This is a genomic window from Pseudomonas arsenicoxydans, from assembly GCF_900103875.1.
In the GTDB taxonomy this organism is placed as follows: Bacteria; Pseudomonadota; Gammaproteobacteria; order Pseudomonadales; family Pseudomonadaceae; genus Aquipseudomonas; species Aquipseudomonas arsenicoxydans.
This window is the reverse complement of the sequence record NZ_LT629705.1, coordinates 3924747-3978890: the sequence shown is the minus strand read 5'-3', so window position 1 is coordinate 3978890 and position 54144 is coordinate 3924747. Positions and strand designations below refer to the sequence as shown.

61 protein-coding genes and 1 pseudogene (2 of these 62 running past the window's edge) are annotated in these 54144 nt (G+C 59.5%); 32 read left to right on the top strand and 30 right to left on the bottom strand.

Features of this window, described 5'->3' with window-relative positions; translation table 11 throughout:
* Positions 1-732, top strand: partial view of a Mut7-C RNAse domain-containing protein gene (locus BLQ41_RS18725; RefSeq protein WP_090183155.1) — the 3' portion only. 9 nt of this gene lie to the left of the window's left edge; only the last 732 of its 741 coding nucleotides appear in the window; the start codon falls outside the window, past its left edge; it ends in the stop codon at positions 730-732.
* A gap of 24 nt (positions 733-756) precedes the next feature.
* On the opposite strand, the gene BLQ41_RS18720 is transcribed toward BLQ41_RS18725, so the two are convergent.
* Positions 757-1473, bottom strand: a complete 717-nt coding sequence (locus BLQ41_RS18720) for a class I SAM-dependent methyltransferase (protein WP_090183153.1) — start codon at positions 1471-1473, stop codon at positions 757-759.
* 158 nt (positions 1474-1631) lie between these two features.
* On the opposite strand from BLQ41_RS18720, the gene BLQ41_RS18715 reads away from it, so the two are divergent.
* The 5 genes from BLQ41_RS18715 (at position 1632) to BLQ41_RS18695 (ending at position 3550) form a co-directional block, all read left to right on the top strand.
* Positions 1632-2084, top strand: a complete 453-nt coding sequence (locus BLQ41_RS18715) for a thiol-disulfide oxidoreductase DCC family protein (protein WP_090183152.1) — start codon at positions 1632-1634, stop codon at positions 2082-2084.
* Positions 2081-2458, top strand: coding sequence for a DoxX-like family protein (locus tag BLQ41_RS18710; RefSeq protein WP_090183150.1), 378 nt, complete (start codon positions 2081-2083; stop codon positions 2456-2458). The genes BLQ41_RS18715 and BLQ41_RS18710 overlap by 4 nt, the downstream gene beginning before the upstream one ends.
* A gap of 182 nt (positions 2459-2640) precedes the next feature.
* Positions 2641-2829, top strand: coding sequence for a hypothetical protein (locus BLQ41_RS18705; RefSeq protein WP_090183149.1), 189 nt, complete (start codon positions 2641-2643; stop codon positions 2827-2829).
* 134 nt (positions 2830-2963) lie between these two features.
* The gene (locus tag BLQ41_RS18700; protein ID WP_090183147.1) at positions 2964-3215 is read left to right on the top strand and encodes a hypothetical protein; all 252 of its coding nucleotides are present in this window, start codon (positions 2964-2966) and stop codon (positions 3213-3215) included.
* Between the two features lie 104 nt (positions 3216-3319).
* Positions 3320-3550: a DUF6555 family protein gene (locus tag BLQ41_RS18695; protein WP_090183146.1), complete on the top strand. Its 231-nt coding sequence runs from the start codon at positions 3320-3322 to the stop codon at positions 3548-3550.
* Between the two features lie 17 nt (positions 3551-3567).
* On the opposite strand, the gene BLQ41_RS18690 is transcribed toward BLQ41_RS18695, so the two are convergent.
* The 3 genes from BLQ41_RS18690 to BLQ41_RS18680 form a co-directional block, all read right to left on the bottom strand.
* On the bottom strand, positions 3568-3789 hold the full coding sequence (locus tag BLQ41_RS18690; protein WP_090188659.1) for a hypothetical protein: 222 nt from the start codon (positions 3787-3789) through the stop codon (positions 3568-3570).
* Positions 3790-3894: 105 nt separating this feature from the next.
* On the bottom strand, positions 3895-4230 hold the full coding sequence (locus BLQ41_RS18685) for a hypothetical protein (RefSeq protein WP_090183144.1): 336 nt from the start codon (positions 4228-4230) through the stop codon (positions 3895-3897).
* Between the two features lie 67 nt (positions 4231-4297).
* Positions 4298-4516: a hypothetical protein gene (locus BLQ41_RS18680; protein WP_090183142.1), complete on the bottom strand. Its 219-nt coding sequence runs from the start codon at positions 4514-4516 to the stop codon at positions 4298-4300.
* 179 nt (positions 4517-4695) lie between these two features.
* Between BLQ41_RS18680 and BLQ41_RS18675 the strand changes: the two genes are divergently transcribed.
* Together BLQ41_RS18675 and osmE are read left to right on the top strand one after the other, a co-directional pair.
* A complete protein-coding gene (locus BLQ41_RS18675; RefSeq protein WP_090183141.1) occupies positions 4696-4935 on the top strand; it encodes a hypothetical protein in 240 nt (79 codons plus the stop codon).
* A 13-nt stretch (positions 4936-4948) separates the two neighbouring features.
* Positions 4949-5302 (top strand): osmotically-inducible lipoprotein OsmE, encoded by a 354-nt coding sequence (gene osmE, locus BLQ41_RS18670; protein ID WP_090183139.1) that lies wholly within the window; start codon positions 4949-4951, stop codon positions 5300-5302.
* A 20-nt stretch (positions 5303-5322) separates the two neighbouring features.
* Here the strand turns inward: osmE and BLQ41_RS18665 are convergent, their stop codons facing one another.
* Complete coding sequence (locus BLQ41_RS18665) at positions 5323-5670, bottom strand: hypothetical protein (RefSeq protein WP_157695030.1); 348 nt, start codon at positions 5668-5670, stop codon at positions 5323-5325.
* A gap of 449 nt (positions 5671-6119) precedes the next feature.
* Between BLQ41_RS18665 and BLQ41_RS18660 the strand changes: the two genes are divergently transcribed.
* Positions 6120-6284 carry a hypothetical protein gene (locus BLQ41_RS18660; RefSeq protein ID WP_157695029.1) on the top strand — a complete coding sequence of 55 codons (165 nt, stop codon included), beginning with the start codon at positions 6120-6122 and terminating at the stop codon, positions 6282-6284.
* 416 nt (positions 6285-6700) lie between these two features.
* Here BLQ41_RS18660 and BLQ41_RS18650 read toward each other — a convergent pair whose 3' ends face one another.
* A complete protein-coding gene (locus BLQ41_RS18650) occupies positions 6701-6892 on the bottom strand; it encodes a DUF2188 domain-containing protein (RefSeq protein WP_090183133.1) in 192 nt (63 codons plus the stop codon).
* 211 nt (positions 6893-7103) lie between these two features.
* Here BLQ41_RS18650 and BLQ41_RS18645 point away from each other — a divergent pair, with 211 nt between their 5' ends.
* The gene (locus BLQ41_RS18645) at positions 7104-7466 is read left to right on the top strand and encodes an NUDIX hydrolase (protein WP_090183132.1); all 363 of its coding nucleotides are present in this window, start codon (positions 7104-7106) and stop codon (positions 7464-7466) included.
* A gap of 15 nt (positions 7467-7481) precedes the next feature.
* Here BLQ41_RS18645 and BLQ41_RS18640 read toward each other — a convergent pair whose 3' ends face one another.
* The 8 genes from BLQ41_RS18640 to BLQ41_RS18600 form a co-directional block, all read right to left on the bottom strand.
* Positions 7482-8255 (bottom strand): 1,6-dihydroxycyclohexa-2,4-diene-1-carboxylate dehydrogenase, encoded by a 774-nt coding sequence (locus BLQ41_RS18640; RefSeq protein ID WP_090183130.1) that lies wholly within the window; start codon positions 8253-8255, stop codon positions 7482-7484.
* A 59-nt stretch (positions 8256-8314) separates the two neighbouring features.
* Positions 8315-9328 carry a benzoate 1,2-dioxygenase electron transfer component BenC gene (gene benC, locus BLQ41_RS18635; RefSeq protein ID WP_090183128.1) on the bottom strand — a complete coding sequence of 338 codons (1014 nt, stop codon included), beginning with the start codon at positions 9326-9328 and terminating at the stop codon, positions 8315-8317.
* A 10-nt stretch (positions 9329-9338) separates the two neighbouring features.
* Positions 9339-9827 carry a benzoate 1,2-dioxygenase small subunit gene (gene benB, locus BLQ41_RS18630; protein ID WP_090183127.1) on the bottom strand — a complete coding sequence of 163 codons (489 nt, stop codon included), beginning with the start codon at positions 9825-9827 and terminating at the stop codon, positions 9339-9341.
* Complete coding sequence (gene benA / locus BLQ41_RS18625; RefSeq protein ID WP_090183125.1) at positions 9824-11188, bottom strand: benzoate 1,2-dioxygenase large subunit; 1365 nt, start codon at positions 11186-11188, stop codon at positions 9824-9826. The genes benB and benA overlap by 4 nt, the downstream gene beginning before the upstream one ends.
* Positions 11189-11432: 244 nt before the next feature.
* Positions 11433-12392, bottom strand: coding sequence for an AraC family transcriptional regulator (locus BLQ41_RS18615; protein ID WP_090183121.1), 960 nt, complete (start codon positions 12390-12392; stop codon positions 11433-11435).
* Between the two features lie 121 nt (positions 12393-12513).
* Complete coding sequence (gene catA, locus BLQ41_RS18610) at positions 12514-13443, bottom strand: catechol 1,2-dioxygenase (protein WP_090183119.1); 930 nt, start codon at positions 13441-13443, stop codon at positions 12514-12516.
* Between the two features lie 51 nt (positions 13444-13494).
* Positions 13495-13785: a muconolactone Delta-isomerase gene (gene catC, locus BLQ41_RS18605; protein ID WP_090183117.1), complete on the bottom strand. Its 291-nt coding sequence runs from the start codon at positions 13783-13785 to the stop codon at positions 13495-13497.
* A 10-nt stretch (positions 13786-13795) separates the two neighbouring features.
* A complete protein-coding gene (locus BLQ41_RS18600) occupies positions 13796-14944 on the bottom strand; it encodes a muconate cycloisomerase family protein (RefSeq protein ID WP_167360544.1) in 1149 nt (382 codons plus the stop codon).
* Between the two features lie 127 nt (positions 14945-15071).
* Between BLQ41_RS18600 and BLQ41_RS18595 the strand changes: the two genes are divergently transcribed.
* A complete protein-coding gene (locus BLQ41_RS18595; protein ID WP_090183116.1) occupies positions 15072-15956 on the top strand; it encodes a LysR family transcriptional regulator in 885 nt (294 codons plus the stop codon).
* A gap of 160 nt (positions 15957-16116) precedes the next feature.
* On the opposite strand, the gene BLQ41_RS18590 is transcribed toward BLQ41_RS18595, so the two are convergent.
* The 3 genes from BLQ41_RS18590 to BLQ41_RS18580 all read right to left on the bottom strand — a co-directional run bounded on the left by BLQ41_RS18590 (position 16117) and on the right by BLQ41_RS18580 (position 18472).
* Complete coding sequence (locus tag BLQ41_RS18590; RefSeq protein ID WP_090183114.1) at positions 16117-16359, bottom strand: DUF1652 domain-containing protein; 243 nt, start codon at positions 16357-16359, stop codon at positions 16117-16119.
* A 119-nt stretch (positions 16360-16478) separates the two neighbouring features.
* Positions 16479-17378 (bottom strand): polysaccharide deacetylase family protein, encoded by a 900-nt coding sequence (locus BLQ41_RS18585; protein ID WP_090183112.1) that lies wholly within the window; start codon positions 17376-17378, stop codon positions 16479-16481.
* 146 nt (positions 17379-17524) lie between these two features.
* Positions 17525-18472 carry an ABC transporter substrate-binding protein gene (locus tag BLQ41_RS18580; protein ID WP_090183110.1) on the bottom strand — a complete coding sequence of 316 codons (948 nt, stop codon included), beginning with the start codon at positions 18470-18472 and terminating at the stop codon, positions 17525-17527.
* A gap of 296 nt (positions 18473-18768) precedes the next feature.
* Here BLQ41_RS18580 and BLQ41_RS18575 point away from each other — a divergent pair, with 296 nt between their 5' ends.
* The 5 genes from BLQ41_RS18575 (at position 18769) to BLQ41_RS18555 (ending at position 22392) form a co-directional block, all read left to right on the top strand.
* On the top strand, positions 18769-19767 hold the full coding sequence (locus BLQ41_RS18575; protein WP_090183109.1) for an aliphatic sulfonate ABC transporter substrate-binding protein: 999 nt from the start codon (positions 18769-18771) through the stop codon (positions 19765-19767).
* Positions 19768-19816: 49 nt separating this feature from the next.
* Positions 19817-20653, top strand: coding sequence for an ABC transporter permease (locus tag BLQ41_RS18570; protein ID WP_090183107.1), 837 nt, complete (start codon positions 19817-19819; stop codon positions 20651-20653).
* 3 nt (positions 20654-20656) lie between these two features.
* Positions 20657-21370: an ABC transporter ATP-binding protein gene (locus tag BLQ41_RS18565; protein WP_090183106.1), complete on the top strand. Its 714-nt coding sequence runs from the start codon at positions 20657-20659 to the stop codon at positions 21368-21370.
* 339 nt (positions 21371-21709) lie between these two features.
* Positions 21710-21982 carry a hypothetical protein gene (locus tag BLQ41_RS18560; protein ID WP_090183105.1) on the top strand — a complete coding sequence of 91 codons (273 nt, stop codon included), beginning with the start codon at positions 21710-21712 and terminating at the stop codon, positions 21980-21982.
* A 182-nt stretch (positions 21983-22164) separates the two neighbouring features.
* Complete coding sequence (locus BLQ41_RS18555; RefSeq protein ID WP_090183103.1) at positions 22165-22392, top strand: DUF6555 family protein; 228 nt, start codon at positions 22165-22167, stop codon at positions 22390-22392.
* 74 nt (positions 22393-22466) lie between these two features.
* Here the strand turns inward: BLQ41_RS18555 and BLQ41_RS30705 are convergent, their stop codons facing one another.
* From BLQ41_RS30705 to BLQ41_RS18545, 3 genes are read right to left on the bottom strand one after another with little or no spacing between them, the layout of a single operon-like run.
* Positions 22467-22622, bottom strand: coding sequence for a hypothetical protein (locus tag BLQ41_RS30705; RefSeq protein ID WP_167360494.1), 156 nt, complete (start codon positions 22620-22622; stop codon positions 22467-22469).
* Positions 22623-22682: 60 nt separating this feature from the next.
* Positions 22683-22994, bottom strand: a complete 312-nt coding sequence (locus tag BLQ41_RS18550) for an AzlD domain-containing protein (protein WP_162830874.1) — start codon at positions 22992-22994, stop codon at positions 22683-22685.
* Complete coding sequence (locus BLQ41_RS18545; protein ID WP_090183102.1) at positions 22994-23692, bottom strand: AzlC family ABC transporter permease; 699 nt, start codon at positions 23690-23692, stop codon at positions 22994-22996. The genes BLQ41_RS18550 and BLQ41_RS18545 overlap by 1 nt, the downstream gene beginning before the upstream one ends.
* Positions 23693-23839: 147 nt before the next feature.
* Between BLQ41_RS18545 and BLQ41_RS18540 the strand changes: the two genes are divergently transcribed.
* Positions 23840-24241, top strand: a complete 402-nt coding sequence (locus tag BLQ41_RS18540) for a DUF2784 domain-containing protein (RefSeq protein WP_090183100.1) — start codon at positions 23840-23842, stop codon at positions 24239-24241.
* Between the two features lie 46 nt (positions 24242-24287).
* Here the strand turns inward: BLQ41_RS18540 and BLQ41_RS18535 are convergent, their stop codons facing one another.
* Both BLQ41_RS18535 and BLQ41_RS18530 read right to left on the bottom strand, forming a co-directional pair.
* Entirely contained in the window at positions 24288-25865 is a 1578-nt protein-coding gene (locus BLQ41_RS18535; RefSeq protein WP_090183098.1) for a sensor domain-containing diguanylate cyclase, read from the bottom strand.
* A gap of 127 nt (positions 25866-25992) precedes the next feature.
* Positions 25993-26520: a DUF3087 domain-containing protein gene (locus BLQ41_RS18530; RefSeq protein ID WP_090183096.1), complete on the bottom strand. Its 528-nt coding sequence runs from the start codon at positions 26518-26520 to the stop codon at positions 25993-25995.
* 211 nt (positions 26521-26731) lie between these two features.
* Between BLQ41_RS18530 and ppnN the strand changes: the two genes are divergently transcribed.
* Positions 26732-28105, top strand: coding sequence for a nucleotide 5'-monophosphate nucleosidase PpnN (gene ppnN, locus BLQ41_RS18525; RefSeq protein WP_090183095.1), 1374 nt, complete (start codon positions 26732-26734; stop codon positions 28103-28105).
* Positions 28106-28667: 562 nt separating this feature from the next.
* On the opposite strand, the gene BLQ41_RS18520 is transcribed toward ppnN, so the two are convergent.
* The gene (locus BLQ41_RS18520) at positions 28668-28964 is read right to left on the bottom strand and encodes a DUF1330 domain-containing protein (protein ID WP_090183093.1); all 297 of its coding nucleotides are present in this window, start codon (positions 28962-28964) and stop codon (positions 28668-28670) included.
* A gap of 70 nt (positions 28965-29034) precedes the next feature.
* On the opposite strand from BLQ41_RS18520, the gene ribBA reads away from it, so the two are divergent.
* From ribBA to BLQ41_RS18495, 5 genes are all read left to right on the top strand, one after another.
* The gene (gene ribBA / locus BLQ41_RS18515; RefSeq protein WP_090183090.1) at positions 29035-30144 is read left to right on the top strand and encodes a bifunctional 3,4-dihydroxy-2-butanone-4-phosphate synthase/GTP cyclohydrolase II; all 1110 of its coding nucleotides are present in this window, start codon (positions 29035-29037) and stop codon (positions 30142-30144) included.
* 261 nt (positions 30145-30405) lie between these two features.
* Complete coding sequence (locus BLQ41_RS18510; protein ID WP_090183089.1) at positions 30406-31431, top strand: ABC transporter substrate-binding protein; 1026 nt, start codon at positions 30406-30408, stop codon at positions 31429-31431.
* A complete protein-coding gene (locus BLQ41_RS18505) occupies positions 31428-32372 on the top strand; it encodes an ABC transporter permease (RefSeq protein ID WP_090183087.1) in 945 nt (314 codons plus the stop codon). Before BLQ41_RS18510 ends, BLQ41_RS18505 begins: the two co-directional genes overlap by 4 nt.
* 6 nt (positions 32373-32378) lie before the next feature.
* A complete protein-coding gene (locus tag BLQ41_RS18500; protein ID WP_090183084.1) occupies positions 32379-33188 on the top strand; it encodes an ABC transporter permease in 810 nt (269 codons plus the stop codon).
* Positions 33189-33205: 17 nt separating this feature from the next.
* Positions 33206-34360, top strand: a complete 1155-nt coding sequence (locus BLQ41_RS18495; RefSeq protein ID WP_090183083.1) for an ABC transporter ATP-binding protein — start codon at positions 33206-33208, stop codon at positions 34358-34360.
* Between the two features lie 943 nt (positions 34361-35303).
* Here the strand turns inward: BLQ41_RS18495 and BLQ41_RS18490 are convergent.
* Positions 35304-36709: pseudogene (locus tag BLQ41_RS18490) on the bottom strand (purine-cytosine permease family protein).
* Between the two features lie 325 nt (positions 36710-37034).
* Here BLQ41_RS18490 and BLQ41_RS18485 point away from each other — a divergent pair.
* Together BLQ41_RS18485 and BLQ41_RS18480 are read left to right on the top strand one after the other, a co-directional pair.
* Positions 37035-37520, top strand: coding sequence for a flavin reductase family protein (locus BLQ41_RS18485; protein ID WP_056740501.1), 486 nt, complete (start codon positions 37035-37037; stop codon positions 37518-37520).
* 100 nt (positions 37521-37620) lie between these two features.
* Positions 37621-38664, top strand: coding sequence for an LLM class flavin-dependent oxidoreductase (locus BLQ41_RS18480; protein ID WP_090183080.1), 1044 nt, complete (start codon positions 37621-37623; stop codon positions 38662-38664).
* 52 nt (positions 38665-38716) lie between these two features.
* Here the strand turns inward: BLQ41_RS18480 and BLQ41_RS18475 are convergent, their stop codons facing one another.
* The 5 genes from BLQ41_RS18475 to glnT all read right to left on the bottom strand — a co-directional run bounded on the left by BLQ41_RS18475 (position 38717) and on the right by glnT (position 44673).
* A complete protein-coding gene (locus BLQ41_RS18475; protein ID WP_090183078.1) occupies positions 38717-40042 on the bottom strand; it encodes an ammonium transporter in 1326 nt (441 codons plus the stop codon).
* 200 nt (positions 40043-40242) lie between these two features.
* A complete protein-coding gene (locus tag BLQ41_RS18470; protein WP_090183077.1) occupies positions 40243-41577 on the bottom strand; it encodes an FMN-binding glutamate synthase family protein in 1335 nt (444 codons plus the stop codon).
* Between the two features lie 20 nt (positions 41578-41597).
* Entirely contained in the window at positions 41598-42281 is a 684-nt protein-coding gene (locus BLQ41_RS18465; RefSeq protein WP_090183076.1) for a GltB/FmdC/FwdC-like GXGXG domain-containing protein, read from the bottom strand.
* An 11-nt stretch (positions 42282-42292) separates the two neighbouring features.
* Positions 42293-43198: a class II glutamine amidotransferase gene (locus BLQ41_RS18460; RefSeq protein ID WP_090183074.1), complete on the bottom strand. Its 906-nt coding sequence runs from the start codon at positions 43196-43198 to the stop codon at positions 42293-42295.
* Positions 43199-43338: 140 nt separating this feature from the next.
* Positions 43339-44673, bottom strand: coding sequence for a type III glutamate--ammonia ligase (glnT, locus tag BLQ41_RS18455; protein ID WP_090183073.1), 1335 nt, complete (start codon positions 44671-44673; stop codon positions 43339-43341).
* A 282-nt stretch (positions 44674-44955) separates the two neighbouring features.
* Between glnT and BLQ41_RS18450 the strand changes: the two genes are divergently transcribed.
* The 7 genes from BLQ41_RS18450 to BLQ41_RS18405 all read left to right on the top strand — a co-directional run bounded on the left by BLQ41_RS18450 (position 44956) and on the right by BLQ41_RS18405 (position 53403).
* A complete protein-coding gene (locus tag BLQ41_RS18450) occupies positions 44956-45555 on the top strand; it encodes a helix-turn-helix domain-containing protein (protein WP_090183071.1) in 600 nt (199 codons plus the stop codon).
* A 1049-nt stretch (positions 45556-46604) separates the two neighbouring features.
* On the top strand, positions 46605-47471 hold the full coding sequence (gene purU, locus BLQ41_RS18430; RefSeq protein ID WP_090183064.1) for a formyltetrahydrofolate deformylase: 867 nt from the start codon (positions 46605-46607) through the stop codon (positions 47469-47471).
* Positions 47468-48373 carry a bifunctional methylenetetrahydrofolate dehydrogenase/methenyltetrahydrofolate cyclohydrolase FolD gene (gene folD, locus BLQ41_RS18425; RefSeq protein WP_090183063.1) on the top strand — a complete coding sequence of 302 codons (906 nt, stop codon included), beginning with the start codon at positions 47468-47470 and terminating at the stop codon, positions 48371-48373. Before purU ends, folD begins: the two co-directional genes overlap by 4 nt.
* Positions 48355-49596, top strand: coding sequence for an FAD-dependent oxidoreductase (locus BLQ41_RS18420; RefSeq protein WP_090183061.1), 1242 nt, complete (start codon positions 48355-48357; stop codon positions 49594-49596). Before folD ends, BLQ41_RS18420 begins: the two co-directional genes overlap by 19 nt.
* 13 nt (positions 49597-49609) lie before the next feature.
* Entirely contained in the window at positions 49610-49909 is a 300-nt protein-coding gene (locus BLQ41_RS18415) for a sarcosine oxidase subunit delta (RefSeq protein ID WP_090183060.1), read from the top strand.
* Positions 49906-52803 carry a 2Fe-2S iron-sulfur cluster-binding protein gene (locus BLQ41_RS18410; protein WP_090183058.1) on the top strand — a complete coding sequence of 966 codons (2898 nt, stop codon included), beginning with the start codon at positions 49906-49908 and terminating at the stop codon, positions 52801-52803. Before BLQ41_RS18415 ends, BLQ41_RS18410 begins: the two co-directional genes overlap by 4 nt.
* A gap of 3 nt (positions 52804-52806) precedes the next feature.
* On the top strand, positions 52807-53403 hold the full coding sequence (locus BLQ41_RS18405; protein WP_090183056.1) for a sarcosine oxidase subunit gamma: 597 nt from the start codon (positions 52807-52809) through the stop codon (positions 53401-53403).
* Positions 53404-53509: 106 nt separating this feature from the next.
* Here the strand turns inward: BLQ41_RS18405 and BLQ41_RS18400 are convergent, their stop codons facing one another.
* Positions 53510-54144: the 3' portion of a glycine betaine ABC transporter substrate-binding protein gene (locus BLQ41_RS18400; protein ID WP_090183055.1), read on the bottom strand. 274 nt of this gene lie beyond the right edge of the window; only the last 635 of its 909 coding nucleotides appear in the window; its start codon lies off the right edge, out of view; its stop codon occupies positions 53510-53512.

Genomic DNA, 54144 nt, shown 5'->3' with positions numbered 1-54144 from the left:
GCAACCTTCCGCTTCTACGAGGAGCTCAACGATTTCCTGCCGGCCGAACGGCGGCGGCAGTCATTCACCTGCGAGTGCGCGCGAGGGGCGACGGTCAAGCACATGATCGAGGCGCTCGGGATACCGCACACGGAGGTCGAACTGGTGTTGCTCAACGGCGAGTCGGTGGGCTTCGAACGGTTGATCTTCGACGGTGACCGGCTGGCGGTGTACCCCAAGTTCGAAGCGCTGGATATCAGCCCGTTGCTAAAGGTCCGCGCGCAACCGCTACGGGTGCTGCGCTTCGTTGCTGATGCACACCTGGGCGGACTGGCCAGCCTGCTGCGCATGAGCGGCTTCGACACTCTCTACGACAACGGCTTCGAGGATGGCCAGATCGCCGAGATCGCTGCCCGGCAAGGACGCATCGTGCTGACCCGCGATCGCGATCTGCTCAAGCGGCGCATCATCAGCCACGGCTGCTATGTGCATGCACTGAAACCGTCCCTGCAACTGCGCGAAATCTACGAGCGCCTCGACCTGGCGCGAAGCGCGCGACCATTCAGCCTGTGCCTTCATTGCAACCTGCCGCTGCACGAGATCAGCCCGGAACTGGCCCGAGCGCAAGTGCCACCGCGCGTTGGCGCCCTCTATTCGCACTTCCTGCGCTGCGACGCTTGCCAACGGATTTACTGGGAGGGCTCGCACTGGCGCGGCATGTGCGCACTGCTGGCTCCGCTACTGGGTCGATAGCCAGACATCAGCCGCCTGCGTTGCTCAAGCCACTTTGCACGTCAACCATGCCCCCCAGAAAAGGCTGCTGAAGAAACGGGTAGCGTCGCCAAATCCGGCGTCATGTAACAGCTTTTGAACCGCCGCTTCGGAGTGCGGAGGATCGGCGCCTTGAAGAATTTTCCCGAGCTTGGCCTTCACCTCGTCCGGGCTGGCGCCATGCTGCCGCCAACGCTGACCCCAAGCGGCCAGCAGTAACGGCTGGCTTGCATAAGCGTACTGATTGCCGGCGACAATCAGTGGCGCACCCGGCTTCAGATGAGCCCGAATGGATCGTAGAATTTGTCGCTTGGCGTCCTCCCCTTCCAAATGATGCAGCACGCCGATCAGGGTGGCTGCGTCGTATGATTCGTCTGCGGCCAAGTCTTCAACATGCCCTAGATGCAGGGCCGTTCGTTCAAGCAAGTTGTTGGCGTCCAGCTGCTGCTTCGCGGCCTCCAGCATCGGCTCGGATGGATCAACCGCGGTGAAGCGCCAACCCGGCTCAAGCCTGGCCATGGCGATAATTTCCTGCGCCGTACCACCAGCGCCCACCACCAGTATGTTCGCCGAGTCTGCAGGGCCAAGGCTTGCCGCCAGCATGCAGGCCGCCAAGTCCTGGCAGGCGTCGTATCCGGCGAGTGCAATACGGCTCTGCCGGCCGTACTCGTTGGCCCGGGAGGTATCAAATTTTTCAGCAGCGTTGCGAGAGGATGTTTTCAAGGCGGTTCTCCATGTCCTGAAATCAAGCTACGCCACGCGTTCAAATAATAAAAATTCATTAATTTTATGCGCCGTATTCCTGCAAGGAATGTATGGTTGAAACGCTTGGCCCCTATCGCTGTGAAAATTGATCAATCAGCTCCCAACGGACCCTCCCTATGCCAACGCGTCAAACCCGCCCCTCACCCGCTCCGTTACTCAAACAGGGTGAGACCGTTGTCCTGTTCGACGGCGTATGCAAGTTGTGCAATGGGTGGGCAAAGTTCCTGATCCGCCACGACCTTCAGCGACGTGTGCGGCTGGCCTCAGTGCAGTCACCCGAAGGTCAGGCGTTGCTGGCTTGGGCGGATTTACCCCTGGATCAATTCGATACCATGGCGGTGATCCGCGACCGGCATTACTGGACACGTTCCGATGCCTTCTTCGAAGTCGCCGCCCTGCTGCCCGGCCGTTGGCGTGCAGTGATGCTTTTGCGCGGCTGCCCGCGTTGGTTACGCGACTGGGCCTACGACCGTATTGCATTGAATCGGTATTGGCTCTTTGGAAAATACGACACATGCCTTCTACCCAATCCCGACCATGAAAACCGTTTCTTGAAAGCGCCAAGATGAGCGCCCTCAAACGCCTCCACTGGATCGCCCGAGGCAGCCTGGTTTTCATGTTTGCCTACCACGGCTTGGTGCCCAAGCTGCTGTGGCTGAGTCAAGGCGAGCGGACCATGATCCAGGCGCACGGCATCCCGCAGGTGGAGATGTTTGCCTACGCTGCGGGCGCTGCGGAGATTGGCCTGGCTCTGTGGTTATTACTGGCACGACGCTGTGCCTTGCCGCTGATCGTTGCGGCAACGGCGCTGGCCGGCCTGCTGCTGGATGTCGCAATTTTCAATCCAGCCATGCTCAGGGAGGCTTTCAATCCCGTCACCTTGAATGTGGCGGGATTGGCCCTGTGTGCGGTTGCCTGGAACACGAGGCTTGAGCAAAGGTGAATCAACGCTTTTGTCTGACGTAGATAGAGCCATTCCGTAGCGGCAGATCCTGGCGACACCCCTCTCAACCATACGCACCATTGCAGTGCAAATTCTTGGCAAAAATCTGTTTCCTCGACTAGGGTATCTACCGAACCCAAACTGCCTGATTCATTGGCGGTCGCCTGATCAAGGAGAGATAGATGACGTCCATTCATCAAGCCGAAAAAACCTATCGCACCTGGTCCAGCCCAATACTGCTTGAACTCAAGGCCCGAGAGCATCAGCTAGACCCTGTCGCGCGCCAGGCACTGCAAAATATCCTGATCGAGAGAAGGCTGATAAACAGCGGCAACCCTTCTGGCCCTGATCGGCGCCATACAACCCCCTGACAGCAGTCCACCGACGGGCATCAACCCGCCCATTTCTACGGGTGGCCTGTTCATCGGATACTTCAAGTGCACCCTTGCGGTAGTGGCAAGTAGCCGCTACACCGTTAAGGTGAATTCGGAAGGAGTACGTGAAGATGATTCCAAGATTCGCTGTTGTTCCTGCAATCCCCACGGAAACGGGATCGACGCGCAACGGATCGCGCTTCTACTGCAAAACTGCATCGATCGGATTCAACCTTTATGACAATGAAGAAAAGCGGCGGCTACCCACGCACTATGCGAGCCGGGAAGAGGCCGACAAAGAATGCGTGCAGCTCAACGACGAGTGCCTTCAACGCACGCTGGTTGAGCGCCCTGAAGTTACGTCGACAAAATATCGAGCATGACGGGATAAAAAAGATCGGGTTTTGAGGAAGCTGATAAAAGTCCGAAATCAGAGGGAACTGGCACTACGCCACTAATGTCGTAGTGGCAGCACCAGGAGAATCGGATGATCCGCCGTCGACATTTTCAAATTACTTACAGCCTCAAAAAGAGTCGTCATATTTTTGTTCAGCCCGACTCTCACATGACCGATGCCGACGCGTGGTATTACGCATGCCTTCACTCGGGAATCGGGCTTTCGTATGGGGAAAACCACGATCAGCAAAACGAAGACGCGCTTCGAGTCCACGCCCAGGCGTCAGGGTTGATGCAGGTCAATTGGGAGGAGTTGCCATAAAGACAGGCACGAACAACCTACGTGCCGCCGTCCACGCCTTCTATCGCTTTTGAAAATGCCGTCCCCGCTTGCCGCACCAACTCGCGCCATTCCGCGCTATTAATCAGCCCGGTGCGTTCCATCTCATCAGCAGCCTTGAGCAACTCGTCGTACTGTTCTTCGCAATCCATACGAAGTTGCGGCTCGTTCAAGAGTTTGTACCAGGTATCCAGGGCTTCTTTTTTCAAATCGTCGTTCATGGCCAAACTTCCAAGGACAGTCTTCTCTTGGAAGGTGCCTGACCGATCAGTGTTCCTCGACTCCGACATACGGCACTGAAAAATGAAACTCTCCTTGAGCGATCTCTACAAGCAACTGCGAACCGCCTTGCGCATGGCGTCAGACTTGGCCCACGGTGGTCCCTGGTACAACGAAATGTGACTACCGTCCTTGTATTTCACAATGTCCAGAATCTCGTCAGCCGTGATGATGCTCGGCGCTTTGATCCGGTAACCATTGGAAATCGGGGTCTGAGTCGTTTTGGGGATTTGCTGCTGCCACAGCGGCAGAACGCAGGCCGCGTAATCCTTGGGTATCTTGTTACTGTATTTGCTGATGTTAGGCTCGCCTGGCACCAGGGATGCCGGCAACGAACAACCTGCCAGCATCGTCACCGCTATTCCCCCAATCAACATCCGCATGACGCTTCCTTATCCCGAAAAACGGGAAATGTAGCGCGTAGCGGTCCAGACATCCATCTGAATAACGTCAGGAGTTGATGTTGTTCTCACCCGAGTCGGGATAGGACCTTTTATTCAAATACGTCATCCATCGTTCATACGCTTCATGTTGCCATTGAGTGACCCGTTCCCACTCCGGGCCGCTTAATTGATGGGCAGAAATCAGCTTCATCATTTCCGTGGTTGCAGCGTCCAGATCAACAATCAACTCATGCGCATGAAATCTGAAATCATCGGTATTCGTCATTTGATATGGCCTCACCCTAGCGAAAATTCACTCCCTCACTACGACATCACGCAGGTTCAAACCCACTCATCTTCCCGACCAATGGAAGCCCTACCCTTTCCCGTGGATCAGACGAACACACATTCGCCGCAGCCAAATGGGACTACGCTTTTCTTAGCGGAGTATTGCAGGAGATCATCATGTGGCTTAGCGAAGATGAGAACCAACTTCGGCGTGACCTGCAAAGCGTTGCGTCGGACTTGAGATGGTCGGCAGTGGAACTCTTGCGCATAGCAGAGCAGTTGCGCCTGGCCGGTAATGATGTGGATGCACAAGCAACGCAGAAGCTGTGCGAACTGTTTCAGGGTGATGAAGAGCGACTGGCGGGCTATGCCGAAGAAGTCAAAGCAAAGGTGATCAGACGAACGAAAGCCCACTGACGGGAGCGTTGCGATGAACACGCCTCTATTCGCGCTCGTCGTCGTCCTGGCGGCGACGGCTGGCTGCAGCAGTGATTCACACGTCTATGGCGATCAGCCGCTGGTCGCCAAGGTCGAGACCGGCATGAGCAAGGATCAGGTCGAGCAGATTGGTGGCCAGCCTTCAGCGATAAGCGAACGCACCGTGGTGCCTGGCACCTGCTTTGACTACAAGTTGAAGCAGGCCGGCCAACAAAAGCCGTACAACATCAGCTTCGATGACCGGGGCAAGGTCGACCACACAGGTTTCATGACCTGTGCTGAGTGGAGCAATGCTCAGGAGAGAGCCAGGGAGCCCTCGCACAGTACCGGCGGTGGGGGTTACTGAACGCTCGCTGCGCTTGCCCGTTAACTGGAAACGGGATGGTTGCACGTGTTCCGCCATTTATCCGCGAATGTATTGATGGCGCTGCTCTTGAGCTCAGGTGAATCGAGGATTGGCTGGCTGTACGCTTCTTCGATCAGCATGGCGCCTAGCTTGTCATGGTCAGGATTACCCGATTTCACGGCCAGCAGACTGGCCTTGGATTCGCCATTCTGGCGAGACTGCATGATCGAGCCGGCCAATGTACGGAAGGCATTGCAAACCGTTTGATTGGTCTGGATCTCACCTTGCGTCTGAGCTTGCGCCTGACTCACGCCAGCAAAAGAAATAGCCGACATGATCGCCAGAACAGTCCATTGCACTTTAAACATGAATTCGTCCTTGGAAAAAAAGCGCCACCCTATCATCTGAATCGTGGGTTTAAAATCCTTCTGAGACGGGGTTTTCGACAAAAAAATCTCGGTTTAGCGGTGATGCTGTTCACTTAAGAAAGTTTTGGGGTTGGGTACATATCCGTTTCTGCGGTAATGGCTTGTATTGGTTCCGCCTTTACGGCGGGTCACTTGGAAGAGCGCCAAGTAACCAAGCGCCAGCGCCCCTGACGTACGGTGCCTCGCCTAGGCTCGGCATTCCCTCACTCCGGTCCTGCTCCGTGGGCCCGCCGCCATCGGCCATCCATGGCCGGGGGCGGCTAACCCAGCATCCATGCCGGGTTGCCCACTACGCAGAACCTGCGTTCGGCCTCCCGACGGGGCAGATCAAGATCAAAAGCTAAAGGCGAGCTAACGCTCGACCTGATGAGTGGTGAGGAGCAACAGCGGTGCACCGGTCTGCTCTGCTTTACGTGGGAGTGAGCCTGCTCGCGATGCTGTTGCTGTTGCTGTTGCTGTTGCTGTTGATCGTTCCCACGCTCCGCGTGGGAATGCCGCCGGGGACGCTCTGCGTCCCGCTGTCGACACCAAGCTTGAGTCTTGCGCAAGGGTGACGCGGAGCGTCACGGGATGCATTCCCACGCGGAGCATGGGAACGATCAGGACGCGCAAGCGTTGAAGAACCAGGTCGGCTGGCAGGCCGCCTCGCTTTCGCTTTGGCGGTGCACGCCCCCTCGAGAGGCCGAGCGCAGGTTCTGCGCAGTGGGCAACCCGGCATGGATGCCGGGTTAGCCGCCCCCGGCCATGGATGGCCGATGGCGGCGGGCCCACGGAGCAGGACCGGAGCGAGGGCATGCCGAGCCTTAGCGAGGCACCGAACGTCAGGGGCAAAAGCGCTTGGTTACTTGGCGCTTCTCCAAGTGACCCGCCGTCAGGGCGGAACCATAAGCCGCCGTTACCGCAGAAACGGATATGTACCCAACCCCAACCCCAACCCCAAAACCGGTTTACCGGGGCTTTTAGTGCGGGCTCATTCTGATTTCTGACGTTGAGTCGCTCGGGCTCTGTAGGCTGGAAGTGCTGCCGCAAACGCCAGTGCTTCTTCTCTGCTGGCAAATGCACCCAGGCGGTCACCTTTGGTGCATACCCGCCAGGGGCCGTTATTTACGCTGAGTACGTCATAACCATTCATGTGCATTTTATTCAGCATCGGAACGCTCATAGTCACCTCCTTTTCGGCAGTGATACGCCGCAATTGACGGGCTTACCTTACACCCGCCCTACACTCAGGTGCCGACCAGACGTCGCGCCACTGCTTTGTCATTGCGTTGCACTTTTTACCTCCACCAGGGTTCCAACCCTTGAAACACGGGCTCGGGCCTGAATATTGCATTTTTATGACTGTTTTATGACAAGCGGCGGTTTAGTAACAGATGAAAGTACGCGCAACCGTTATTTGCGAGCAGGATCGGCATGTTCTCCTGGTGCGTAAGCCCAGGTGTCGCTGGACGCTGCCCGGCGGAAAAGTCGAGCGCGGCGAAACCATCGCGGGCGCGGCCATGCGAGAACTTCACGAAGAAACCGGACTGGGCGTTGACGGTTTGCTGTACCTGATGGAGCTGGAAACGAGTAGCACCCGTCACCACGTCTATGAAGCGTCAGTGCTCAACTCAGACGAGGCCCGACCACTCAATGAAATTTTCGATTGCATGTGGTATCCGCTGGACGCGGTGCAGAACCTGAACACAAGCGACGCGACGCTGAGAATCATCAAAGCGTTTCAACGTCGCCTGTGAGCGTGCGTTGTCGTGTCAGCCTTGGTCGCCACCGCCCACTGGCATGATCATGCCGGTGATGTACGAGGCTTCGTCGCTGGCCAGAAACAGAATAGCGTTGGCCTGCTCATCCAGCGTGCCATAGCGCTTCATCAAACTGCTGTCGAGCGTCTGGTCGACAATCTGCTGATACCACACCTGTTCCTCGGCGCTCTGTTGCGCACTATTGCGTGGAATCACCCGTGGCGGCGCTTCGGTTCCGCCCGGGGCCGTCGCGTTGACCCGCACGCCACGACCGGCGGTTTCGAACGCCAAGCAAGCGGTCAGCGCATTCACCCCTCCCTTCGCCGCACCGTACGGCACACGATTGATGCTGCGGGTGGCAATGGACGATACGTTGACGATGGCGCCGCTGCCTTGTTCAAGCATGAACGGCAGCGCGGCGTGACAGCACCATAACGTCGGGAACAGTGAGCGACGCACTTCAGCTTCAATCTGCGGTGCTTCGTAGTGCTCGAACGGCTTGGCCCAAATCGTCCCGCCGACGTTGTTGACCAGCACATCGAGGCGCCCAAAGCGCTCGACGGCAGTGCGCATCACGCGGCTGCATTCCTCGTATTGTTCGAGGTCGGCCGTCAGTGCGAGCACCTGGCTGGCCTGCCCCAGTTGTTGCTGAACCTCGAACACCAGATCCGACCGGTCCACCAGAATCAACCGCGCACCTTCGGCGGCCATGCGCTCGGCCACCCGCCGGCCAATGCCTTGCGCAGCGCCGGTGATCAGCGCGACTTTTTCGTGAAATCTGTTCATGTGTACCTCATGGAAAAACACTGATCTGTGGGAGCGGCGCTGCCCCTGTGACGCATGACTCAAGCGGCGCTGGCGGCAAATTTCTCGTAGTAGAAGTTCGCCGGCGCAACGCCTTGCTCGCGAATGAACTGACTGACCGCCTCGACCATCGGCGGCGGGCCGCACAGATAGACGTCGACGTCGCCATCGTTCAGATGCCGTGGCTCGATGTGCTGGGTTACGTACCCTTTGAGCGGGTGCCGGCTGTCGGGGTTGGCAACGCAGGCACTGAAGCTGAAATTCGGGATACGCGCGGCAAAGGCTTCGAGTCGGTCAAGTTCCACCAGGTCGAAATCGTTGGTCACGCCGTAGATCAGATGCAATGGGTGCTCACTGCCCTGCTCTGCGATTTTTTCCAGCATGGCGGTGAACGGAGCCAAACCGGTTCCGCCTGCCAACAGCAGCAACGGCCGGCGGATGTCGCGCAGATAAAAACTGCCCAACGGCCCGGCCAGGCGCATGCTGTCCCCCGCCTTGGCCATGCCGGTGAGGAAGCTGCTCATCAAGCCGCCAGGCACATTACGAATCAGGAAACTGACCTCGCCGTCACGCTGCAACGAGCTGAACGAATACGCGCGGGTCTGCTCGCTGCCCGGGACACCGAGGTTGACGTATTGCCCCGGCAGGAACGCCAGTTTGCTCAAGGCTTCGCCCTTGATCGACAGCGCGATGGTGCTGTCCGACAGCTGCCGCACGGCGCTGATGGTGGCGTCGTAACTGGCCTGCTGCGTACGGCAAACCTGCGATGACGTCGGCACGCGCACCACGCAATCGCTCTGGGCGCGCATCTGGCAGGTCAGGACAAAACCTTGTTCGGCTTCTTCGGCGCTCAGCGCGTCTTCGATGTACTCCTCGCCCAAGTCATAACGGCCGGCCTCGGCGAAGCATTTGCACGTGCCGCAGGCGCCGTCGCGGCAATCCAGCGGAATGTTGATGCCCTGGCGATACGCAGCATCGGCCACGGTTTCGCCGACATTAGCGTCGATGAACCGGGTGACGCCGTCTTCAAAATTGAATGCGATGGAATGAGTCATGACGGTCGCCTCACAGGTGGTAGACATCGATGACCTGACGAACGTAATCGTTCTTCAGGATCACTTTCTTGGCCTTGATCAGCGGGTTTTCACCGCGCACATCGAGGGTGTAGAAACTGCTGCCGAAATAGCTGTCGACGGTCTTGTAGCGAAAGCTCAGGGTGTGCCAGTTGAAGCGCACCTTGCACAGTCCGTCGGCCTGTTCGAGCAGCTCGATGTTGCTCAGGTTGTGCGAGGTCCGGGTGTCCGGAATGCTCGCGCTGGAGCGCTCGGTCTTGATGCGGAAGATGCGGTCTTCCAGGCCGGTGCGATTGCCGTACCAGATCAGCGAAATCTCGCCCTGCGGGTCTTCGGTCAATTCGTCGTTGTCGTCCCAGGACGGCATCCAGAACGAGGCATCGGCGGCGTACATTTCCAGCCAGTCGTCCCACTGCTTGTCGTCGAGGTAGCGTGCTTCGCGGTAGAGAAAATCGCGCACGGCGTCATAGGTGATGGTCATTGCACGGCCTCCACAGCGATCAATTCGGACTGTTCAGCAGCCAGTGCCTTAAGCATGGTTTGCTGCCAATACTTGTGTTGCAGCACGAACAGGCCTTCATCTTCGGTGCGCACGCCGCTGAGCAGCGGATGCAAGTCGATCTCTTTGGCCGCTTCATCGGCGCCCTCGACCCAGTGCTCGGCGCCACGGGACATGTCATTCCACGTCGTGACGCTGCCCTGATAACTGGTCTGGCAGGAACGAAACTCTTCCAGATCGTCCGGGGTGGCCATGCCGCTGACGTTGAAGAAATCCTCGTACTGACGAATCCGGCTCGATCGCGCGGCGTCGCTTTCGCCTTTGGGGGCGATGCAGTAGATGGTGATTTCCGTACGGTTGACCGAGATCGGCCGGGCGATGCGGATCTGCGAGCTGAACTGATCCATCAAGTACACGTTGGGGTACAGGCACAGGTTGCGCGAGTTCTCGATCATCCAGTCGGCGCGGGCCTTGCCGAAGTCCCGGGCCAGCTCGTCGCGGCGCTCGTACAGCGGACGATCCTCGGGGTTGGACCAGCGGGTCCAGAGCAGCATGTGGCCCTTGTCGAAAGAGTAGAAACCGCCGCCCTGCTTGGCCCAGGTGCCCGCACTCATGGTCGGATTGGCGTCACCGGCCTCGCGCTGTTTGCGCTGGTTCTGGGTGGCGGCGTAGTTCCAGTGCACGGAGCTGACGTGATAGCCGTCGGCGCCGTTTTCAGCGGTGAGCTTCCAGTTGCCTTCGTAGATATAGCTGGAAGATCCGCGCAGCACTTCCAGGCCGTCGGTGGACTGATCGACGATCATGTCGATGATCTTGGCCGACTCGCCCAGGTGTTCTACCAGCGGCACCACGTCGGCCTTGAGGCTGCCAAAGAGGAAGCCGCGATAGGATTCAAACCGCGCGACTTTGGTCAGGTCGTGGGAGCCTTCGCAGTTGAAACTCGCCGGGTAGCCCGCCGCTGCCGGGTCTTTGACCTTGAGCAGCTTGCCGGAGTTATTGAAGGTCCAACCGTGGAACGGGCAGGTGTAGGAGCTTTTGTTGCCGGTCTTGTGCCGGCACAGCGTCGCACCGCGATGGCTGCAGGCGTTGATGAATGCGTTGAGCACGCCGTCCTTGTTGCGGGCGATGAAGATCGACTGGCGCCCCATGGTCGTGGTGTAGAAATCGTTGATGTTGGGGATCTGGCTTTCGTGCGCCAGGTACAGCCAGTTGCCTTCGAAGATGTGTTCCATCTCCAGATCGAACAAACGCGGGTCGGTGAACATCTCGCGCTTGCAGCGATAGATGCCCTGCTCTTTGTCATCTTCAAGCAGGGAGTGAAGGTATTCGGGTCGCAGGGACATGGCCGCCGCCTCCATTGTTTTTATTCAGGCAGCGCCATGCTAGGACGGAGGGATGGGGCGGACTATCCGCTAGGTGCAGACCTGTATCCGTTTACTGCAATGGAGGTGTTCATGATCGTTCCCACGCTCTGCGTGGGAATGCCTCAATCGACGCTCTGCGTCCGCTCGTGGGACGCGGAGCGTCCCGGGCTGCATTCCCACGCGGAGCGTGGGAACGATCAACAGGGGTTGGGCGGGCCTGAGGTCAGTGTCGGCGTTTGAGGGTGTCGGAGGGCAGTTCGCCGAACTGTTTGCGGTAGCTGTCGGAGAACCGTCCCAGGTGCAGGAAGCCGTAATCCATGGCCACTTCCGTGACGTTGCGCACGTTGCAGGTCGGGTCGCTCAGGCACAGGTGGATGCGCTCGAGTTTCTTCTGCCGAATGTAGTTTTTCGGCGAGGTTCCAGCGTTGCGCTCGAACAATCCGTACAGCGAACGCAGGCTCATTTGCGCCTGGCGCGCCAGCTCTTCGCTGTCGATGTCCTGTTTGAGGTGGCGTGCGATGTAATCGGCAATCACCTCGAACGTGGCCGACGGCGAGCCGAGACCGCTGCGCATGACGTTGGTCTTCATCAGGCTCAGCATCTTGCTGACGATGATCTGCGCGTAATGCTCCTGCACCCGGGGGATCTGCTCGGTGGCTTCGGCTTCCTGGCAAATCATCGCCAGCAAGCTGACGAACCCTTCCAGCTCATCGAGCTGATAACGGTTCTCCAGAAACCGCACGCCCTGCCCCGGATAGCGCCAGCGTTGCTCCTCGCACACCGCCTCAAACAGGCGGGTGGGCACTTTGAGGATGAATTTCTCGCAATCGTCGGAGTACGTCAGGTCGACCGGATCGTCGGGATTGATCAGCAGCAACTCACCCGGCGCAAAGTAGTGTTCCTGACCGTGACCACGCCACAGGCAGTTGCCGCGCAGCAACACTTGCAAGTGATAAATGCTTTCGAGCGCACCCGAAGTGACCCGAACGCTGGCGCCGTAGCTGATGCGGCACAGGTCGAGGCTGGCGAATTTGCGGTGATCCAGGCTGGCCAGGGGCCGGCCGACCCTGGGCATCAGGATGCAATGGTTGCCGACATGCTGATTGACGTAACCCGACACTGCGTACGGGTCGGCGTGGTCGAAAATTCTGCTGCGCTGACTTAACAGTTGCGCGTGCATCATCGGGTTACTCTCGTTGTTGTTATCGATTGCGTCGGGCCATTCTAGGTCGCACGTGCGGAACGCAGAAAGCCACGAGATAAACGGTCGTTATCTCGTGGCCCGGTTCGGCGGCGCGAAAGGATCAGTCCTCGAGTGCGTGAACCCGCTCAAGACGCTGTTGCTCTTGCGGCTGGGCGGATGATTGCAGCGTGAAATCGAAGTCGATTTCGGCAAACCGGCCGCTGACGCCATGCACCGCTGCACGCTGCGGGTCGTCGCTGAAGGTGATGTGGGCAATCAGCTCGTCGCGGGTGGCGTAGGCGAAATCGTCGTGCAGGTACTTATCACCGTCTAGGTTGATCTGGGTGGTCAGGTGACGATGATCCGGCGCAGAGATGAAGAAGTGGATGTGCGCCGGACGCTGGCCATGACGGCCCAATTGATCGAGCAATTGCTGGGTCGGACCGTCCGGCGGGCAGCCATAACCCGACGGCACGATGCTGCGGAAACGATAACGGCCCTCGGCATCGGTGACGATACGGCGACGCAGGTTGAACTCGGACTGAGTGGTGTCGAAGTACGAATACGTGCCGCCCGTGTTGGCATGCCAGACATCGACCACCGCGCCGGCCAATGGCTCGCCAGCGGTGTTGCGCACTTGGCCCTGCATGAACAGGACCACGCCCGGATCGACGCCATCATCGAGTCGCGCTTCGCCTTCAGACAGCGGCGCACCGGCTACATACAGCGGGCCTTCGATGGTCCGCGGCGTGCCACCGGCCTTGCCGGCCTGTGCGTCTTCGGCGTCCATCAGCAGGTCCAGGTAATGTTCCAGACCAAGCCCGGCCACCAGCAATCCGGCTTCCTGACGCGCGCCCAGCACGTTGAGGTAATTGACCGCTTTCCAGAATTCTTCCGGGGTCACGGCCAGGTCTTCGATGATGTTCACCGAGTCACGCAGGATGCGATAAACCAGTTCTTTGACCCGTGGGTTACCGGCCTCGTTGAGCAAGCCGCTGGCGTCTTCGAGGAACTTCTGGGCACTGGCAGTGTGGGAAATCTTCACGTTCATGGGGGATCCTCATCTTGTAATTATTGGCGTAGCAAACCAAGCAGGCTGGGCTCAGCGGTCATTTTCTCGAATGGAAGAAGGATGCTGGCACATCGCGTCGACCTCGATCGCCATGTACGGGAACAGCGGTAATTGCATCAGTAGGTCGTGCAGCTCCTGGACACTCTCGACGTCGAATACGCTGTAATTGGCATAGTGCCCGGCGATACGCCACAGGTGACGCCATTTGCCTTGCTCCTGCAGGCGCTGGGCCAGGGCTTTCTCGTCGGACTTCAGCTTGGCAGCCGCTTCCGGATTCATGTCGACCGGCAGATTCACGGTCATTTTGACGTGGAACAACATGATGCTCTCCTCAGGCTTGATGAATGGAAGTAGATGTCTTGTCGCGACGGAAAAATGCCAGGCGTTCTTCATCCAGACTCAGGCCCAGGCCCGGCGTGTTCGGCACATGCAGCTCGAAATCGCGGTAGACCAGCGGCTCGCTGAGTATGTCTTCGGTCAACAGCAACGGGCCGAACAGCTCAGTGTCCCAGGCCAGTTTATTCAGGGTGACGAAGGCGTGGGCCGAGGCCAGCGTGCCGATGCCTCCTTCAAGCATAGTGCCGCCGTACAGGCCGATACCGGCGGCTTCGGCGATGGCGGCCGTACGCAACACGGCGCGTGGCCCGCCGTTCTTGGCGATCTTCAAGGCAAACACCGACGCAGCACCGTCGCGCGCCAGATTGAAGGCGTCTTCCACGCATTCGATGGATTCATCGGCCATGATCGGCGCCGGGCTCATGGCATTCAGGCGCACCATGCCCGCACGATTATTGCGCGAGATCGGTTGCTCGATCAGGTCGATGCCGTTGCTGCCCAGAATCCGGCAGGCGCGCAAGGCGACCGCTTCGTCCCAAGCCTGATTGACATCGACCCGCACACTGGCGCGATCGCCCAGGGCTTTCTTGATCGCAATGACGTGGGCCAGGTCGCGATTGACTTCGCCGGCCCCGATCTTCAGTTTGAAAATGCGGTGGCGGCGCAGGTCGAGCATTTTTTCCGCTTCGGCGATGTCCTTGTCGGTGTCGCCGCTGGCCAGGGTCCAGGCCACTGGCAGCGCGTCACGAACGCGACCGCCAAGCAACTCGCTGACCGGCAGGCCGAGGCGCTTGCCCTGGGCATCGAGCAACGCGGTTTCGATACCTGACTTGGCGAAGGTATTGCCACGGATGCTGCGCTCCAGGCGCAACATGGCGGCATTCACATTGGCGCTATCCTCGCCGATCAACAGCGGCGCGAAGTGCGTGTCGATGTTGGTCTTGATGCTGTCCGGGCTTTCGTTGCCGTACGCCAGGCCACCGATGGTGGTGGACTCGCCGATCCCTTCAATGCCGTCGGCGCAGCGCACACGGATGATCACCAGGGTCTGGTGTTGCATGGTGTGCATGGCCAGTTTGTGCGGGCGGATGGTCGGCAGATCGACGATGATCGTCTCGATCGATTCAATGGCTGTAGCACGCATTTCGATACCCGTCAGGTTTTTGAAGTTCTGGAACGGATTCTCATACGGCTTTTTGCTGGCGGCCAATATAGAATTGGTCTGGCTCGATACCTTAAAGGTATTCAACTGATCAACGCCTGGAGGCCCCATGGAACTGCGTCACCTGCGCTATTTTCAGGTGTTGGCTCAAACCCTCAACTTCACCCGCGCAGCCGAACTGCTGCACATTGCCCAGCCGCCCCTGAGCCGGCAGATCCAGCAGCTGGAAGATGAACTCGGGGTGTTATTGCTTGAGCGTGGTCGCCCGCTGAAGCTGACCGATGCTGGGCGTTTCTTCCATGAGCACTCCAGCGCCCTGCTCGAGCAACTGGCCAAGACATGCGACAACACCCGACGCATCGGCCTGGGGGAAAAGACCTGGCTGGGCATCGGTTTTGCGCCGTCGACGCTGTACGGCGTACTCCCGGAACTGATTCGTCGGCTGCGCAGCGGCGAGCCTCTGGAGCTTGAACTCGGGCTTTCGGAAATGACCACCCTGCAACAGGTGCAGGCGCTCAAGGCCGGGCGCATCGACATCGGTTTCGGGCGGATTCGCATCGACGATCCGGCGATCATTCAGACCGTGTTGACTGAAGACCGGCTGGTCGCCGCCCTGCCCGCCGGCCATCCACTGCTGGCCGGACCGATCAGCCTTCGCGAACTGGCCAAGGAACCCTTTGTGCTGTACCCCGGCAACCCGCGCCCCAGCTATGCCGATCATGTGATTGCGCTGTTCGAATCCTATGGCGTGAGCATCCACGTGGCGCAATGGACCAACGAGCTGCAAACGGCGATCGGGTTGGTCGGTGCGGGAATCGGGGTCACGCTGGTGCCAGCCTCGGTGCAGTTGCTGCACCGCGACGACATTGGCTTCACCCCGTTGCTGGAAGACAACGCGACCTCGCCGATCATCCTCAGCCGGCGCGTGGGCGATGTGACGCCAGGGTTGAATCATTGTTTGAAGATGATTGATGAACTGCTGCCAACAGCCTAGATCCACGCAGGAGCTATGTAGGAGCTGTGTAGGAGCTGTGTAGGAGCTGTCGAGTGAAACGAGGCTGCGATCTTTTGACTTTGTTTTTTCAAGATCAAGATCAAAAGATCGCAGCCTCGTTTCACTCGACAGCTCCTACACAGCCTCTACGCCTGGCATCTCAGCCGGCGAAGGCCCGGCGTCCGGCGCGCATCTCGACGCGCAACTCGCCAACGAAGTCAGAGATCGCGCGAATGCTGGTCAGCCGTGTCGGCGATACGCAGGGGATCAGCAAGTCGATACGCCCGGTTGCCGGGTCGTACACTTTGATCCGCAGCAACCCGCTGGAATTCTCGGTGCATTCGCAGGCCAGCGGCTTGAAACCGGACTCCACAATGCTGCAAAGGACTGAAATGGGCACCATGACTAACGCCTCCGTGGCTGATGATCAAATTCAACTCGATCAGCATAGACCCCCTTTCACGCGCCTGCGCCAGCGACCACCCGCACGATGTGTTAGCTGCTTCTCGTTTTGGCGAAGTTTTAGTGCGAATCCCCATCCCAGATCCAGTTCCAGATCCCCGGTAGTTTCACGTCCTGGGAACTGTCGGTAATGGTGCGCGCCATGGCCGCCCGTTGCAGCGCTTCGGTGTCGTCATAAAACGGTTTCTGCGCCAACGGCACGCCGGTGGCATTGGCACTGTCGAGCAGGATTTGCAGGTATTCGCGGGTATGCCGGGCGGTATAACGATTCAGGTCATGGAACGTCACCACCACCGGAATCACACCGTCCACCGTCGGCAGTTCGCCCCGGGCAATCCGCTCACGGACTTCGGACAACTGCCGCAACATGTTCGCCCGGCGCCGTGGGCTGGCATTGAAGCCCCAGATCTTGCCGTCATTGGCGCTCAGGTCGGTCAGCAATACGTGCATCCCGTGGCGCTGGTAGGCCGCGAACACACGTTTGTCGTAATTCCAGAATGGCGGGCGCACCAGGGTCGGCGGCGCGCCGGTGATCGCGGCAATATCGGCACTGCCTTTGCTCAGTGACTGCTCCAACTGTTCCGGACTCAACGAGCGGTGATTGGTGTGCGAATGGGTCGCGGTGTGGAAGCCCAGCACATGCCCTTCCGCTTGTTCGCGGCGCATGACCCCACGGCCGATGTCGCTGTCGCCGGCCCGAGGTGCGCCGGTCTGCACGAAAAACACCGCTTTGATCCCGGGCAGCACCGGGTTCCAGGCGAGGCTGTCGAGCACGGTCATGCTCGGGTTCCAGAAACTCGATGCACTGGGACCGTCGTCGAACGTCACCAGGAAGCGGATCGGCGCCTGCTCGCGCAAACGCTGCTCGGTCTGCGGGGTCAGTTCGATGGGTGAAGAGATGCAGCCAACCAGCCCGACAGCAAGGGTGAGTGCGCAGAGAACCTTGAACAGCTGTTTCATGTTTTGCCTTGGGCCAGACCGTTACGGTCATCACGTTAATTGGCAAAAACCCTTCGCCCATTCATCCATTGTCGTCCCGCAGGTTGCTGCAGGCCGAGGTTGGATCAGGGTACACAGTGTTTGGTTCCAGCGCCCACCCCCGTTGGTTACTGCGTCAGCGACTGTTGGAACGAGTGGTCGATAATCGGCGCGGTGGCCAATGCCGTTGGCAACGCCTTGACCTTGAACAGGAAGTCCGCGGTGCTCTGCAGGTCCGTGGCGGCCTGCGCATCCACCGGGCCCACGGTCATGTGTGCCTGGCGCAACCAATGGCGGGACACGTTCTGGTCGAGGTTGGCCTTTTTCGCCCACAGGTCAGCATATTCATCGGTGTGGTTGTCGACCCAGGCCCGGGCTTTTTTCAGGCGCACGAGGAAGTCGGCAATGGCTTCGCGCTTGCTATCGATAGATGGCGTCGACGCCGCAATCGCACTCAGGCCGGGCATGAGGTTTTTCGCCGTGAGAATCGGCCGAGCGCCGGAAAACAGGATCTGCTGGGAAATGTACGGTTCCCACACCGGGAACGCGTCGATGCTGCCCTGTGGCAACGCGGCAGCGGCGTCGATGGGCATCAGTTTGATGAAGTCGACATAGTCCTCCGGCAGATCGGCTTTCTCCAGCGCGCGCAAAGTCAGTTGCTGGCTCCAGGCGCCAGGCCAGTAAGCGACTTTTTTACCCTTGAGGTCGGCAATGGTTTTGACCGGTGAATCCTTGGGCACCAGCAAGGCGATGGTGTCGGGGTTCTGCCGCGATACACCGATCAACTTCACTGGCGCCTGTTTGGCGGCCAGGAACAGGAAGCCGGAATCACCGAGAAAACCCACATCCAGCGCCCCGGTGCTCAGCGCTTCAGCCAGCGGCGCAGCGGCCTGGAAGTGTTTCCAGTCGACGGTATAGGACGCGCCTTCCAGCACACCCGACGCTTCCACCGAGGCGCGGACGTTGTAGTAGTTCTGATCACCGACATGCAATACGACGGGTTCTGCGGCGTAACTCAATGGCGCGGCAAACAAGGCGCTGGTCAGCAGACCGCGCACGAATCGGGACAGGTTCATCGAAGACTCCAGGGACGATATTTTTATAGACCCTAACGCTCTTAAAGCAGCCTTCGTAAATTCGATTTCAGCATAAGCTCATGACCGGAAACAGGCAGTGTTCACCCAGCAACAGCAAGCCAACAGACTGTTTTCAACGCGACATTCCCAGACATTGCCCGCCCCGCCAATACCCCGAAAAACCTGCAATGTCCCGACATGGCACAGAGCCTGCAATATTCCTTTTATGCAGGAAGCAGCCGTAAAAAATAATTTTCTGAACATAAGAATCTCGCCGCCTTGCCCGGAGCCGCGCCATGAAACCGACCTTCCGCTTTCCCAACCTCAGGTATTTGCTCAGCGCCTGCGCACTGGCCCTGAGCCTGCAACCCGTGGCACAGGCAGCCGAAACACCACCGGCCGAAGTGCATCTGGATTACGCCTATTACTCACCGGTGAGCCTGGTCCTCAAACACTTCGGTTTCCTCGAGCAGGCCCTGCCGCAGACCAAGGTCAGCTGGGTGTTGAGCCAGGGCAGCAACCGCTCGCTGGAATACCTCAACAGCGGCGGCGTCGACTTCGCTTCATCCGCCAGCCTGGCCGCCGTGCTCAGCCGTGCCAACGGCAGCCCGATCAAATCGGTCTACGTGTACAGCCGCGCCGAATGGACCGCGTTGGTGGTGCGCAAGGATTCCCCTTACAAAACCGTGGCCGACCTCAAAGGCAAGAAAATCGCCGCGACCAAAGGCACTGATCCATACCTGTTCACCTTGCGCAGCCTGCAACAGGCTGGCCTGACCAAGGACGATGTCGAACTGGTGCACTTGCAGCACCCGGACGGTCGCACCGCGCTGGAGAAAGGTGACGTGGACGCCTGGGCCGGCCTTGATCCGCACATGGCAGCCAGTGAAGTCCAGGCCGGTTCGCGCCTGCTGTATCGCAACACCCACTTCAACAGCTACGGCGTGATCAGCGTCACCGACACCTATGCCAAAGAACACCCGCACACCATCGAAACCGTGCTGAGTGCCTATGAAAAGGCCCGTGAATGGGCGGTGAAAAACCCGGACGAACTGGCGAAATTGCTCGCCGCTGAATCCGGGCTGCCACTGGAAGTGGCCAAGCTGCAACTGTCGCGCACCGACCTGAGCAGCCCGCAATTGACCGCCAAGGATGTCCTCGCTTCCAAAGCGGCCGCGCCGATTCTGGTTTCCGAAGAACTGGTTCGTCGCGGGGTCAATGTCGACCAGGTAATCGATCAGTTGCTCGACACCGGTTCCAGGCAAACCGTGGCGCATGTAGGAGCTGTCGAGTGAAACGAGGCTGCGATCTCTTGATCTTGATTCATCGTCACCGGAGCCCTCCATGACCAGCAAAAGCAAAGACCTGCCCGCTCCCTTGGCATTACCCACACCGCGTCGCCTGAGCAGTGCCTGGCAACTGCGCCTCAAGGGCCTCGCCCTGCCGGTGTTGATCATCCTGCTACTGGAATTGGTCGTGCGCATCGGCTGGTTGCCGTCGTATCAAATGCCGGCGCCGAGCGAGGTCGCGTTGACACTCGGTGATCTGGCCGAGGGTGCGCTGTGGAAACACATCAGTGCCAGCCTGCTGCGAGTGCTGCTGGGCTTTGCCATTGGCGCCAGCCTGGCCTTGGTGTTCGCCGCGTGGGTCGGTTTGAGCCGCGAAGCTGAAGCCTATCTGGAGCCGACATTCGCCGGTCTGCGCTCGATTCCGAGCCTGGCCTGGGTGCCACTCTTGCTGTTGTGGTTAGGCATCGACGAGACCTCGAAAATTGTCCTGATCGCCATCGGCGCGTTCTTTCCGGTGTACCTCAACGGCGTCGCGGCGATTCGCGACATTGATCGCAAACTGGTGGAAGTCGGACAGATGTACGGCTTCAGCCGCCGTCGGCTGGTCCGGCGGATCCTGTTGCCAGCCGCCCTGCCCGGCCTGTTCACCGGGTTGCGCAGCGGCATGAGCCTGGCCTGGATGTTTCTGGTGGCGGCCGAGCTGATCGCAGCGACCAAAGGCCTGGGTTATCTGCTCAGTGACGGTCGCGAGACGTCACGCCCGGACATCGTCCTGGCCGCGATTATCGTATTGGCGCTGCTGGGCAAACTGAGCGACGGCATTCTCGCCGCACTGGAAAAACGCTTCCTGGCCTGGCGCGACACTTTCAACGGCCAAAGCGCAGAGGATTGAGCCATGCCTGAACACCTGCTGGACATTCGCGTCGAGCGCAAAACCTTCGCCGCCACCACCGTCCTCAAGAACATCCACTTGCAGCTGCAGCCCCGAGAAACCGTCAGCCTGCTCGGCCCCAGCGGCTGCGGTAAAAGCACCTTGCTGCGGATCATCGCCGGTCTGGAAAAAGACTTTCAGGGCGAGCTGCGCAACACCGCGGGGGAAGTCGCCTTCGTGTTTCAGGAAGCCCGGCTGATGCCGTGGCTGACGGTCGAACAAAACGTTGGCTTCAGCGCCGACAGCCATTACGACAAGGCCTGGGTCGCGCAATTGATTGAGGAAGTCGGCCTCGGCGGATTCGCGCAGGCGCTGCCAAAAGCCTTGTCCGGGGGCATGGCGCAACGGGTGGCGATTGCCCGAGGTCTTTACTCGAGACCGCAGGTGTTGCTCCTGGATGAACCCTTCAGTGCCGTGGACGCTTTCACTCGGATGAGGCTCCAGGACTTGCTGCTGCAACTGGCCGAACGTCATGCCATCGCCCTGCTACTGGTGACTCACGATGTCGATGAAGCCTTGTACCTCAGCGATCGCGTCCTGGTGATGGACAACCGCCCCAGCAGTATTCGTCAGGAACTGGCCGTGGAGCTGCCTCATCCGCGTGATCGGCGAGACCCGCTGCTGGCGCGTCTGAAGGCGTTGTCGTTGACCGAGTTGCAGCGTGCCCATGTAATTTGAAGACTCAGCGGGCCCTTGCATGCCAGGAATCAGGACAAGGTGTTGATTAATAAACTTGTTTTAAAATCGATGGAAAAGACAGACCTGTCTATACAAGGGCACTCGATGCAAAGTCATTGAAAGACAGTAACGTTAAAACAAGTGTTTCATGTTTGAAACGCCTGCCGATGCACGAATACAGTGACGCCAACCGCTTGTCTGACACTTTCAGCGTCGTGCATACATTTAATAACACTACGGATAGGATGCGCGCCGCATTCCCCCTTGCAACACCAGTTGACCAAAGAGTCAACAAACAAGGAAACCCCCTAATATCAACAAACCTTGTAGAGAACCCAGTTGCGCGACGATCTTGCCAATAACCAACTTTTCGGTGTGGAGTGCGTGTATCTGTCGCTGACAGAACGCTTTCAAATCGACTGTTTCATCGGGCAATACATAAACACCCGAAACCTTCACTCAGTGCCCGATATCAGCGACGTCCTTCGTTCAACCCTCGGGGCCTACTGCGGCACGCCACCGATCATGGTCAATGAATTGAACGCGTGGATCGATAAGACATTGGGCTATCGGGCGTTTCATCCAGACTTTGCGGCAATGGACGATCTTTGAATGAATGTTCATTTGGCTGATTAATAAACTGAACGAACGCGACATCGTTGCACTCTGAAGAACAGGCCTATCACGGCCTGTTTTTTTCAGTTCTCAAAACGATACGGCACGTCTGCCGCAGACGCCTTGAGTTCTCAATTCGACTTCTGCGCCAGAGCCTTGGCGGATATCAAAAGGAATACATGAGCGAACTCGTTCCCTATGCAGTGCACTATTTACTCGACGGCGTTCGTCAGCACTTTTTCAAACTGGCCGAGCAGTTCTCGGATGTGGACGCGATCCATTCGGCCTCCGCTCATGCCTATCCGCACGGTGACCAAAAAATCGCGGCACACGCCACACTCGAAGTTGCACGTTTGAAAGCCCAGCAATTGGGCATTACGCATATACGCTGGAATGAAGCGATTTGATTGACTGACACTGCACGCATGAAAAGCCCCGCTATTACGCGGGGCTTTTGCTTTTGGGAGGAGCAGATGATCGGTCAGGGCTTCAGCGGACGCTCTTCGTCGCGGTCTGACAGGTCTCGACTGTCATCATGCTTCCAATCCTGCCTCGCACGCTCCTGACGCTTGATCTCTTCCTCCGTGGGTTCATCTTCCTCTTCATCCAGGTCTGTACGCTTAGGGTCATTGGTCATGCTCACCTCGCTGCCTGAAGGGATCTATCTTTAAGCGTAGAACAAATTCCAGATTCCGACTCAGAGCCACCAGCGCAGCAAAAAGAAGAAGCCCATGCTCAACAGCATGCTGAGCAACGTATTGCGGGTGTACAGCACCAGACCCACCGCCACCAGCGAACTGATCAGGTAGGGATTGTCCCACTGCAGATTCAGCTGTTTGTCCGGCATGAACACGATGGGCCCGCAAATCGCGGTCAACATCCCCGGCACGGCGAACCCGAGAAACTGCCGGGCATTACTGCTCAGGCGCACCGGCAGTCGCGGTTCGAGGAACACGTAACGGTTGAGAAAGACCAGCACGCCCATTCCGATAATCACCGCCCAGACCATCATGTGCGCCCCCCGTAGAGTTTGTTGCAGACAAAGCCTGCCGTCATGCCCGCCAATCCCGACAGCACCAGCGCCGATCCCCACTGCCAATAGCTGAACAACACCGAACAAAACAACGAAACCGCCACGCAGACCACCGTCGGAACATTGCGTACCACCGGGGTGATCAAGGCAATGAAGGTCGCTGCGATGGAGAAGTCCAGCCCCAGGTGCTCCAGCCCCGGAATGCTGCTGCCCAGCACGATGCCAGCCAGGGTGAACAGGTTCCAGGCGACATAAAACGTCAGGCCCACGCCCAGGGCGTACCAGCGATTGAACTGTTGTCGGTCATGTTGACTGGTCAGGGCGAACAATTCATCGGTGAGCAAAAAGCCCAGGCCCACACGCCAGCGACCCGGCAGCGGGGAAATCACTGAACGCATGCTCATGCCGTACAGCAAATGCTGCGAGGTGAGTAACAGCGTGGTCAGCAGAATCGAAAAAATCCCGGCACCGCCCTTGAGCATGCCGATGGCAACCAGTTGCGCGGCACCGGCGAACACGATGCTCGACAATCCCTGGCCTTGTAGGGGAGTGAGATTGGCCTCGATGGCCATGGAGCCGGCCAACAGTCCCCAGGGCGCGGTCGCCAAGGACAACGGCATGATCGCTACGGCGCCGCGAAGAAAGGCGCTGCGTGGCATGAGTGAGTTCGACATAACGCTCTACAGCCTGGGGAAGACCTGCAACTGTGCCAGCCGTTACGCCCGAAAGCTTGAACAATCTTGCGCACTTGCGGGGTAGCCGCTGTCATTCATGGAACCGAGTAGCATGGAGTCATTGGCATTGCGCATCAGGGAGTCGACATGCTTTACCGGATAGCCGCCGATGGGCTGGTGCTGTTTCACCTGTTGTTCATACTCTTCGTGCTGTTCGGCGGGCTGCTGGTGCTCAAGTGGCGCGCGCTGATCTGGTTGCATCTACCCGCCGCGGCGTGGGGGGTAAGCGTGGAAGTCCTGCACCTGGCGTGTCCGCTGACCGAGTGGGAAAACCGCATGCGCCTCGCCGCCGGACAAACCGGTTACGGCGGTGGATTCATCGAGCACTACGTGTGGCCGGTGATCTATCCCGCCGGGCTGACACCGGCGATTCAACTGGCGCTGGGCAGCGTGGTGCTGGCGGTCAACGTGTTGGTCTATCTTCGGTTGTTCAAGTTGTGGAAGTTACGCCGGTATGGGAAGCCCCGCGCGAGGGGCGCGCGAACTTGATTATCGGCGTCACCAACGAACCGCCGGCCGTCCCCAGCCTTTGAAATCAGTTGGCAATCACACTCATGTTGCGCCCGCTGGCCTTGGCCACATACAAGGCCTTGTCCGCCGCGCCGATGAGGTCGTCGGGCGAATCTTGCGAAGCCATGTCATAGGCACAAACCCCCACACTGACCGTCACCATCCCCTCCGGGCTTTCCTTGTGTTCGATGTTGGCTTGCTGAACCGCGCGGCGGATTTTTTCGGCCACCAGAAACGCCCCGACGTAGTCGGTGCCGGGCAGCACGACGGTAAATTCCTCGCCGCCATAACGGGCGGGAAGATCCCCGGGACGCTTGATGTTGTCCTGGATGATTGCGCTGATGTTGCGCAGACACTCATCACCGGCCACATGACCGTAACGATCATTGAAATTCTTGAAGTGATCGACATCGATCATCAACAGGGCGAGGTGGGTCTGGGTGCGTCGGGCGCGACCCATTTCCGCCAGGATAAACAGGTCGAACTGACGTCGATTGGAAAGACCGGTCAAGGCGTCTTCAAGCGCCAACAGTTCAAGGCTGCGATTGACCTCGATCAGTTTTTCCCGAGCATCGAGCAAGACGCTCTGAATATGACTCTGCTGTTTCATGAAACGAATGAGGCGATAACCCAGCCCTCCCAGAAACATCAGCAGCAAGAGCAAGATGCCCGCGCTCAACGCTGTCTCCTGACGCCAGTCCGCCAGGACATCTTCCTTGTCGAGCGCTACAAAAACGATCAGCGGATAACCCTCGACCCGTCGATACCCGACGACCCGTTCAACACCGTCCAGATAGGACTTGACCGTTGCCGTGCCGTAACTGGCGCTGGGCAACAGTTGGGTAAACAGCGGGCCATTGGCGAGGCTGGTACCGACCTCTGACTCTTTGAACGGCCGACGAACAATGATGCTGGCATCGTCGGCAATCAGGTTGATCACGCCATTGCTACCCATGTCGATACTGTCGTAAAGCTCAAGGAAATGGCTGAGATAGATCGACGCCAGCGCCACACCGGCGAAACGGCCATCCGGGTGGTTGATCCGGCGCGACACGGTCATGATCCACTCGCCGCTCGACCGGCTTTTGATCGACGGCCCGATATGCGGACCACGGTCAGGATGATCGCGGTGGAAGGCGAAATATTCGCGGTCGGAATTGTTGGCACCCGGCACATCGGCGCCATTGGAATTGGCCACCCAGCGCCCTTGTTCGTCAAACACGAATAGGCCATGGAGCTGCGGCAATTCACTGCGCTGATCCCTGAGTAAACGTTGTAACCTGGGAATTCGAGCGGGGTCCATGCCGTCGTTTTCGAGACGATCGACCAAGGTGAACAGCAGCGTATCAGCCTGCTTGATCGACGCTCGCGCTTGTGAGGCCAACGTCTGTGCAAGGTTGGACATCGCCACTTCTTTGTCATGCAAATGGTACTGGCGCGAGTTCCAGGCTTCCCAGGTCGCAATCGCGGTCATCGACAGACACACCGCCACGAGCAGCAGCACGGCGTGTCGGACCCTGAATCGGGACTCAACCAGATCGGGCAGCCAAGGCGCGGCGACGATGGTGTTTTCAATTCGGTCTTTAATGGACGGATGCCCCATGACGTTCCCTGGCTCCTTATGACAGGGTGAATGTTCCTGTTCGCCCGTTCAACGGCATCTCAACAAGATAGGTGATTTGCCGGCTCATGCCGGGTTTGTATCGTAATGATGGGCCTAGACAACCGATTTACCGCGACAGCGGCTTCATTGCCTCAAGCCAGGCCGGATCCAACTGCGTTTGTTGAGTGTCGATACCCAGCGCTTCCATCCGCGCTTTGTGTTGATCCATTTCGCGGGTCAACTGGCTGTGGTCGCTGGAGTTGCCGTCCAGTTCGTGCATCTGGCTCAGGCCAAGGTGGTAGAAGCGCAACAGCTTCATGGCCGTCGGATCGCCCTGCTCCACCGCCGCCGTGACCTGATGCATGATGTTGGTGATGCTCATCAGGCTGCGCTTGAGCCGCCAGCCGTAGACCGCAGGCGCCATCCAGTCCTGGCTCCAGAACTTGCCGCGCATCAGCGCCACCATCAGCAGCACCGCGACAAACACCCCGCCGACGTTAAACCGCAGATTGTCGCCGCCGGGTTCACCGAACAGCGCCACCGCCGCCGTGGACAGCACCATCGCCAGCGCCAGGAAAATCAGGGCAATAATCACCGTGCTGCGCCGTGTCTGTTGACGAAAGCGTTCGGCGTTCATCGGCTGGATTTCGAACATTGCGTCGGGTTTCCTTGGGTCGGTGGGCAAAAAGACTGCGGGGCATTATCGCCCCTGCACAGGATTTAGCTATGCTGAGGCTCCTTTTCATCTTTTCATCGTCAAACGGGGAAATGGCGATACAGCGCAGTTCGTGCCATCTTCTTTCATGGATACATACTATTCGGATGCCATTCGCCTGTATGGATGGCATCGTTTTAAGGATCATTGAATGACCCAACGCCATGTAATCAACGCCTCCGTCAGCCCTAAAGGCAGCCTGGAAACCCTCTCTCAACGTGAAGTTCAGCAACTGAGTGAAGCCGGATCCGGCAGCATCTACACCCTCTTCCGCCAGTGCGCCCTGGCCATTCTCAATACCGGCGCCCATGTTGATAACGCCAAGACCATCCTTGAAGCCTATAAAGACTTCGAAATCCGCATTCACCAGCAAGACCGCGGCGTCCGCCTGGAACTGCTGAACGCCCCGGCCGACGCCTTCGTCGACGGCGAAATGATCGCCAGCACCCGGGAAATGCTGTTCAGCGCCCTGCGCGATATCGTCTACACCGAAAACGAACTCGACAGCCAGCGCATCGACCTGAGCAACTCCCAGGGCATCAGCGATTACGTATTCCACCTGCTGCGCAACGCCCGCACCCTGCGCCCCGGTGTCGAGCCCAAGATCGTGGTGTGCTGGGGCGGCCACTCGATCAACACCGAAGAATACAAATACACCAAGAAAGTCGGCCATGAACTGGGCCTGCGCAGCCTCGACATCTGCACCGGTTGCGGTCCCGGCGTGATGAAAGGCCCGATGAAGGGCGCAACCATCGCCCACGCCAAGCAGCGCATCCACGGCGGTCGCTACCTGGGCCTGACCGAGCCGGGCATCATCGCCGCCGAAGCGCCAAACCCGATCGTCAACGAACTGGTGATTCTGCCGGACATCGAAAAACGCCTGGAAGCGTTCGTCCGTGTCGGCCACGGCATCATCATTTTCCCGGGCGGCGCCGGCACGGCCGAAGAGTTCCTGTACCTGCTGGGCATCCTGATGCACCCGGACAACGCTGGCCTGCCCTTCCCCGTGATCCTCACCGGGCCCAAACATGCGGCGCCATATCTGGAGCAACTGGACGCGTTCGTCGGCGCAACGTTGGGTGAAGCGGCCAAGCAACACTACCAAATCATCATCGACGACCCGGCTGAAGTCGCCCGGAACATGACTCAAGGCCTCAAAGCGGTCAAACAATTCCGCCGCGAGCGCAATGACGCCTTCCATTTCAACTGGCTGCTGAAAATCGACGAAGGCTTCCAGCGCCCGTTCGACCCGACCCACGAAAACATGGCCAACCTCAAACTCAGCCGCGACCTGCCAGCCCACGAACTGGCGGCCAACCTGCGCCGCGCCTTCTCCGGCATCGTCGCCGGCAACGTCAAGGACAAAGGCATCCGCTTGATCGAAAAACACGGGCCTTACCAGATCCGTGGCGATGCCGGCGTAATGAAACCGCTGGACCAACTGCTCAAAGCGTTTGTGGCCCAACACCGGATGAAACTCCCGGGTGGCGCGGCCTATGTGCCGTGCTATCAAGTAGTCGCTTAACCCCCCCGTTCCCGCCCTCGCGCGGGAACGACCACCAACGAACTGACAAGCTGCCGCAATTGCCTTTTCAAGAGGCTGCGGCGGTTTGATTTGCCGAAAGCGCCCCCTCCGAGCTCTCTGTCGCCTGTCAGTACGCCATCGCGAGCAGGCTCACTCCTACACAAAGCAGATCGACGCAACGCTCTTGCTCCTCACCACTCAACAAGCCGAGCGGTAGCTCGCTTGCAGCTCTTGATCTTGATGCACACGCCGCCTCGAGAGGCCGAGTGGAGGTTCTGCGCAGTGGGCAACCCGGCATGGATGCCGGGTTAGCCGCCCCCGGCCATGGATGGCCGATGGCGGCGGGCCCACGGAGCAGGACCGGAGCGAGGGCATGCCGAGCCTAGGCGAGGCACCGAACGTCAGGGGCAAAAGCGCTTGGTTAATTGGCGCTTCTCCAAGTGACCCGCCGTAAAGGCGGAACCAATAGCCGCCGTTACCGCAGCAACGGATATGTACACCCAAAAGAAAATGGTCGGCTACCAGGCCGCCATCGCGAGCAGGCTCACCCCCACAATGGTCCTCAAACCGGCACCACACCCTCAACAATAATGACCTCAGCCCGCGCCACACCCTCACGGTGCCGTTTCGCCTCCTGATACTGCTCGCTGTGATAGCAAGCCAGCGCCTGCTCATACGAATCAAATTCAATCACCACACTGCGTTGCGGCGTCGGCCGGCCTTCCATCGCTTCGCTGCGCCCGCCCCTGGCCAGCATCCGCCCACCGTACAACGCAAAAGCCGCCGGCGCCCGCTGGGTGTATTGGCTGTATTGATCGGGATCGGTGACATCAACATGAGCAATCCAGTACGCCTTCATAGTGACCTCTCGGTTTATTTTGTATTATGGTATACCACATTACATTCCCACCAAACACTGAGAACCCAACATGGCCTTCAACAGCATCGAAGAAATCATCGAAGACTATCGACTCGGCAAAATGGTGCTGCTGGTTGACGATGAAGACCGCGAAAACGAAGGCGACCTGCTGCTCGCCGCCGACTGCTGCACGCCGCAAGCAATCAGCTTCATGGCACGAGAAGCCCGCGGCCTGATCTGCCTGACCTTGACCGACGACCACTGCCAGCGGCTCGGACTGGAACAAATGGTGCCGAGCAACGGCAGCGTGTTCAGCACCGCGTTTACCGTTTCCATCGAGGCCGCCGTCGGCGTGACCACCGGCATTTCCGCCGCCGACCGCGCACGCACGGTGGCCGCGGCCGTTGCCGTCGACGCCGTTCCGGCGGACCTGGTGCAACCTGGCCACATCTTTCCATTGCGCGCCAAGGAAGGCGGCGTGCTGACCCGCGCCGGGCACACCGAGGCCGGCTGCGACCTCGCCCGCCTGGCCGGCTTCACGCCAGCCTCGGTGATCGTCGAAGTCATGAACGACGACGGCACCATGGCGCGACGTCCCGACCTGGAAATCTTCGCGCGCAAGCACGGGATCAAGATCGGCACCATCGCCGACCTGATCCACTATCGCCTCAGCACTGAACACACCGTGGTGCGTATCGGCGAGCGTGAACTGCCCACGGTGCACGGCACTTTCCGCCTGATTACGTTTGAAGACCGCATCGAAGGCGGCGTTCACATGGCAATGGTCATGGGCAACCCGCAACGCAACGAACCGACACTGGTGCGCGTGCACGTAATCGACCCGTTGCGGGACCTGGTGGGCGCCGAATACAGCGGTCCTTCCAACTGGACATTATGGGCAGCCTTGCAACGGGTGGCGGCCGAAGGCTGCGGCGTGGTGGTGGTGCTGGCCAATCATGAATCGTCCCAGGCCTTGCTCGAACGAGTGCCACAATTAACCCAGGCACCCCGACAGTTCAGCCGTTCGCAATCGCGGATCTATTCTGAAGTAGGGACCGGGGCACAGATTCTGCAGGATCTCGGCGTGGGCAAGCTGCGTCACCTTGGCCCGCCGCTCAAATACGCAGGCTTGACCGGTTACGACCTGGAAGTCGTCGAGAGCATTCCGTTCACTGGATAAGCGCAGACGCGCCGCAGGGTGGCCTGACGGAAAAAAAACCCGCTTTTGGCTGATGGCCGGTAAGGCAAAGTGCTTGCACAAAGTTTGGAATACCATAATATGATATTCCATAGACCGGACGCTTCAGCCAAGTGCCCCCGACAGGGAAAGCACCAATAACAGCCCTTGGCACGGTCGCCGTTAGAGGCCAGATGGACCTACTGCTCCCGATAGGCGGGCATTACCAAGCCCGCTCAAAAACACAACAATGAGGGCGTGAAAATGGTGTTGAACAAACGTGCAACCGCAGTACTGTTCGCGGGTTTACTGGCCACGGTCAGTCACGCGGCCATTGCGGCTGAAAGCGTCAACTTCGTCAGTTGGGGCGGTAGCACCCAGGATGCACAGAAGCAGGCCTGGGCCGATCCGTTCAGCAAAGCCAGCGGCGTCACGGTGGTCCAGGACGGTCCAACCGACTACGGCAAACTCAAAGCCATGGTCGAAAGCGGCAACGTGCAATGGGACGTGGTTGACGTCGAAGCCGACTTCGCCCTGCGCGCCGCCTCCGAAGGCTTGCTCGAACCCCTCGATTTCTCGGTAATCCAGCGCGACAAAATCGACCCGCGGTTTGTTTCCGATTACGGCGTCGGTTCGTTCTTCTTCTCCTTTGTCCTGGGTTACAACGAAAGCAAGCTCGGCGCCAGCAAACCTCAGGACTGGTCCGCACTGTTCGACACCAAGACCTACCCCGGCAAACGCGCCCTCTACAAATGGCCAAGCCCTGGCGTGCTCGAACTGGCACTGCTGGCCGATGGCGTGGCTGCCGACAAGCTCTATCCGCTGGACCTGGATCGCGCCTTCAAGAAACTCGACACCATCAAGAAAGACATCGTCTGGTGGGGCGGTGGTGCACAGTCGCAACAGCTGCTGGCCTCGGGTGAAGCGAGCATGGGCCAGTTCTGGAACGGCCGGATCCACGCCCTGCAAGAAGATGGCGCGCCGGTGGGTGTGAGCTGGAAACAGAACCTGGTCATGGCCGACATCCTGGTCATCCCTAAAGGCACGAAAAACAAGGCAGCGGCCATGAAGTTCCTGGCCAACGCGAGCAGCGCCAAAGGACAGGCCGACTTCTCCAACCTGACCGCCTATGCGCCGGTCAACGTCGACAGCGTTGCACGCCTGGATTCAGTGCTGGCGCCTAACCTGCCGACCGCCTACGCCAAGGATCAAATCACTCTTGATTTCGCGTACTGGGCCAAGAACGGTCCGGCCATCGCGACACGGTGGAACGAATGGCTGGTCAAATGAAAATGGCGGCAACAGCTTCCTCTCCAGCAACCAAGACCGGGAGCGCCGCTGGCGCTGCCGGGGCGGTTCCCGCCAAGGCAGCAGTGCCTAAACAACCTGCGTCGATGGCGCAGCGCTGGCGCGGTGCGAGCAACCTGATTCCGGCCCTGCTGTTTCTGGGCCTGTTCTTCCTGGCGCCGCTGATCGGCCTGCTGCTGCGTGGTGTGCTGGAACCCGTTCCGGGCCTTGGCAACTACGAGCAGCTGTTCGCCAACTCGGCGTATGCCCGGGTCTTGCTCAACACCTTCTCCGTGGCCGGCCTGGTGACGCTGTTCAGCCTGCTGCTGGGTTTTCCGCTGGCCTGGGCCATCACCCTGGTGCCACGTGGCTGGGGGCGCTGGATCCTCAACATCGTGCTGCTGTCGATGTGGACCAGCCTCCTCGCCCGCACCTATTCCTGGCTGGTGTTGCTGCAAGCCTCCGGGGTGATCAACAAGGCGCTGATGGCGATGGGCATCATCGATCAACCGCTGGAGATGGTGCATAACCTCACCGGCGTGGTGATCGGCATGAGCTACATCATGATCCCGTTCATCGTCCTGCCGCTGCAGGCGACCATGCAGGCCATCGATCCGATGATCCTGCAAGCCGGCTCGATCTGCGGTGCCAGTCCCTGGACCAACTTCTTCCGGGTGTTCCTGCCGCTGTGCCGGCCGGGCCTGTTTTCCGGTGGGCTGATGGTGTTCGTGATGTCGCTCGGGTACTACGTCACCCCGGCCTTGCTCGGTGGCGCGCAGAACATGATGTTGCCCGAGTTCATCATTCAACAGGTGCAGTCCTTCCTCAACTGGGGCCTGGCGAGCGCCGGCGCCGCGTTGCTGATCGTGATCACGCTGGTGTTGTTCTACTTCTACCTGAAGCTTCAGCCGGAATCCCCGGTTGGCGCCAGCAACGCGAGGTAAGCCATCATGCTACTGACTCCCAATGCCATGAGCCGGCGCATGCGCTTCGGCCTGTATTTCACGACCGGGCTGATCGCGCTGTTCCTGTTGCTGCCGATCGTGTTCATCGTGTTGCTGTCCTTCGGCTCCTCCCAGTGGCTGGTGTTCCCGCCACCGGGCTGGACGCTGAAGTGGTACGGCCAGTTCTTCTCCAATGCCGACTGGATGAACGCCGCCGTGGCCAGTCTCAAGGTCGCGGTCCTGACCACCTTCTTCGCCGTTGCGCTGGGCTTGCCCACCGCGTTTGCATTGGTGCGCGGACGCTTCCCGGGTCGGGAAATGCTTTACGGCCTATTCACCCTGCCGATGATCGTGCCACTGGTGATCATTGCGGTGGCGGTGTACGCGCTGTTCCTCAAGCTCGGCTATACCGGCACGATGTTTGCCTTCGTCGTCAGCCACGTGATCGTCGCGTTGCCGTTCACCATCATCTCGATCATCAACTCGCTGAAGCTGTTCGATCAGTCGATTGAAGATGCGGCGGTAATCTGCGGCGCCTCGCGCCTGCAAGCGGTATTCAAGGTGACCTTCCCGGCCATTCGTCCGGGCATGGTGGCCGGCGCCCTCTTCGCCTTCCTTGTCTCGTGGGATGAAGTGGTGCTGAGCGTGATGATGGCCAGCCCGACCCTGCAAACCCTTCCCGTGAAAATGTGGACCACCCTGCGCCAGGACCTGACGCCTGTGATCGCCGTCGCTTCGACGTTGCTGATCGGCCTCTCGGTATTGGTCATGGTGATCGCCGCCGCCGTTCGCCGGCGCAATGAAATCAGCGCCTGAGCGCCCAGGAGTACGACATGAGTGCAGTGATCAAAGATTCCGCGCAACACAGTGACCAACCCCTGGTAAGCCTGCGCAACCTGAACAAGTACTACGGCGAATTTGCCGCCGTGGACGACATCTCGCTGGACATCAAGGACGGTGAATTCCTGACCTTCCTCGGCTCCAGCGGATCCGGTAAAAGTACAACGCTGTCGATGCTCGCCGGCTTCGAAACCCCGAGCAGCGGCGAGATCCTGGTCAATGGCCAATCGCTGGTCAACGTGCCGCCGCACAAGCGCGACATTGGCATGGTGTTCCAGCGTTACTCGCTGTTCCCGCACTTGTCGGTCCGCGACAACATCGCGTTCCCACTGGCGATCCGCAAACTGCCCGCCGCCGAGCGCGAGCGTCGGGTCGATGCGATGCTCAAGTTGGTGCAACTGGAACAGTTCGCCCATCGCCGCCCTTCGCAACTCTCCGGCGGCCAGCAGCAACGGGTCGCCATTGCGCGAGCGCTGGTGTATGAGCCACGTATTTTGCTGATGGACGAACCGCTCGGCGCGCTCGACAAGAAACTGCGTGAAGATTTGCAGGACGAGCTGCGCCAGCTGCACCGTCGCCTGGGCATCACCATTGTCTACGTGACCCACGATCAGGAAGAAGCCATGCGTTTGTCTCAGCGCATCGCCATTTTCAGCCATGGGAAAATCGTCGGGCTGGGCAGTGGTTTTGATCTGTATCAGAACCCGCCGAATGCGTTTGTCGCGTCGTTCCTGGGTAACTCGAACTTCCTCAAGCTCAAGGCTCAGGGCAACGCGGTGGCTTCGTTTGAAGGGCAGTCGCTGTCGATTCGTCTGACTGCCGGGTTGCAGATCGATCAGGATGTGCTGCTGATGGTGCGTCCGGAGAAGGCGTTGGCGTTGAGTGTAGAGCAGGCGGCTCGTGAGCCTCTGGCGGCGGGCTGGAATGAGGTATCGGCGATTGTCGGTGAGGTGTTGTTTCTGGGTGAGAGCCAGACGTGCACCGTCAAGACGCTGGGCGGGACTTCGATGACTGTGAAGGCGCTGTCTGCTGCGGGTATGCCGCTCAAGACGGGGGATCCGGTTCGTGTGCGTTGGGCTACTGCGGATGCTTGTGTGTATACCGAGTGGGCTGAGAGTGATTTGAACAAGGCTGCCGGGGCGCATTGATTTTCGGCTGGGCCGTATTTACATAGCGTCACCCTCGGGTCGCTGCAACGTCGGGTTGTGGTGGCCCTTTTTTTTGGGTTTTTGGTTTTTGGTTGGGGGCATATCCGTTTTTTTGGTGATGGCGGATATTGGTTCCGCCCTGACGGCGGGTCACTTGGAGAAGCGCCAAGTAACCAAGCGCTTTTGCCCCTGACGTTCGGTGCCTCGCCTAGGCTCGGCATGCCCTCGCTCCGGTCCTGCTCCGTGGGCCCGCCGCCATCGGCCATCCATGGCCGGGGGCGGCTACCGCGGCATCCTTGCCGCGGTGCCCACTGCGCAGAACCTCCACTCGGCCTCTCGAGGGGGCGTGCACCGCCAAAGCAAAACGAGGCGGCCTGCCGGCCGGCCTGTTTGCTCAACGCTTGCGCGTGCTGATCGTTCCCATGCTCCGCGTGGGAATGCCGCCGGGGACGCTCTGCGTTCCGCTGTCGACAGCAGGCTTGAGTCTTGCGCAAGGGTGACGCGGAGCGTCACGGGATGCATTCCCACGCGGAGCGTGGGAACGATCAACATTAAGCGGAACGGCGCACCGCTGTTGCTCCTCACCACTCATCAGGTCGAGCGTTAGCTCGCCTTCCGCTTTTGATCTTGATCTTGATCTGCCCCGTCGGGAGGCCGAACGCAGGTTCTGCGTAGTGGGCAACCCGGCATGGATGCCGGGTTAGCCGCCCCCGGCCATGGATGGCCGATGGCGGCGGGCCCACGGAGCAGGACCGGAGTGAGGGAATGCCGAGCCTAGGCGAGGCACCGTACGTCAGGGGCGCTGGCGCTTGGTTACTTGGCGCTCTTCCAAGTGACCCGCCGTAAAGGCGGAACCAATAGCCGCCATCACCCAAATAACGGATATACACACAAAAAAACGCCCGACCAAAGCCGGGCACCCCAAACCACACAAACAACGTAATCAGTCAGCAAACCCCAACCGCGAAACCCTGCCCTCCTGCACCTGCCCCCGCGTCGCCAGGCAATAGTAAAGCGGACACGTCACCACCAACCCCACCAACCAGGACAAATCCGCACCGTCCACCAGATTGGCATAAGGCCCGACATACAACGACGTATTGGCAAACGGCAGCTGCACAATAATCCCGATGAAATACGCCACAATCGCATGCCAATTGAACCGCCCGTAAATCCCGCCATCCGCGCGGAAAATCGAAGCAATGTCATAACACCCACGCTTGATCAGATAAAAGTCGATCAAGTTGATCGAAGCCCAAGGCACCAACACCAGCAACAACGCCAGAATCAACCCGATGAACTGCGAAATGAAATCCGCCGAAGCCCCCAACGCCACCACACAGCAGCCCGCCAGCACCCCACTCGACAAAACCACACGCACCTTGATGCTCGGCGTCCATTGACTGGCAAACGTCTGGATCGACGTAATGATCGACAGCACCGCGCCATACAGATTCAAGGCGTTGTGGCTGATGATATTGAGCAAAAACAACACCATCAAAATCGGCCCCAACCAACCGGTCGATTGCTTCACCGCCGCCATCGCTTCAGTGCCTTCCGGCGTCGCCAGCACCGCGACCGCACCAAAGGTAAAAGACAAAATGGTACCCAGCGTTGCGCCCAGGTAAGTAGCGAAAAACGGACGGGCAATTCCGATATCGGCTGGCAGGTAACGCGAATAGTCCGACACGTAAGGCGAAAAGCTGATCTGCCAGATAATGCCCAGCGACACCGTCGCCAGCCAGCCGGATACATTGAAACTGCCGCGAGTGAAAAAGTCAGCCGGCAAGTCATGAGCAAAGATATAGAGGAAACCGGCCAGCAAGGCACTGCCCATCACCCAGGTCCCGATGCGGTTGAGCGTATGAATGAAGCGGTAGCCGATCACCCCGATCGCGGTGGCGCTCAACGCACCGATAAGGATGCTCGCCGGAACCGGAACCGATGGCGCAAGGCCGACGATGGATTTGCCGGCCAACACGATGTTGGAGATGAAAAAGCCGACGTAGATGAGCGCGGCAAAGAACACGATCAGCAGCGCACCATAACGACCGAACTGGCCGCGACTCTGGACCATCTGCGGAATGCCCATGCGCGGCCTTGCGCCGAGGCCAGGGCGATCACCAGGCCGCCCACCATGTGCCCAAGCGCAATGGCCAGCAACCCCCAGAAAAGATTGAGGTGGAACACTTGCACCACCATCGCACCGGTGACGATGGGCAGCGGCGCAATGTTGGTGCTGAACCACAAGGTGAAAAGATCGCGGGCCTTCCCGTGGCGTTCCGCGAGAGGGACGTAATCGACCGTATGATTCTCGATCAGGGGGTCTTGCCGGGACATCTGGGACATGTGCATGAACTCGAGTTTGTCTGATCTTATATTTGTATGAAGCCAAACCGGGGGAGCTCTTGGACCGCCCCTCAGAGGCTGGCCATATTATGGTATTCCAACATTTTCACAAGACTGATCCGGTTTTTTTGCGACGATCTGCCCCGCTTTTCTGAGCCACACAAGATCGCACTTAATCGTTAAAGCCCCAGCAATCATTGGACGAAACACCAATTCCATACGTTTATCGGGCGACAAAAAAAGCCCTTGCAAACTATGTATTACGGTATACCATCAGACCTACAAACACATAAAAACCCGTACCACACCGCCAGAGGACCGTCCCATGATCGATGCCGCCATCTACAAACAAGTAATGGGTTCGTTTCCGTCCGGGGTGACTGTCATCACTACACTCGATGACGACGGCCAGATCGTCGGCCTGACCGCCAGCGCCTTCAGCTCGCTGTCCATGGACCCGGCCCTGGTGCTGTTCTGCCCCAACTACAGCTCCGACTCGTATCCGGTACTGATCAAGAACAAACGCTTTGCCATTCACGTGCTGTCCGGCGGCCAGCAAAGCGAAGCCTATGCGTTCGCCCGTAAAGGCAAAGACAAGGCGCAAGGCATCGAATGGACCTTGAGCGAGCTGGGCAATCCGATTCTGGCGAACGCCACGGCCGTGATCGAATGCGAACTGTGGCGCGAATATGAAGGCGGCGACCACGCGATCATGGTTGGCGCCGTGAAGAACCTGATCGTGCCTCAGCAGAACGCCGGGCCACTGGTGTATTGCCACGGCAAGATGGGCGCCCTGCCCGTGCTCGCCTGATTAGACAATACTCAGAATATGTTGCGTAGATTGCGAATTCCGAGACTCCAATAAACAGCCTGTCGACAGGCCGACAACAAAAGAATCCGAGGTAAGTGTCATGAAATTTTCGCTGTTCGTGCACATGGAACGTTGGGACGAGAGCGTCAGCCATCGCCAGCTGTTCGAAGACTTGACCGAACTGACCCTGATGGCCGAGGCCGGTGGTTTCAGCACTGTCTGGATCGGCGAACACCACGCCATGGAATACACCATCTCGCCAAGCCCTATGCCGCTGCTGGCCTACCTGGCAGCCAAGACCACCACCATTCATCTGGGCGCCGGCACCATCATCGCCCCGTTCTGGCACCCGTTGCGGGTCGCCGGTGAATGCGCGTTGCTCGATGTGATCAGCAACGGACGCATGGAAGTCGGCCTGGCCCGTGGCGCTTACCAGGTTGAGTTCGACCGGATGGCCGGCGGCATGCCTGCTTCGTCCGGCGGTCAGGCACTGCGCGAAATGGTTCCAGTGGTCCGGGCATTGTGGCAAGGCGACTACGCCCACGACGGTGATATCTGGAAATTCCCGACCTCCACCAGCGTGCCAAAGCCGATCCAGAAGCCCAACCCGCCGATGTGGATTGCCGCTCGCGACCCTGACTCCCACAACTTCGCCGTGGCCAACGGTTGCAACGTCATGGTCACGCCGCTGATGAAAGGCGACGAAGAAGTCCTCGACCTGAAGAACAAGTTCCAGACCGCGCTGGACAACAACCCCGACGTGCCCCGCCCGCAATTGATGGTGCTGCGTCACACCCACGTCCACGCCGTCGATGACCCCGAGGGCTGGAAAGTCGGCGCCAAGGCGATCTCGAAGTTCTACCGCACTTTCGACGCCTGGTTCGGCAACAAGCAAACACCGGTCAACGGTTTCCTCGCACCGAGCCCGGAAGAAAAATTCGCCGAGCGTCCGGAGTTCCAACTGGAGAGCCTGCACAAGACCGCCATGATCGGCACGCCGGAAGAAATCATTCCGCGCATCAAGTATTACCAGGAACTGGGCGTCGACGAATTCAGCTTCTGGTGCGACAACAGCCTGCCCCATGCGGAAAAGAAAAAGTCCCTGGAGCTGTTCATCAAACACGTGGTCCCAGCGTTCCGCTGATTAAAAAGTACAACGCCGGCTCATGGCCGGCGTTGTGTTGTCAGCGCAGCCATCAATGGTTATAGGCACGCTCGTTGTGCTCGGCCAGATCCAGTCCCATCTCCTCCACCGACTCATCGGCACGCAAGCCGATCACGGCATTGATTACCTTAAGAATGATCCAGCTGACGGCGAAGCAATACACCGTTGTCAGCAGCACACCCTTGATTTGCGCCACCACTTGCGCGCCCATGGTCACGCCTTCGACCATCCCGCCCAGCGACGGCACGCAGAACACCCCGGTCAGTACCGCGCCGATCATCCCGCCGATTCCGTGCAAGCCGAATACATCAAGGCTGTCGTCATAGCCGAAGCGGCGCTTGAGGACGGTGACGCTCAAATAGCAGAACACCCCGCACAGCAGACCGATCGCCAGCGCACCACCGACGCCCACATAGGCGCACGCCGGTGTGATGCCCACCAGGCCGGCCAGCGCACCACTGGCAAGGCCCAAGGCACTTGGCTTGCCGACCTTGAACCACTCGGTGAACATCCAGCCGAGAATCCCGGCGCAAGCACCCAATTGAGTGTTGAGCATGACAATCCCGGAAGTGCCGTTTAGGCCGCCACCGGAGCCGATATTGAAACCAAACCAGCCGACCCAGAGCATGGCCGCCCCCGCCATGGTCAGGCTCAAGTTGTGCGCCGGCATCGGCGTGTTCTGGTAGCCCTTGCGCTTGCCGAGAATCAGACACGCAGCCAAAGCCGCGACGCCGGCGTTGATATGCACCGCCGTACCGCCGGCAAAATCGAGGACGCCCCAGTTATGCATCAAGGCGCCCGAACCGCCCCATACCATATGGGCCACCGGGGCATACACCAGGGTGAACCACAGCGCCATGAACCACAGCGCTGCCGAAAACTTCATGCGCTCGGCAAACGCCCCGGCAATCAGCGCCGGAGTGATGATGGCGAAGGTCATCTGGAAGGTCACGAACACGCCTTCCGGTATATCGCCGACCAGGCTCTGCGGGGTCATTCCCGCCAGAAAGGCTCGGTTCAAGCCTCCGACAAAGCTGTTGAAGGTCACTTGCCCCTCGACCATGCCCGTGGTGTCGACCACCATGCTGTAGCCGTAGATCACCCATAAAACACCCACCAGTCCGGCGACGCCAAAGCACTGGGTGAACAACGACAACATGTTTTTCGCCCGCACCAGGCCGCCATAAAACAGGGCCAGGCCCGGCAGACACATGAACAACACCAGCACGGCGGCGGTGACCATCCACGCGGTGCTGCCGGTGTTCAAGGTGGGTGCGTCGGCCGCCTGAGCCAACGGCACCAGTGCACCACTGGCTAACAGGCCAAGAAGGGATTTGCCAAGAAGACGATTGACCATGTTCAAAGCTCCTGCAAAAGAAATGGGAAGTGCCGGGCAGTGAGCAATTGGATTTCATGGGCCTCTTGGTGGGCCCCCTGATCTGATCGTTCCCACGCTCCTGCGTTGGAATGCAGCCCGTGACGCTCTGCGTCACAGAATCGGGACGCAGAGCGTCCCATGAGGCATTCCCACGCAGAGCGTAGGAACGATCCTGTCACTCAATAACCGGAGCCCGGAATCCAGCTAGTCCCGGCCAGTGGCACCCTGGCCATCGCGGCCGATTCCACTGTCAGCGCCACCAGATCCTCCGGATCGAGGTTGTGCAGGTGCGACTTGCCGCATGCCCGCGCCATGGTCTGGGCTTCCAGCACCAGCACCCGCAGGTAGTTGGCCAGACGGCGTCCGCCCTCCACCGGATCCAGACGCTTGGACAGTTCCGGATCCTGCGTGGTGATCCCGGCCGGATCGCGGCCGTTCTGCCAGTCGTCATAAAAGCCTGCGGCTGAGCCGATCTTCTGCAGTTCGTCATTCAGTCGCGGGTGGTTGTCGCCCAGCGCAATCAGCGCCGCCGTGCCGATGGCCACGGCGTCCGCGCCCAGCGCCATGGCCTTGGCCACGTCGGCACCGTTGCGAATCCCTCCCGAAACGATCAACTGGACCTTGCGGTGCATGCCCATTTCCTGCAAAGCCTGTACCGCTTGTGGAATGGCCGGCAAAATCGGGATGCCCACATGTTCGATAAACACCTCCTGGGTCGCCGCGGTGCCGCCTTGCATACCATCGAGCACGATCACATCCGCGCCGGCCTTCACCGCCAGCTTGACGTCGTAGTAAGGCCGGCTGGCGCCGATCTTCACGTAGATCGGTTTTTCCCAATCGGTGATTTCACGCAGTTCGGCAATCTTGATCGCCAAGTCATCCGGGCCGGTCCAGTCCGGGTGGCGGCAGGCGCTGCGCTGATCGACGCCAATCGGCAAGGTGCGCATACCCGCTACCCGCTCGGTGACTTTCATGCCCAGCAACATGCCGCCACCACCCGGTTTGGCGCCCTGCCCCAGGACGATTTCGATGGCATCGGCCTTGCGCAGGTCATCCGGGTTCATGCCGTAACGCGACGGCAGATATTGATAGACCAGGTGCTGCGATTGCCCGCGTTCCTCCGGCGTCATGCCGCCGTCACCGGTGGTGGTGCTGGTGCCGGCGATGGTTGCCCCACGACCGAGCGCTTCCTTGGCATTGGCGGACAACGCACCGAAACTCATGCCGGCAATGGTCACCGGAATCTTCAGATGGATCGGCTTCTTGGCGAAACGGTTGCCGAGGATCACATCGGTGCCGCACTTCTCCCGATAACCTTCCAGCGGGTAGCGCGACACGCTGGCGCCGAGCAGCAGCAAGTCATCGAAGTGCGGCACTTTGCGCTTGGTGCCGCCACCGCGAATGTCGTAGATGCCGGTCTCGGCGGCACGCTGGATTTCCTGGATGGTCAGGCGGTCGAAGGTCGCGGATTCACGCAATACCGGGGCTGCTTTTGGGCTGGTAGGGTCGCTCATGTCTGTTCTCCTGGCGTGAATCAATACGCGGACGCGTTATCGACTTTGAAGTTGTACAACTGACGGGCCGAGCCGTAGCGCTTGAAGTCAGCGGCCTTGTGCTCGAAACCGGCACGGTTGAGCAGGACCTGCAGCTCTTCCAGGTGCTCGGCGCGCATCTCTTTCTCGATGCAATCCGAGCCCAGGGAGGCAACGCTGCCCTTCACATAAATGTGGGTTTCGTACAACGAATCGCCCAGCGCATCGCCGGCATCACCGCACACCACCAGTCGTCCGGCCTGGCCCATGAAACAGCTCATGTGACCAATGCTGCCGCCGACCACGATGTCGATGCCTTTCATGGAAATCCCGCAACGGGCTCCGGCATCGCCTTCGATCACCAGCAATCCGCCATGGGCGGTGGCGCCGGCGGCCTGGGAGGCGCTGCCCTTGATCCGCACATAACCGGACATCATGTTCTCGGCGCAGCCGACACCGGCATTGCCATGAACGGTGATCGAAGCCTTCTGGTTCATGCCGGCGCAGTAGTAACCGGCGTGGCCCTGGATATCGATGGAAACGGCCTGGTTCACCCCGACGGCGAGATTGTGCTTGCCGTTGGAGTGAGTCACGACCCACTCGCGGTCTTCTACGCTGTGGACCTGGTCATGCAGCGCCTGATTGAGGTCACGCACGGTGGCAATGGAAAGATCGATGGTTTTCATGTGTGTGCTCCTTAAGCTGACTCGCGTTCCCAGATGTACAAGGTGGCCGGTGCCGGCTCCCAGATCCTGGCGTTTTCAATGCCCGGCAGGCTCGACAGCGCCTGATACTCCGAGGCCATGGCGACGTAGTCGTCGGTCTCGGCGAGGATCGCCGGCTTGCAGGCGATCGGGTCGCGAATCACCGCGAAACCGTTACGGGTGCCGATGGCGAAAGTGAAGAAACCGTCGAGATCTTCCAGCGCATGATCCAGCGCCTCCTTCAACGAGTCGCCCTGCTGCAGACGCCAGGTCAGGTAACCGGCGGCCACCTCGGTGTCGTTGTCGGTTTCAAACTGGATGCCTTCGCGCTTGAGTTCCTGACGCAGGCGGAAGTGGTTGGACAGCGAGCCGTTGTGCACCAGGCACAGGTCCGCTCCAGTGGAAAACGGGTGGCTGCCTTCCATGGTCACCGCGCTTTCAGTCGCCATGCGGGTGTGGCCGATGATGTGACTGCCTTTCATGCCGGCCAGGCCGAAGCGTTGGGAAATTTCCTGGGGCAGCCCCATGCCTTTGAGGATTTCAATGCTCTGCCCGGCGCTCATGATGCGGACGCTGGGTGCCAATTCAGCAAGGGCCAGACGGACCGGCGCCTCGTCCGCGTGGATCTTCAGCACCGCCGCACTGGCGTTCTGGAACCAGTCCAGTGAACAGCCCAGGCGCCCTTCCAGTTCGCCCATCAGGGTTTTCCAGTCGAAGCCTTCGGTGGTGGCCTGCAGGGTCAGCTTGACCCAGCCATCGGCGACTTCATCGCCGTAGATGGCAAAGCCGGCACTGTCCGGGCCACGATCGGTCATGGCCTGCAACATTGGTTCGAAGAGCTGCCCCAGCCGGGATTCCAGCTGCGGATTTTTCAGGTAAAGACCTACGATTCCACACATGACAACAGTCCTCACTTCGTTCGGAAGCTGCAAGCTGCAAGCTGCAAGCAATCCACATTGATAGAAATTGCAGTGACACACCGCCAAACCGCTTTTACTTGCGGCTTGAAGCTTGCAGCTCGTAGCTGCCGCCAGCGGGCTCAGAAAAATTCGGTGTAGCGCGCGACTTCCCAGTCACTGACATGGCGGCTGTACTCGACCCACTCCATACGCTTGAGCTTGATGAACTCGCCCACGATCTGCGGGCCCAGCACTTCGGCGAACAGCGGGTCGGCTTCGAGCGCATCGCAGGCTTCCTTGAGCGACTGCGGCAGGGTCTTGATGCCGCGCGCGGCGATCTGCTCCAGGCTCAGGCTGTAGAGGTTTTCGTTGCAGACGTGGTCGATTTCCAACTGACGGTCGATGCCGTCCAGACCCGCAGCGATGATGGCCGCGCTGACCAGATAGGGATTGCAACCGGCGTCCGGCAGGCGAAATTCCAGGCGTCCGTAAGGCACACGGACCATCGCGGAGCGGTTGTTGGCACCAAAGGCAATAAAGGCCGGCGCCCAGGTCGCACCGGACAACGAATTGCCCACCACCAGACGCTTGTAGGAGTTGACCGTCGGTGCGGCAAAGGCACACAGCGCCGGGCCGTGTGCCAACAGGCCGGCGGCGAAGTGATAGGCCATTTTCGACAGGCCCATGCCGCTCGGATCGCTGGCGTCGTGGAACAGGTTCTTGTTCTCGGCACTGCTGATCGACAGGTGAAAGTGCATGCCGTTGCCGGCACGTTTCGGGTCGGGCTTGGGCATGAACGAGCAGATCATGCCCAAGTCATTGGCAATCTCGCCGGCGGCCATGCGGAAGAAAGTGAAGCGATCCGCCGAGGTCATGGCATCGCTGTAGGTGTAGTTGATTTCGAATTGGCCATTGGCGTCTTCGTGATCGATTTGATAGACCTCGAAATCCACCGCTTGCAGCGCTTCAGTCAAACGCTCAAGAAACACCCGGGAGCGCGACAGACCTTTGTAGTCGTAGCAAGGCTTGTCCAGGTTATCGCTCAGATCGACCAGTTGCAGCTTGCCCTGCTCGTCACGGCGCATCAGGTTGAATTCGGGTTCCAGGCCGGTGTTGAGCGTCCAGCCCTTGTCTTCCAGGCGACGGATCTGCTGCTGCAGCACGTAGCGGCTGTCATAGGGATGCGGCTTGCCGTCGACATGGCCAATGCACACGACCCGGCCATAACCCGGTTGCCAAGGCACTGGTGTCAGCGTCGACAAATCGCCGCGAGCCATGAAGTCCGGCCCGTGCGGCTCCATGCCCATGCCGCTGATGGCGAAACCGGCAAAACCGGCGCCGTCCTCAGCCACGGCCTTGAGCCCGCAGATCGGCACCGATTTGGTTTTTGCCGCGCCATGGATATCGACAAACTGTGCAAGCACGTACTTGATGCCGTGCTTGTCGATAATGTGCTGGGTTTCTGCTGGCAACATTGCTCGTCACTCCTCGCGAAAGGCAAAACATGATGGATAGGCCTTAACTGACTTTTTATTCCTAAAAAGAAAGTTTGTTTCCCAATAGGAATGCAAGGCCCTTGCCACATTTGCCAGGAAGGCGTCCGCGTGAGGTGAGAAGCGTTTTTGTGCTGTATATATGGGAAAAATCTTTTCCCCGTGGGAATATTCACGCCGGAACAAGACGCGAATGTGTTGATTTGCACTTTCTCAGTGCGAAACTAATATTACTGAACGGAAAGTGTGCAGAAGCTGATGACTATGTCGAACGAAACCGCACCGCGCCTCAAGCTTGAGCAATACCTGGGGTTGCAGATCAAACGCCAGCGCCAGGCGCAGGACCTGAAATTGTCTGATGTGGCCAAGATTGCCGATATCAGCCAGGGCATGTTGAGCAAGATCGAAAACGCGCAGGTGTCCACCAGCCTCGACACCCTGAGCCGCCTGTGCGACGTACTCGGCCTGCCCCTGTCGAAGTTGTTCAGCGAGTACGATCAGCAGGACGGCAGCGCGCTGCTGGTCAAGGCCGATCAGGGTATGGAGGTGGTGCGCCGCGGGACCGAAAAAGGCCATACCTATCATCTGCTCAACCATACCCGTGGGCCGAAGAAGAGTTTCGAGGCGTACATGGTGAGCATGGATGACGCCAGTGAAGAGTTTCCGACCTTCTCTCACCCGGGGACCGAGTTCTTGCATTTGCTTGAGGGTGAGTTGATTTATCGGCATGGGAATCAGCTGTATCGGATGGAGGCTGGGGACAGCCTGACGTTCGAGGGGGAGATTCCTCATGGGCCTGAGGAGTTGGTGCAGGTGCCGATTCGGATGTTGTCGATCATGAATTATGGGAATGACAAGGAGTGATGTTTTTCTGAGTTGGGGGGCATATCCGTTTCTGCGGTAACGGCGGCTTAGGGTTCCGCCCTGACGGCGGGTCACTTTCGAAAAGCGCGAAAGTAACCAAAGCGCTTTTGCCCCTGACGTTCGGTGCCTCGCTTAGGCTCGGCATGCCCTCGCTCCGGTCCTGCTCCGTGGGCCCGCCGCCATCGGCCATCCATGGCCGGGGGCGGCTAACCCGGCATCCATGCCGGGTTGCCCACTGCGCAGAACCTGCGCTCGGCCTCACGAGGGGGCGTGCACCGCCAAAGCAAAGCGAGGCGGCCTACGGGCCGGCCTGATTCTTCAACGCTTGCGCGTCCTGATCGTTCCCATGCTCTGCGTGGGACTGCATCCCGTGACGCTCCGCGTCACCCTTGCGCAAGACTCAAGCCTGGTGTCGACAGCGGAACGCAGAGCGTCCCCGGTGGCATTCCCACGCAGAGCGTGGGAACGATCAACAGCATCGCGAGCAGGCTCACTCCCACCTAAAGCAGACCGGCGCACCGCTGTTGCTTCTCACCACTCATCAGGCCGAGCGTTAGCTCGCCTTCCGCTTTTGATCTTGATCGTGATCTGCTCCGTCGGAAGGCCGAACGCAGGTTCTGCATAGTGGGCAACCCGGCATGGATGCCGGGTTAGCCGCCCCCGGCCATGGATGGCCGATGGCGGCGGGCGCACGGAGCAGGACCGGAGTGAGGGCATGCCGAGCCTAGGCGAGGCACCGGACGTCAGGGGCGCAAGCGCTTGGTTACTTGGCGCTTTTCCAAGTAACCCGCCGTCAGGGCGGAACCAATATCCGCCGCGACCACAAAAACGGATATGCACACGACCAAAACCCCAAAAAGCCGCAAAAAATTCCCACCAGTTAAAAAACTTTCACAAACGTCTGGACGCCGCCTCCCCATCCCCCGTATAAAGCCACAAACAGGAATAATTTATTCCCATCAAGAAACAGCGCTCAAGGAAGAGCCACCCTCTCTACTGACATATTTTCGCTTTGCGATGAGCTGCCGCCATCTTCCCGAGGACGTGTCATGCAACACGAAAAAAACCATTTCATCATCAAAATCACCTGTCCCGCCGTGTCCGGCATCGTCGCTGCCGTGACCACCTACCTGGCTGACAACGGTTGCTACATCGGGGAGATGGCGCAATTCGACGACGACCTCAGCGGCCGGTTTTTCATGCGTGCGGTATTCCGCTTCAACGACGGCCACCCCGGTGACCTGCAACAGATCAAACAAGGCTTCGCCGACGTCGCCAACGCCTTCGACATGTCCTGGGAACTGCACGACACCCGCGAACCGATGCGCGTCTTGCTGATGGTCAGCAAATTCGACCACTGCCTGACCGACCTCCTCTACCGCTACCACAAAGGCGAGATGGACATGACCATCACCGCCATCGTCTCCAACCACCTCGACCTGCGACCGATGGCCGAACGCGAAGGCATTCGCTTCATCTACTTGCCAGTAACCAAAGACACCAAGGCCCGGCAGGAAGCCGAGTTGATGAAAGTCGTCGATGACACCGGCACCGAACTGGTGGTGCTCGCGCGCTACATGCAAATCCTCTCCGATGACCTGTGCAAGCAACTCTCGGGCCGGGCGATCAACATTCACCACTCATTCTTGCCCGGCTTCAAAGGCGCCAAGCCGTACCACCAGGCCTACCAGCGCGGCGTGAAACTGATCGGTGCCACCGCCCACTACGTCACCAGCGACCTCGACGAGGGGCCGATCATCGAGCAGGAAGTCCAGCGCGTCGATCACGTCTATCTGCCTGACGACCTGGTCGCCACCGGCCGTGACACCGAAACCGTTGCCCTGTCCAAAGCGGTCAAATACCACTTGGAACACAGGGTTTTCCTCAACCAGGACAGAACGGTGATCTTCCGGTGAACACGCTCAAATTGATCGACGGCAAAGCCGCAGCAGCACGTGTGCTCATTCAAGTGCGCAAAGACGTGGACAGCCTGCGCGAGCAAGACATTCAACCGGCCCTGGCGGTAATTCTGGTGGGTAGCGATCCGGCCAGCCAGGTCTATGTGCGCAACAAGGTCCTGCGCGCCGAAGAGGTGGGGATTCGTTCCGTGGAGCATCGTCTGTCCACCGACACCAGCACCGAACAACTGCTCAACCTGATCGCCACGCTGAATGCCGATCGCTCGATCAACGGCATTCTGCTGCAACTGCCACTGCCGGCACATATCGACGAACTGAGGGCGTTGCAAGCCATTGCTCCCGGCAAGGACGTCGACGGTTTTCACAGTGAAAACGTCGGTGGCCTCAGTCAGGGTCGCACCGTGCTTGCGCCCTGCACGCCCAGCGGTTGCCTGTATTTGCTGGAACAAACCTGCGGTGATTTGCGCGGCAAACACGCGGTGGTCATTGGACGCTCGAACATCGTTGGCAAACCCATGGCCGCCCTGCTGCTCAAGGCCGACTGCTCGGTGACCGTGCTGCATTCGCGCAGTGCCGATCCGCAAGCCTTGTGCCGTCAGGCGGACATCGTCGTCGCCGCCGTCGGCCAACCTCAGATGATCGACGCCAGTTGGCTCAAGCCTGGAGCGGTGGTGATCGACGTCGGCATCAATCGCATTGACGATCAGGGCCGTAGCCGCCTGGTGGGTGATGTCGATTTCGACAGTGCCCTGCCCCACGTCGCGGCAATCACGCCGGTCCCCGGTGGAGTCGGCCCGATGACCATTGCCTTCTTGATGAAAAACACCGTCACCGCAGCCCTTATGCAACACCAGGTTCAACGCAGCCAATCGGAGGCCCTATGCCATTCAATCTACTGAAATACGGGCTGAGTTCGGAGTACCCGGTGGAAGTGGACCTGCCACCGCCCAAAGAATTGAAGCGCAGCTATGACGTGGTGATCATCGGCGCTGGCGGTCATGGCCTGGCCATTGCCTACTACCTGGCCAAGTACCACGGCATCACCAACATCGCGGTGCTGGAGAAGTCCTACCTGGGTGGCGGCAATACCGCGCGCAACACGGCAGTGATTCGCTCCAACTACCTGACCAGCGAGGGCGTGCGTTTCTACGCCGAGTCCGTGCGGATGTTCCAGGGGCTGTCCAACGAATTCGATTTCAACATCATGTACTCCGAGCGCGGTCAACTGACCCTGGCCCATACCGACGCCACGGTGCGTTCTTTCCGCCAGCGTGCCGAGGTCAATAAACATTTTGGCGGGCGCACCGAGATGATCGACCGCCAGCAAATCCGCGAACTGGTGCCCAGTCTCAACCTCGACCCGGGCCACTTGCCGGTCATCGCCGGCCTGTGGCACATGGACGGCGCCACCGCACGCCACGACGCCGTGGCCTGGGGTTACGCCAAACAGGCGGCCAAACGCGGCGTTGAAATCCACCAGCTCACGGAAGTCCAGGACCTGGTCATCGAAAATGGCGCGATCACCGCGGTCAAGACCAATCGCGGCACCATCCAGTGCGGCTGCGCGGTGCAGGCGATTGCCGGGCACAGCTCCTTGCTGATGGCCAAGGCCGGGATCCGCTCGCCGATCCAGACCTTCCCTCTGCAAGCGATGGTCACCCAACCGTTCAAACCGTTCCTCGATCCGCTGGTGAGTTCCTCTGCGCTGCATTGCTATGTGCAACAGACCAGCCGTGGCGAAGTGGTCTTCGGCGGCGGTTCCGATCCGTATCCGCTGTTCAACACCCGCTCGACCCTGGACCTCAAGGAAAGCTTGCTGGCCCACGCCATCGAGATGTTCCCGTTCCTGGCCAACGCCAAGCTGATGCGCCAATGGGCCGGCATCACCGACATGACCCCCGACTACAGCCCGATCATGGGCCTGTCGCCGGTGAAAAATTACTACCTTGACGCCGGTTGGGGCACCTGGGGGTTCAAGGCGACGCCGATCTGCGGCAAGACCATGGCCGAACTGGTGGCCAGCGGCGGCCAGGTGCCCGAGTTGATCAAACCCTTCGGTCTTGAGCGTTTCTCGACCTTTCAGCAAGTCAACGAAATGGGCGCCACGGCGGCCAGTCACTGACGGAGAGCGGATCATGAAAATCATCAATTGCCCGCTCAACGGGCCGCGCAATATCAGCGAATTCACCTATGGCGGCGAATTCAAACCCATGCCCGACCCCGTCCGTTGCAGCGATGCCGAATGGGCCGATTACGTGTTCAACACCGACAACCTCGCCGGTGTGGTGCGCGAATGGTGGATGCACACGCCGTCCAGCTACTGGTTTATCGCAGAACGGCACACGGTCAGCGATGAAATCCTGCGCACCTTCGACCCCAAAGAACTTTTCACCGCCCGCGTCGACTTCAGCGCCGCCCAGGAGATCGCAGGATGAACCGCCTACCCGCCCCGATGGGCCTGCTGATCAACCGTGATCAGCCACTGGATTTCAGCTTCGACGGTGACCGCTACCAAGGCTTGCAAGGCGACAGCATCGCCAGCGCACTGTTGGCCAACGGACGCTTCCTGATCTCCCGCTCCTTCAAATACCACCGCCCGCGCGGCCCGCTGACCATGGCCGGGCAGGACGCCAACAGCCTGGTGCAACTGCCCCAGGAACCGAACGTGCTGGCCGACGCCCATGCACTGTCGGCCGGTTTGCAGGTCACTGCGCAGAACGTCAACGGCTCGCTGGACAACGACCGCGATGCCTACCTGGGCAAGTTCTCGAAATTCATGCCCGTCGGTTTCTACTACCGTTCCTTCTACAAGCCCAAAGGGATGTGGAAAGTCTGGGAACCGATCATTCGCAAGAAGGCCGGTTTGGGCGTGCTCGACCTGACGTTTAAGCCGGAATACTACGACAAGGCCTATCTGTTCACCGACGTGGCGGTGATCGGTGCCGGGCCAGCTGGACTGAACGCGGCGCTGACCGCGGCCAACGCCGGCGCCAAGGTGTTGCTCATCGAGCAACAACCGATCCTCGGTGGTTCGCTGACCTATGCCCGTTTCGATATCGAAGGTTTAAAAGCCGAAACCCTGCGCCGCGAATTGCTCGCGGCGGTGGAAAACCACGCCAACATCCGCATCCTCACCGAGGCCACGTGCAACGCCTGGTTCACCGACAACTACTTGCCGATCATTCAGGGCAAACGGATGTACAAAGTGCGTGCCGGTCAATGCCTGGTGTGCAGCGGCGCCTTCGACCAGCCGGTGATCTTTCGCAACAACGACCTCCCGGGTGTGATGCTGACCAGTGCCGCACAACGCCTGATGAAACTGTACGCGGTCAAACCGGGCAAACGCGCCGTGGTGCTGACCGGCAACGATGACGGCTACCTCGCGGCGCTTGATCTGCACGATCAGGGCGTGGACGTCGCGGCGGTGGTGGACCTGCGTCACGGTCCTGGCGATGAATCGCTGTTACAGGCGCTGGCCCAGCGCAAGATTCCTTGCCAGCGCGACAGCACCGTGTATGAAGCCCTGCACGGAAAAGGCATGCGCCATATCACCGGCGTCGACGTGCGCAAGATCACTGCGCAGGGTCAGGTCGCCGAGCACGGGCAACGTCTGGACTGTGATTTGCTGTGCATGTCTGCTGGCTACATGCCGGTCTATCAACTGCTCTGCCAGGCCGGTGGAAAACTGGCCTACGACGATCAGCGTGCCGAATTCACCCTCAGCGGCTTGCCTGGAAACCTGGACGTGGCCGGGTCGGTCAATGGCCGTCATCGCCTGGAAAATGTAATCGCCGATGGCGTGAATGCCGGTGCCGATGCCGCGTCCGCGCTAGGGTTCGTGGTGGGCGAGCAACGCGCACATTTCGCCAGCGAGATCCGGGTCAACTTCAATTGGCCGATCTTTCCGCACCCTAAAGGCAAGGACTTCGTCGACTTTGATGAAGACCTGCAAGTGGCCGACATCGTCAACGCCACCCGCATCGGCTATCGCGACGTGCAACTGGTCAAGCGCTACTCCACCGTCGGCATGGGGCCGTCCCAGGGTCGCCACTCGGCGTTGCCGACCGCGCGCCTGGTTGCCTGGGCGACCCAGCGCAACATCAGCGAAACCGGTGTCACCACCGCACGCCCACCGTTTGTCGCGGAAAAACTCGCCCATGTCGCCGGCCGGGCTTTCGACCCGTACCGGCAAACACCAATGCACGCCCGGCATCTGCAAGCGGGCGCCAAGATGATGCCCGCCGGCATCTGGCAGCGCCCGGCCTACTACGGCAACGCGAAGGACCGCGACGCGTGCATGCAGGCCGAAGCCCTGCACGTGCGCAACAAGGTCGGCATCATCGATGTCTCGACCCTGGGCGGTCTCGATGTGCGCGGCCCAGACGCCGCCGAGCTGCTCAACCGGATGTACACCTTCGCCTTTCTCAAGCAACCGATCGGCCGTTCCCGCTATGCCTTGATGACCAACGAGCATGGCGTGGTTATCGATGACGGGGTGTGCGCACGCTTTGCCGAGAACCATTTCTACGTCACCGCCACTACCAGCGGCGTCGACCGGATCTATCAGCAAATGCTCAAGTGGAATGCACAATGGCGTCTGGACGTGGACGTCGCCAACGTCACCGCAGCCATTTGCGCGGTCAACGTCGCCGGTCCCGACTCACGCAAAGTGCTGGAAAAAGTCTGCAGTGATCTCGACCTCAGCGCAGAGGCGTTCCCCTACCTGGGTGTCCGCCAGGGAACGGTCGCGGGGATCAAGGCCCGTTTGCTGCGGGTGGGTTTTGTCGGCGAACTGGGCTACGAAATCCACGTGCCGGCGCGCCACGGCCTCAAGCTCTGGGATGCACTGATCGAGGCCGGCAAGGCCCACGACATCCGTCCCTTCGGCGTCGAAACCCAGCGCTTGCTGCGCCTGGAAAAAGGCCATGTGATCATCAGCCAGGACACCGATGGCATGACCCACCCGGCGGAAATCGACATGGGCTGGGCGGTGAGTCGCAACAAGCCGTTCTTCGTCGGCCGGCGCTCGGTGGACATCCTTGAAGCACAGCCACTGAAACGCAAACTGGTGGGCTTCACCTTGCCCAAGGGCAGTGAGCAACCGCTGGAAGGACACCTGGTGCTCAACGGCCCGGACATCAGCGGCAACGTCACGTCGTGCGAGTACTCCGCCACCCTTGGCAAAATCATCGGCCTGGCCTACGCCGGCATCGACCAGAGCACACCGGGGCAACGGATTCCGATCCGCGTCGAAGGCGCAAAGGTGGTGCATGCCGAAGTGGTGCCGCTGCCTTTCTTCGATCCCGACAACCAACGCCAGGAGCTTTGAGCCATGACCAGCCTGAGAGAACAACACAGCAAGGTGCGCCAAACGCCAGCGCCGATGACCGGCTGCTGCCTGACGGATTTGACCGACTTGCCACGGGTCGGTTTTCGCGGCGCTCACACTGCCGACTACCTGCGGGGACGCGCCTTCGTTTTACCGGACGCGCCAAATCGCGCCGTGATTCAAGCCGATGGCAGCCACGTGGCGCGGCTTTCGCAAACCGAATACCTGCTGCTGGGCAACCCCGAGGATCAGGGCCAGCGAATAGCCGATGAAGAAGCACGTTGGGAACTCGATCATCAGGCCAACTACTTGCTGCCGCGCCAGGACAGTCATGCCTGCTTCCAGATGACGGGGGACTACCTGAGCGAGGTGCTGGCCAAGCTCTGCGGGGTTGATCTGAGTCCGCAAGCTTTCGTCCCGGGCGCAGTGGCCCAGACGTCGGCGGCACGCATCAATGTGATCATCATCAACTCCGGCACGGCGCAACAGGCGAGTTTTCACATCCTCTGTGACCGGGCATCGAAGGCGTATTTTCAGGGTGCGTTGGAGGATGCGATGCAGGAGTATTCAGGGCGAACATCGGCGATGTTCATGCGCTGATTCTGCGGTTGCGTCGAGCAGACAGGCTGAGAGTCGGCGCCCGGCTCTCAAGCCTGCACGGGGGATGATCAACAGGTAGCGAAACCTGAATGGCTGAATACGGCCATCAAGGCTGCCGACTGCTGACTTGCTGCCCGCCTTGCTCGAACATCGCTTCGAAACGCGGCTTGTTGGCCGCGTAGTAAGCGGCCACGGCCTGGTCAGAGGAGGTCTGGCGAGCCTGCATCATCAGCGCTTCGAGGTCAGCCTGGGGAATCGAGTAGTGGGCGAAGAAATAGGCGACCTCTGGATATTGCTGGCTAAACCCTTTGCGTGCCATGGCGTGGATCTGCTCGGCGCCGCCAAAGATCTGCTTGGGATCATCCAGATAGCGCAGTGGATACTTGGAGAACATCCAGTGAGGACTCCAGGCGTTGACCAACGACCATTTGCCTCGTTTCAGGTTGCGATCCAGTTCATTGAGCATGCCGGATTCCGAAGAGGCCACCAGCTTGTAGCCGTCGAGCTTGTATTCATCGATGGCCTTTACCGTGAGCTTGTATTGGCCATTGCCGACTTCAGAGGTGAGGATCTTGCCGTCGAGTTTTTCCCTGACCTGCGGCTTGTTCAAATCCTCGACGCTCGACACTTCACTGACGGGTATCGAGGTGGGAACTGCCATGCCGATCCGCCCTTCGTATAGCACGCCGAGGTCTTCGAGCCTGTCCTTGTACTTGTCGTAAAACGCCTTGTGGGTGCTCG

Excerpts from the sequence above, each read along its gene's own strand:
- BLQ41_RS18420 (WP_090183061.1), top strand. The coding sequence starts at position 48,355 with ATGCCATTCAATCTACTGAAATACGGGCTGAGTTCGGAGTACCCGGTG.
- BLQ41_RS18475 (WP_090183078.1), bottom strand. The coding sequence starts at position 40,042 with ATGGTCAATCGTCTTCTTGGCAAATCCCTTCTTGGCCTGTTAGCCAGT.
- BLQ41_RS18690 (WP_090188659.1), bottom strand. The coding sequence starts at position 3,789 with ATGAACGACGATTTGAAAAAAGAAGCCCTGGATACCTGGTACAAACTC.
- BLQ41_RS18480 (WP_090183080.1), top strand. The coding sequence starts at position 37,621 with ATGAAATTTTCGCTGTTCGTGCACATGGAACGTTGGGACGAGAGCGTC.
- BLQ41_RS18590 (WP_090183114.1), bottom strand. The coding sequence starts at position 16,359 with ATGGTGCCCATTTCAGTCCTTTGCAGCATTGTGGAGTCCGGTTTCAAG.
- BLQ41_RS18675 (WP_090183141.1), top strand. The coding sequence starts at position 4,696 with ATGTGGCTTAGCGAAGATGAGAACCAACTTCGGCGTGACCTGCAAAGC.
- BLQ41_RS18585 (WP_090183112.1), bottom strand. The coding sequence starts at position 17,378 with ATGAAACAGCTGTTCAAGGTTCTCTGCGCACTCACCCTTGCTGTCGGG.
- benB (WP_090183127.1), bottom strand. The coding sequence starts at position 9,827 with ATGACCATCACCTATGACGCCGTGCGCGATTTTCTCTACCGCGAAGCA.
- BLQ41_RS18615 (WP_090183121.1), bottom strand. The coding sequence starts at position 12,392 with ATGATGCACGCGCAACTGTTAAGTCAGCGCAGCAGAATTTTCGACCAC.
- BLQ41_RS18465 (WP_090183076.1), bottom strand. The coding sequence starts at position 42,281 with ATGAAAACCATCGATCTTTCCATTGCCACCGTGCGTGACCTCAATCAG.
- BLQ41_RS18715 (WP_090183152.1), top strand. The coding sequence starts at position 1,632 with ATGCCAACGCGTCAAACCCGCCCCTCACCCGCTCCGTTACTCAAACAG.
- purU (WP_090183064.1), top strand. The coding sequence starts at position 46,605 with ATGCAACACGAAAAAAACCATTTCATCATCAAAATCACCTGTCCCGCC.
- BLQ41_RS18520 (WP_090183093.1), bottom strand. The coding sequence starts at position 28,964 with ATGAAGGCGTACTGGATTGCTCATGTTGATGTCACCGATCCCGATCAA.
- BLQ41_RS18555 (WP_090183103.1), top strand. The coding sequence starts at position 22,165 with ATGAGCGAACTCGTTCCCTATGCAGTGCACTATTTACTCGACGGCGTT.
- BLQ41_RS18665 (WP_157695030.1), bottom strand. The coding sequence starts at position 5,670 with ATGTTTAAAGTGCAATGGACTGTTCTGGCGATCATGTCGGCTATTTCT.
- BLQ41_RS18565 (WP_090183106.1), top strand. The coding sequence starts at position 20,657 with ATGCCTGAACACCTGCTGGACATTCGCGTCGAGCGCAAAACCTTCGCC.
- BLQ41_RS18680 (WP_090183142.1), bottom strand. The coding sequence starts at position 4,516 with ATGACGAATACCGATGATTTCAGATTTCATGCGCATGAGTTGATTGTT.
- BLQ41_RS18460 (WP_090183074.1), bottom strand. The coding sequence starts at position 43,198 with ATGTGTGGAATCGTAGGTCTTTACCTGAAAAATCCGCAGCTGGAATCC.
- BLQ41_RS18495 (WP_090183083.1), top strand. The coding sequence starts at position 33,206 with ATGAGTGCAGTGATCAAAGATTCCGCGCAACACAGTGACCAACCCCTG.
- BLQ41_RS18485 (WP_056740501.1), top strand. The coding sequence starts at position 37,035 with ATGATCGATGCCGCCATCTACAAACAAGTAATGGGTTCGTTTCCGTCC.
- BLQ41_RS18575 (WP_090183109.1), top strand. The coding sequence starts at position 18,769 with ATGAAACCGACCTTCCGCTTTCCCAACCTCAGGTATTTGCTCAGCGCC.
- BLQ41_RS18510 (WP_090183089.1), top strand. The coding sequence starts at position 30,406 with ATGGTGTTGAACAAACGTGCAACCGCAGTACTGTTCGCGGGTTTACTG.
- BLQ41_RS18595 (WP_090183116.1), top strand. The coding sequence starts at position 15,072 with ATGGAACTGCGTCACCTGCGCTATTTTCAGGTGTTGGCTCAAACCCTC.
- BLQ41_RS18470 (WP_090183077.1), bottom strand. The coding sequence starts at position 41,577 with ATGAGCGACCCTACCAGCCCAAAAGCAGCCCCGGTATTGCGTGAATCC.
- BLQ41_RS18410 (WP_090183058.1), top strand. The coding sequence starts at position 49,906 with ATGAACCGCCTACCCGCCCCGATGGGCCTGCTGATCAACCGTGATCAG.
- BLQ41_RS18710 (WP_090183150.1), top strand. The coding sequence starts at position 2,081 with ATGAGCGCCCTCAAACGCCTCCACTGGATCGCCCGAGGCAGCCTGGTT.
- ribBA (WP_090183090.1), top strand. The coding sequence starts at position 29,035 with ATGGCCTTCAACAGCATCGAAGAAATCATCGAAGACTATCGACTCGGC.
- BLQ41_RS18705 (WP_090183149.1), top strand. The coding sequence starts at position 2,641 with ATGACGTCCATTCATCAAGCCGAAAAAACCTATCGCACCTGGTCCAGC.
- BLQ41_RS18415 (WP_090183060.1), top strand. The coding sequence starts at position 49,610 with ATGAAAATCATCAATTGCCCGCTCAACGGGCCGCGCAATATCAGCGAA.
- BLQ41_RS18450 (WP_090183071.1), top strand. The coding sequence starts at position 44,956 with ATGTCGAACGAAACCGCACCGCGCCTCAAGCTTGAGCAATACCTGGGG.
- catA (WP_090183119.1), bottom strand. The coding sequence starts at position 13,443 with ATGAACGTGAAGATTTCCCACACTGCCAGTGCCCAGAAGTTCCTCGAA.
- benC (WP_090183128.1), bottom strand. The coding sequence starts at position 9,328 with ATGACTCATTCCATCGCATTCAATTTTGAAGACGGCGTCACCCGGTTC.
- catC (WP_090183117.1), bottom strand. The coding sequence starts at position 13,785 with ATGTTGTTCCACGTCAAAATGACCGTGAATCTGCCGGTCGACATGAAT.
- BLQ41_RS30705 (WP_167360494.1), bottom strand. The coding sequence starts at position 22,622 with ATGACCAATGACCCTAAGCGTACAGACCTGGATGAAGAGGAAGATGAA.
- BLQ41_RS18600 (WP_167360544.1), bottom strand. The coding sequence starts at position 14,944 with ATGCGTGCTACAGCCATTGAATCGATCGAGACGATCATCGTCGATCTG.
- BLQ41_RS18580 (WP_090183110.1), bottom strand. The coding sequence starts at position 18,472 with ATGAACCTGTCCCGATTCGTGCGCGGTCTGCTGACCAGCGCCTTGTTT.
- osmE (WP_090183139.1), top strand. The coding sequence starts at position 4,949 with ATGAACACGCCTCTATTCGCGCTCGTCGTCGTCCTGGCGGCGACGGCT.
- BLQ41_RS18650 (WP_090183133.1), bottom strand. The coding sequence starts at position 6,892 with ATGAGCGTTCCGATGCTGAATAAAATGCACATGAATGGTTATGACGTA.
- BLQ41_RS18545 (WP_090183102.1), bottom strand. The coding sequence starts at position 23,692 with ATGTCGAACTCACTCATGCCACGCAGCGCCTTTCTTCGCGGCGCCGTA.
- BLQ41_RS18530 (WP_090183096.1), bottom strand. The coding sequence starts at position 26,520 with ATGTTCGAAATCCAGCCGATGAACGCCGAACGCTTTCGTCAACAGACA.
- BLQ41_RS18540 (WP_090183100.1), top strand. The coding sequence starts at position 23,840 with ATGCTTTACCGGATAGCCGCCGATGGGCTGGTGCTGTTTCACCTGTTG.
- glnT (WP_090183073.1), bottom strand. The coding sequence starts at position 44,673 with ATGTTGCCAGCAGAAACCCAGCACATTATCGACAAGCACGGCATCAAG.
- BLQ41_RS18405 (WP_090183056.1), top strand. The coding sequence starts at position 52,807 with ATGACCAGCCTGAGAGAACAACACAGCAAGGTGCGCCAAACGCCAGCG.
- BLQ41_RS18505 (WP_090183087.1), top strand. The coding sequence starts at position 31,428 with ATGAAAATGGCGGCAACAGCTTCCTCTCCAGCAACCAAGACCGGGAGC.
- BLQ41_RS18695 (WP_090183146.1), top strand. The coding sequence starts at position 3,320 with ATGATCCGCCGTCGACATTTTCAAATTACTTACAGCCTCAAAAAGAGT.
- BLQ41_RS18570 (WP_090183107.1), top strand. The coding sequence starts at position 19,817 with ATGACCAGCAAAAGCAAAGACCTGCCCGCTCCCTTGGCATTACCCACA.
- BLQ41_RS18535 (WP_090183098.1), bottom strand. The coding sequence starts at position 25,865 with ATGGGGCATCCGTCCATTAAAGACCGAATTGAAAACACCATCGTCGCC.
- ppnN (WP_090183095.1), top strand. The coding sequence starts at position 26,732 with ATGACCCAACGCCATGTAATCAACGCCTCCGTCAGCCCTAAAGGCAGC.
- BLQ41_RS18685 (WP_090183144.1), bottom strand. The coding sequence starts at position 4,230 with ATGCGGATGTTGATTGGGGGAATAGCGGTGACGATGCTGGCAGGTTGT.
- BLQ41_RS18640 (WP_090183130.1), bottom strand. The coding sequence starts at position 8,255 with ATGAACAGATTTCACGAAAAAGTCGCGCTGATCACCGGCGCTGCGCAA.
- BLQ41_RS18500 (WP_090183084.1), top strand. The coding sequence starts at position 32,379 with ATGCTACTGACTCCCAATGCCATGAGCCGGCGCATGCGCTTCGGCCTG.
- benA (WP_090183125.1), bottom strand. The coding sequence starts at position 11,188 with ATGTCCCTGCGACCCGAATACCTTCACTCCCTGCTTGAAGATGACAAA.
- BLQ41_RS18550 (WP_162830874.1), bottom strand. The coding sequence starts at position 22,994 with ATGGTCTGGGCGGTGATTATCGGAATGGGCGTGCTGGTCTTTCTCAAC.
- BLQ41_RS18700 (WP_090183147.1), top strand. The coding sequence starts at position 2,964 with ATGATTCCAAGATTCGCTGTTGTTCCTGCAATCCCCACGGAAACGGGA.
- BLQ41_RS18645 (WP_090183132.1), top strand. The coding sequence starts at position 7,104 with ATGAAAGTACGCGCAACCGTTATTTGCGAGCAGGATCGGCATGTTCTC.